Origin of the sequence: Thermomonas mangrovi (assembly GCF_028201335.1) — a bacterium.
In the GTDB taxonomy this organism is placed as follows: domain Bacteria; phylum Pseudomonadota; class Gammaproteobacteria; order Xanthomonadales; family Xanthomonadaceae; genus Thermomonas; species Thermomonas mangrovi.
This window is the reverse complement of sequence record NZ_JAPEVV010000006.1, coordinates 166,585-222,486: the sequence shown is the minus strand read 5'-3', so window position 1 is coordinate 222,486 and position 55,902 is coordinate 166,585. Positions and strand designations below refer to the sequence as shown.

Annotated in this window: 55 protein-coding genes, 1 other RNA gene and 1 pseudogene (2 of these 57 cut by a window edge); 44 read left to right on the top strand and 13 right to left on the bottom strand. The window is 71.1% G+C overall.

Annotation, left to right across the window (positions count from 1 at the left end):
- Window positions 1–1,578: the 3' portion of a phosphoribosylformylglycinamidine synthase gene (purL, locus tag ON759_RS09890; protein WP_271680204.1), read on the top strand. It extends 2,304 nt beyond the left edge of the window; only the last 1,578 of its 3,882 coding nucleotides appear in the window; the start codon falls outside the window, past its left edge; its stop codon occupies window positions 1,576–1,578.
- Window positions 1,579–1,648: 70 nt separating this feature from the next.
- On the opposite strand, the gene ON759_RS09885 is transcribed toward purL, so the two are convergent.
- The 6 genes from ON759_RS09885 to ON759_RS09860 form a co-directional block, all read right to left on the bottom strand.
- Window positions 1,649–2,569, bottom strand: a complete 921-nt coding sequence (locus ON759_RS09885; protein WP_271680203.1) for a hypothetical protein — start codon at window positions 2,567–2,569, stop codon at window positions 1,649–1,651.
- A gap of 135 nt (window positions 2,570–2,704) precedes the next feature.
- Complete coding sequence (locus ON759_RS09880; protein ID WP_271680202.1) at window positions 2,705–3,484, bottom strand: hypothetical protein; 780 nt, start codon at window positions 3,482–3,484, stop codon at window positions 2,705–2,707.
- A gap of 156 nt (window positions 3,485–3,640) precedes the next feature.
- Window positions 3,641–4,390: a hypothetical protein gene (locus tag ON759_RS09875; RefSeq protein WP_271680201.1), complete on the bottom strand. Its 750-nt coding sequence runs from the start codon at window positions 4,388–4,390 to the stop codon at window positions 3,641–3,643.
- 161 nt (window positions 4,391–4,551) lie between these two features.
- Window positions 4,552–5,268 (bottom strand): hypothetical protein, encoded by a 717-nt coding sequence (locus ON759_RS09870; RefSeq protein WP_271680200.1) that lies wholly within the window; start codon window positions 5,266–5,268, stop codon window positions 4,552–4,554.
- A gap of 154 nt (window positions 5,269–5,422) precedes the next feature.
- Window positions 5,423–6,061, bottom strand: a complete 639-nt coding sequence (locus tag ON759_RS09865; RefSeq protein WP_271680199.1) for a hypothetical protein — start codon at window positions 6,059–6,061, stop codon at window positions 5,423–5,425.
- On the bottom strand, window positions 6,049–6,183 hold the full coding sequence (locus ON759_RS09860; protein ID WP_271680198.1) for a hypothetical protein: 135 nt from the start codon (window positions 6,181–6,183) through the stop codon (window positions 6,049–6,051). The genes ON759_RS09865 and ON759_RS09860 overlap by 13 nt, the downstream gene beginning before the upstream one ends.
- A 207-nt stretch (window positions 6,184–6,390) precedes the next feature.
- Here ON759_RS09860 and gspE point away from each other — a divergent pair, with 207 nt between their 5' ends.
- The 15 genes from gspE (at window position 6,391) to ON759_RS09785 (ending at window position 21,793) form a co-directional block, all read left to right on the top strand.
- Complete coding sequence (gene gspE / locus ON759_RS09855; protein ID WP_271680197.1) at window positions 6,391–8,100, top strand: type II secretion system ATPase GspE; 1,710 nt, start codon at window positions 6,391–6,393, stop codon at window positions 8,098–8,100.
- Between the two features lie 4 nt (window positions 8,101–8,104).
- Window positions 8,105–9,322 carry a type II secretion system protein XpsF gene (gene xpsF, locus ON759_RS09850; protein ID WP_271680196.1) on the top strand — a complete coding sequence of 406 codons (1,218 nt, stop codon included), beginning with the start codon at window positions 8,105–8,107 and terminating at the stop codon, window positions 9,320–9,322.
- A gap of 84 nt (window positions 9,323–9,406) precedes the next feature.
- Complete coding sequence (gene gspG / locus ON759_RS09845; protein WP_271680195.1) at window positions 9,407–9,838, top strand: type II secretion system major pseudopilin GspG; 432 nt, start codon at window positions 9,407–9,409, stop codon at window positions 9,836–9,838.
- Window positions 9,839–9,866: 28 nt separating this feature from the next.
- Window positions 9,867–10,319 carry a type II secretion system protein XpsH gene (gene xpsH, locus ON759_RS09840; protein ID WP_271680194.1) on the top strand — a complete coding sequence of 151 codons (453 nt, stop codon included), beginning with the start codon at window positions 9,867–9,869 and terminating at the stop codon, window positions 10,317–10,319.
- Entirely contained in the window at window positions 10,316–10,774 is a 459-nt protein-coding gene (xpsI, locus tag ON759_RS09835) for a type II secretion system protein XpsI (protein ID WP_271680193.1), read from the top strand. The genes xpsH and xpsI overlap by 4 nt, the downstream gene beginning before the upstream one ends.
- On the top strand, window positions 10,771–11,394 hold the full coding sequence (locus ON759_RS09830; protein ID WP_271680192.1) for a prepilin-type N-terminal cleavage/methylation domain-containing protein: 624 nt from the start codon (window positions 10,771–10,773) through the stop codon (window positions 11,392–11,394). Before xpsI ends, ON759_RS09830 begins: the two co-directional genes overlap by 4 nt.
- The gene (locus ON759_RS09825; protein WP_271680191.1) at window positions 11,391–12,218 is read left to right on the top strand and encodes a type II secretion system minor pseudopilin; all 828 of its coding nucleotides are present in this window, start codon (window positions 11,391–11,393) and stop codon (window positions 12,216–12,218) included. Before ON759_RS09830 ends, ON759_RS09825 begins: the two co-directional genes overlap by 4 nt.
- The gene (locus ON759_RS09820; RefSeq protein ID WP_271680190.1) at window positions 12,215–13,348 is read left to right on the top strand and encodes a PilN domain-containing protein; all 1,134 of its coding nucleotides are present in this window, start codon (window positions 12,215–12,217) and stop codon (window positions 13,346–13,348) included. Before ON759_RS09825 ends, ON759_RS09820 begins: the two co-directional genes overlap by 4 nt.
- Complete coding sequence (gene gspM / locus ON759_RS09815; protein ID WP_271680189.1) at window positions 13,335–13,955, top strand: type II secretion system protein GspM; 621 nt, start codon at window positions 13,335–13,337, stop codon at window positions 13,953–13,955. The genes ON759_RS09820 and gspM overlap by 14 nt, the downstream gene beginning before the upstream one ends.
- On the top strand, window positions 13,948–14,685 hold the full coding sequence (locus tag ON759_RS09810; protein WP_271680188.1) for a hypothetical protein: 738 nt from the start codon (window positions 13,948–13,950) through the stop codon (window positions 14,683–14,685). Before gspM ends, ON759_RS09810 begins: the two co-directional genes overlap by 8 nt.
- A gap of 16 nt (window positions 14,686–14,701) precedes the next feature.
- Window positions 14,702–16,852, top strand: coding sequence for a type II secretion system secretin GspD (gspD, locus tag ON759_RS09805; RefSeq protein ID WP_271680187.1), 2,151 nt, complete (start codon window positions 14,702–14,704; stop codon window positions 16,850–16,852).
- A complete protein-coding gene (locus tag ON759_RS09800) occupies window positions 16,849–17,703 on the top strand; it encodes a glycosyltransferase family 2 protein (RefSeq protein WP_271680186.1) in 855 nt (284 codons plus the stop codon). Before gspD ends, ON759_RS09800 begins: the two co-directional genes overlap by 4 nt.
- On the top strand, window positions 17,700–18,536 hold the full coding sequence (locus tag ON759_RS09795) for a glycosyltransferase (protein WP_271680185.1): 837 nt from the start codon (window positions 17,700–17,702) through the stop codon (window positions 18,534–18,536). The genes ON759_RS09800 and ON759_RS09795 overlap by 4 nt, the downstream gene beginning before the upstream one ends.
- A gap of 194 nt (window positions 18,537–18,730) precedes the next feature.
- Window positions 18,731–20,338: a DUF1800 domain-containing protein gene (locus ON759_RS09790; protein ID WP_271680184.1), complete on the top strand. Its 1,608-nt coding sequence runs from the start codon at window positions 18,731–18,733 to the stop codon at window positions 20,336–20,338.
- 9 nt (window positions 20,339–20,347) lie between these two features.
- On the top strand, window positions 20,348–21,793 hold the full coding sequence (locus ON759_RS09785) for a DUF1501 domain-containing protein (protein ID WP_271680183.1): 1,446 nt from the start codon (window positions 20,348–20,350) through the stop codon (window positions 21,791–21,793).
- Between the two features lie 30 nt (window positions 21,794–21,823).
- On the opposite strand, the gene pyrF is transcribed toward ON759_RS09785, so the two are convergent.
- Window positions 21,824–22,654, bottom strand: a complete 831-nt coding sequence (gene pyrF / locus ON759_RS09780; protein ID WP_271680182.1) for an orotidine-5'-phosphate decarboxylase — start codon at window positions 22,652–22,654, stop codon at window positions 21,824–21,826.
- A 148-nt stretch (window positions 22,655–22,802) separates the two neighbouring features.
- The gene (gene ettA / locus ON759_RS09775; protein ID WP_271680181.1) at window positions 22,803–24,467 is read right to left on the bottom strand and encodes an energy-dependent translational throttle protein EttA; all 1,665 of its coding nucleotides are present in this window, start codon (window positions 24,465–24,467) and stop codon (window positions 22,803–22,805) included.
- 153 nt (window positions 24,468–24,620) lie between these two features.
- On the opposite strand from ettA, the gene glyA reads away from it, so the two are divergent.
- The 9 genes from glyA to thiL are packed head-to-tail and all read left to right on the top strand — an operon-like array spanning window position 24,621 to window position 31,284.
- On the top strand, window positions 24,621–25,892 hold the full coding sequence (gene glyA, locus ON759_RS09770; RefSeq protein ID WP_271680180.1) for a serine hydroxymethyltransferase: 1,272 nt from the start codon (window positions 24,621–24,623) through the stop codon (window positions 25,890–25,892).
- Entirely contained in the window at window positions 25,882–26,013 is a 132-nt protein-coding gene (locus ON759_RS09765) for a hypothetical protein (protein ID WP_271680179.1), read from the top strand. Before glyA ends, ON759_RS09765 begins: the two co-directional genes overlap by 11 nt.
- Before the next feature lie 3 nt (window positions 26,014–26,016).
- Window positions 26,017–26,550, top strand: coding sequence for a transcriptional regulator NrdR (nrdR, locus tag ON759_RS09760; RefSeq protein ID WP_271680178.1), 534 nt, complete (start codon window positions 26,017–26,019; stop codon window positions 26,548–26,550).
- Complete coding sequence (ribD, locus tag ON759_RS09755; RefSeq protein WP_271680177.1) at window positions 26,547–27,650, top strand: bifunctional diaminohydroxyphosphoribosylaminopyrimidine deaminase/5-amino-6-(5-phosphoribosylamino)uracil reductase RibD; 1,104 nt, start codon at window positions 26,547–26,549, stop codon at window positions 27,648–27,650. The genes nrdR and ribD overlap by 4 nt, the downstream gene beginning before the upstream one ends.
- Window positions 27,650–28,252: a riboflavin synthase gene (locus ON759_RS09750; RefSeq protein WP_271680176.1), complete on the top strand. Its 603-nt coding sequence runs from the start codon at window positions 27,650–27,652 to the stop codon at window positions 28,250–28,252. Before ribD ends, ON759_RS09750 begins: the two co-directional genes overlap by 1 nt.
- The gene (gene ribB, locus ON759_RS09745) at window positions 28,249–29,355 is read left to right on the top strand and encodes a 3,4-dihydroxy-2-butanone-4-phosphate synthase (RefSeq protein WP_271680175.1); all 1,107 of its coding nucleotides are present in this window, start codon (window positions 28,249–28,251) and stop codon (window positions 29,353–29,355) included. The genes ON759_RS09750 and ribB overlap by 4 nt, the downstream gene beginning before the upstream one ends.
- 27 nt (window positions 29,356–29,382) lie before the next feature.
- Entirely contained in the window at window positions 29,383–29,862 is a 480-nt protein-coding gene (gene ribH / locus ON759_RS09740) for a 6,7-dimethyl-8-ribityllumazine synthase (RefSeq protein WP_271680174.1), read from the top strand.
- Window positions 29,859–30,314: a transcription antitermination factor NusB gene (nusB, locus tag ON759_RS09735; protein WP_271680173.1), complete on the top strand. Its 456-nt coding sequence runs from the start codon at window positions 29,859–29,861 to the stop codon at window positions 30,312–30,314. Before ribH ends, nusB begins: the two co-directional genes overlap by 4 nt.
- A gap of 37 nt (window positions 30,315–30,351) precedes the next feature.
- Entirely contained in the window at window positions 30,352–31,284 is a 933-nt protein-coding gene (thiL, locus tag ON759_RS09730) for a thiamine-phosphate kinase (protein WP_271680172.1), read from the top strand.
- A gap of 3 nt (window positions 31,285–31,287) precedes the next feature.
- On the opposite strand, the gene ON759_RS09725 is transcribed toward thiL, so the two are convergent.
- The 3 genes from ON759_RS09725 to ON759_RS09715 form a co-directional block, all read right to left on the bottom strand.
- Window positions 31,288–32,142 carry a hypothetical protein gene (locus tag ON759_RS09725; RefSeq protein ID WP_271680171.1) on the bottom strand — a complete coding sequence of 285 codons (855 nt, stop codon included), beginning with the start codon at window positions 32,140–32,142 and terminating at the stop codon, window positions 31,288–31,290.
- Between the two features lie 71 nt (window positions 32,143–32,213).
- Window positions 32,214–32,585 (bottom strand): YraN family protein, encoded by a 372-nt coding sequence (locus ON759_RS09720; protein ID WP_271680170.1) that lies wholly within the window; start codon window positions 32,583–32,585, stop codon window positions 32,214–32,216.
- 1 nt (window position 32,586) lies between these two features.
- Entirely contained in the window at window positions 32,587–33,930 is a 1,344-nt protein-coding gene (locus tag ON759_RS09715; protein ID WP_271680169.1) for a penicillin-binding protein activator, read from the bottom strand.
- Between the two features lie 67 nt (window positions 33,931–33,997).
- On the opposite strand from ON759_RS09715, the gene rsmI reads away from it, so the two are divergent.
- Together rsmI and rnpB are read left to right on the top strand one after the other, a co-directional pair.
- Complete coding sequence (rsmI, locus tag ON759_RS09710; RefSeq protein WP_271680296.1) at window positions 33,998–34,828, top strand: 16S rRNA (cytidine(1402)-2'-O)-methyltransferase; 831 nt, start codon at window positions 33,998–34,000, stop codon at window positions 34,826–34,828.
- 57 nt (window positions 34,829–34,885) lie between these two features.
- An RNA gene (rnpB, locus tag ON759_RS09705) (RNase P RNA component class A) lies at window positions 34,886–35,310 on the top strand.
- A 36-nt stretch (window positions 35,311–35,346) separates the two neighbouring features.
- On the opposite strand, the gene ON759_RS09700 is transcribed toward rnpB, so the two are convergent.
- Complete coding sequence (locus ON759_RS09700; RefSeq protein ID WP_271680168.1) at window positions 35,347–36,105, bottom strand: NRDE family protein; 759 nt, start codon at window positions 36,103–36,105, stop codon at window positions 35,347–35,349.
- A 327-nt stretch (window positions 36,106–36,432) separates the two neighbouring features.
- Between ON759_RS09700 and mraZ the strand changes: the two genes are divergently transcribed.
- From mraZ to lpxC, 15 genes and pseudogenes are all read left to right on the top strand, one after another.
- Window positions 36,433–36,879: a division/cell wall cluster transcriptional repressor MraZ gene (mraZ, locus tag ON759_RS09695; RefSeq protein WP_271680167.1), complete on the top strand. Its 447-nt coding sequence runs from the start codon at window positions 36,433–36,435 to the stop codon at window positions 36,877–36,879.
- A 41-nt stretch (window positions 36,880–36,920) separates the two neighbouring features.
- Window positions 36,921–37,823 carry a 16S rRNA (cytosine(1402)-N(4))-methyltransferase RsmH gene (gene rsmH / locus ON759_RS09690; protein WP_425608473.1) on the top strand — a complete coding sequence of 301 codons (903 nt, stop codon included), beginning with the start codon at window positions 36,921–36,923 and terminating at the stop codon, window positions 37,821–37,823.
- An 11-nt stretch (window positions 37,824–37,834) separates the two neighbouring features.
- Complete coding sequence (ftsL, locus tag ON759_RS09685) at window positions 37,835–38,086, top strand: cell division protein FtsL (RefSeq protein WP_425608472.1); 252 nt, start codon at window positions 37,835–37,837, stop codon at window positions 38,084–38,086.
- Entirely contained in the window at window positions 38,083–39,963 is a 1,881-nt protein-coding gene (locus tag ON759_RS09680; protein ID WP_345780549.1) for a peptidoglycan D,D-transpeptidase FtsI family protein, read from the top strand. The genes ftsL and ON759_RS09680 overlap by 4 nt, the downstream gene beginning before the upstream one ends.
- Complete coding sequence (locus ON759_RS09675; protein WP_271680164.1) at window positions 39,960–41,447, top strand: UDP-N-acetylmuramoyl-L-alanyl-D-glutamate--2,6-diaminopimelate ligase; 1,488 nt, start codon at window positions 39,960–39,962, stop codon at window positions 41,445–41,447. Before ON759_RS09680 ends, ON759_RS09675 begins: the two co-directional genes overlap by 4 nt.
- Window positions 41,444–42,886, top strand: coding sequence for a UDP-N-acetylmuramoyl-tripeptide--D-alanyl-D-alanine ligase (locus ON759_RS09670; RefSeq protein WP_271680163.1), 1,443 nt, complete (start codon window positions 41,444–41,446; stop codon window positions 42,884–42,886). Before ON759_RS09675 ends, ON759_RS09670 begins: the two co-directional genes overlap by 4 nt.
- Window positions 42,876–43,961, top strand: a complete 1,086-nt coding sequence (mraY, locus tag ON759_RS09665) for a phospho-N-acetylmuramoyl-pentapeptide-transferase (RefSeq protein WP_271680162.1) — start codon at window positions 42,876–42,878, stop codon at window positions 43,959–43,961. Before ON759_RS09670 ends, mraY begins: the two co-directional genes overlap by 11 nt.
- Entirely contained in the window at window positions 43,961–45,283 is a 1,323-nt protein-coding gene (gene ftsW / locus ON759_RS09660; protein ID WP_271680161.1) for a putative lipid II flippase FtsW, read from the top strand. The genes mraY and ftsW overlap by 1 nt, the downstream gene beginning before the upstream one ends.
- A 26-nt stretch (window positions 45,284–45,309) precedes the next feature.
- Window positions 45,310–46,335 (top strand): annotated as a pseudogene (gene murG, locus ON759_RS09655) (undecaprenyldiphospho-muramoylpentapeptide beta-N-acetylglucosaminyltransferase); the annotation flags it as partial.
- 23 nt (window positions 46,336–46,358) lie between these two features.
- Window positions 46,359–47,801, top strand: coding sequence for a UDP-N-acetylmuramate--L-alanine ligase (gene murC, locus ON759_RS09650; protein ID WP_271680160.1), 1,443 nt, complete (start codon window positions 46,359–46,361; stop codon window positions 47,799–47,801).
- Entirely contained in the window at window positions 47,798–48,769 is a 972-nt protein-coding gene (locus ON759_RS09645; RefSeq protein ID WP_271680159.1) for a D-alanine--D-alanine ligase, read from the top strand. Before murC ends, ON759_RS09645 begins: the two co-directional genes overlap by 4 nt.
- Window positions 48,766–49,560, top strand: coding sequence for a cell division protein FtsQ/DivIB (locus ON759_RS09640; protein ID WP_425608471.1), 795 nt, complete (start codon window positions 48,766–48,768; stop codon window positions 49,558–49,560). Before ON759_RS09645 ends, ON759_RS09640 begins: the two co-directional genes overlap by 4 nt.
- Entirely contained in the window at window positions 49,557–50,792 is a 1,236-nt protein-coding gene (gene ftsA / locus ON759_RS09635; protein ID WP_271680158.1) for a cell division protein FtsA, read from the top strand. The genes ON759_RS09640 and ftsA overlap by 4 nt, the downstream gene beginning before the upstream one ends.
- Before the next feature lie 102 nt (window positions 50,793–50,894).
- On the top strand, window positions 50,895–52,139 hold the full coding sequence (ftsZ, locus tag ON759_RS09630) for a cell division protein FtsZ (protein WP_271680157.1): 1,245 nt from the start codon (window positions 50,895–50,897) through the stop codon (window positions 52,137–52,139).
- A 258-nt stretch (window positions 52,140–52,397) separates the two neighbouring features.
- Window positions 52,398–53,312 (top strand): UDP-3-O-acyl-N-acetylglucosamine deacetylase, encoded by a 915-nt coding sequence (lpxC, locus tag ON759_RS09625; RefSeq protein WP_271680156.1) that lies wholly within the window; start codon window positions 52,398–52,400, stop codon window positions 53,310–53,312.
- Between the two features lie 91 nt (window positions 53,313–53,403).
- Here the strand turns inward: lpxC and ON759_RS09620 are convergent, their stop codons facing one another.
- Window positions 53,404–53,922, bottom strand: coding sequence for a DciA family protein (locus ON759_RS09620; RefSeq protein ID WP_271680155.1), 519 nt, complete (start codon window positions 53,920–53,922; stop codon window positions 53,404–53,406).
- 43 nt (window positions 53,923–53,965) lie between these two features.
- On the opposite strand from ON759_RS09620, the gene ON759_RS09615 reads away from it, so the two are divergent.
- Window positions 53,966–54,868: a M23 family metallopeptidase gene (locus tag ON759_RS09615; protein ID WP_271680154.1), complete on the top strand. Its 903-nt coding sequence runs from the start codon at window positions 53,966–53,968 to the stop codon at window positions 54,866–54,868.
- A 142-nt stretch (window positions 54,869–55,010) separates the two neighbouring features.
- Window positions 55,011–55,902 carry the beginning of a preprotein translocase subunit SecA gene (secA, locus tag ON759_RS09610; protein WP_271680153.1) on the top strand. It continues 1,844 nt past the right edge of the window, so 892 of the gene's 2,736 nt are visible here — the first part of the coding sequence; its start codon is at window positions 55,011–55,013; the stop codon falls past the right edge of the window.

The window sequence follows — 55,902 nt, the reverse complement described above, 5'->3', positions numbered from 1 at the left end:
TTGTCGATGCAGGCGCAATGGCAGGCCGGCGGCGTCGCCCACAAGAGCGTCTCGCCGGTGTCGCTGGTGGTCTCGGCGTTCGCGCCGGTCGCCGACGTGACCCGCCAGTCGACCCCGCTGCTGCAGCGCGACGGCGCCACCGAGCTGTGGCTGATCGGGCTGGGCGCGGGCAAGCAGCGCCTGGGCGGGTCGGTGCTCTCGCAGTGCCATCCCGATGCCGGTGGCGACGGCCTGCCGGCGTTCGGCGGGGACGTCCCCGACCTCGACGACCCGCACCGCCTGCGCGCGCTGTTCGAGCTGGTCCGCGACGCGCGCGAGGACGGCCTCCTGCTGGCCTACCACGACCGTTCCGACGGCGGCGCGTTCGCCGCGCTGTGCGAGATGGCGTTCGCCTCGCGGCTGGGCCTGGACATCCGCCTCGACGGCTGGGGCGACGGCCGCAACGACGACGTGTTCCGCACCCTGTTCAACGAGGAGCTCGGCGCGATCGTGCAGGTCGCGGTGGACGAACGCGCCGCGTTCGCCGACCTCGTCGCCCGCCATGGCCTGATCGAATGCGCGCAGCGCATCGCGGTGCCGACCACCGCGCCGGTGGTGCGGGTCAGCGACGCCAGCGAAACCCTGGCGGAATGGCGCTGGGAGGACTTGTTCGACGCGTGGTGGTCGGTGACCCACGCCATGCAGCGCCTGCGCGACAACCCGGAATGCGCGGATGCCGAACGCGAGGCGGCGCGCCGCTTCGATGCGCCCGGCCTGCAGCCGGTGCTGACCTTCGACCCGGCGGAGGACATCGCTATGCCGTTCGTGTCCACCGGCGCCCGCCCGAAGGTGGCGATCCTGCGCGAGCAGGGCGTCAACAGCCAGGTCGAGACCGCCTACGGCTTCGATCGCGCCGGCTTCGACGCCTACGACGTGCACATGAGCGACCTGGTCGCCGGCCGGGTGGACCTGGCCGATTTCCACGGCTTCGTCGCCTGCGGCGGCTTCAGCTACGGCGACGTGCTCGGCGCCGGCCGCGGCTGGGCGACCTCGATCCTCGAACGCCCCGCCTTGCGCGACATGTTCGCGACCTTCTTCGCGCGCAGCGGCACGTTCTCGCTGGGCGTGTGCAACGGCTGCCAGATGATGGCGCAATTGCGCGGGATCATCCCCGGCGCCGAGCACTGGCCGACCTTCCAGCGCAACGCCAGCGAGCAGTACGAAGCGCGCCTGGCCTTGCTTGAGGTGGGCGAGTCGCCCTCGCTGTTCCTGCGCGGGATGGGCGGGTCGCGGATCCCGGTGGCGGTGGCGCACGGCGAAGGCCGCGCGGTGTTCGACGCCGGCATCGACCGCAGCGCGGTGGACGTGGCGGCGCGCTACGTCGAGGGCGGGCGGGTCGCCTTGCAGTACCCGGCCAACCCGAATGGTTCGCCGGACGGCATCGCCGGCGTCACCAGCCGCGACGGCCGCGCGACGATCCTGATGCCGCATCCCGAGCGCACCCTGCGCACCGCCAACTTCAGCTGGGCCCCGGTCGACTGGCCGGAGCCGTCGCCGTGGCTGCGCATGTTCCGCAACGCGAGGGCGTGGCTCGGCTGACGGCGCCCCGCGGTTCCTGAAACAACAAGGCCGGCTTGCGCCGGCCTTGTCGCGTTGTCGCTGGTGGAACTCAGTCGAGGATCGGTGCCGGCAATGCCCAGCCAATCACGTTCGGCAGGTAGACATTGTTGAAGTTGTCGCGCGGCGGGTTGCCGCCCGAGCCAGCGAGGTAATAGTCCAGCGGGATGGTGGAGTAGACCACCCGGCCCTCGCCGTAGGGATAGCTGACCGTCGCCCCTTCCATCTCCTGCGGCGGCAGCGCGGGGCCGCCAGCGCAGGGCGGGTCCTCGTGGTACTTGTTGACCCAGCGGTGGATCCACATGTCCAGGGTGGCACCGGTGTAGCCCTTCTCGCAGACATTGCGGCACCAGTTCAGCTTGGTCCCGGTATAGCCGTAGGCCTCGCAGCCCTCGAAGCCACCTTCGCCCTCCCCGTCCAGCAGCCCGGGGCGGGCGGCCAGAACGCTACCGCCCGCGGGCAGGCTGGCTTGGTACACGAAGCCATGGGTAGAGGAGTTGCCGCCGTCCAGGCTGTTGTTGTCGAGCACACCCCCCGGCCCGGTGAGGATCGCCGAACCCGCCGGGAAATCGATATCCGCATCGCCAGCGAAGGAGCGCGCGGTCTGGATGCCGCCGCCGCCGGGCAGGATGCTGCCGGCATCGGTCACCGTGCGATCGTGGACGAACAGGACCATTCCGCCGTTCACCGCCGCCGTGATCGCCGCGAGGTGGTCGGTGTAGGCCGTGCCGAAGCCGCCGTTGTCGCAATTGGTGACCGACAAGCCGTCGAGGGTGGCCAAGGCTTCGCTGTCCGGCACGGGAACGTACACCGGGGTGTGCCCGGCTGCGGAAATCGCCGCGGCGTGGGCGGCCTGGTCGTTACCGCACATGTCCATGTAGCCGATGGTGCCGGCCTGACCCAGGCCGGGCAGGAGCAGCGTGATGCCGCCGAGCAGCGTCGCCAGGACGCCGGAGTTGGTGCGCGCGTTCATTGGAGCCCTCGTTTGCTATCCCGGCCGTCAGTGGCGGGTTCTGCGTAATGTAACGCCATCCACGTCGCCCGGCGGCCGCCGCATGCGGCAAGGCCGGCTTGCGCCGGCCTTGTGCATGACGATGCGAAGCAGGGATCAGTCGATCGGCGGCGGTTCCTCGTTGCCCTCGCGGGCGCAGTAGGGCAGGTCGCGGTAGCGGTTGATCCAGCGGTGGATCCACATGTCGAGCGTGGCGCCGGTGTAACCCTTCTCGCAGATGTTCTGGCACCAGGTCAGCTTGGTCCCGGTGTAACCCTCGCTGGCGCAGGTGGTGCTACCGGGATTTCCCGGGATGGAGGCGCCAAGGGTGATGTTGTCGAAGGCGATCTGGTTGACCGTGCCGCCAAAGTCCACCGAGCGTGCGGTGCCGGCGAAGCTGGCCCCGATCGGCACGAACGGACTGAACGTGCCGGTGGGATCCGGCGCGCCGTTATTGGGGGTTGTCGGCAGGTTGATGGTGGCCAGGACGTTGCCGGTGGCGTTGGGGCCGTCATAAACGACCACGGTGCCCGGGTTGGAGATGGCCGAGTAATAGAACGAAAACCCGGTGGCGAAGCCCGCCGGCACGTTCATCACTGCTGTGCCGCTGGTGAAGAACAGCACGGTGTCTGGGCTGGGCTCGCCGCCGAAATTACCGCTCCCGCCGGCATCCGAATCGATCAGTGCCAGCGAGTTCGGCGAGAACGAGATGCCGTAATTGGTGCCCGGGCCGCTGCCGTTGCCGCCGGTACCGCCGTTGTAGAACTGGCTGACTGGTTCGAAGTCGCCCAGACCTTCGAAGGTCAAGGTGACGGTGGATTGGGCGAACGCCGGCATGGCGCCGGCGGCGAGCAGCACGCCCAGCGCTGCCTTGCTGCAGAAACTTGCAAACTTCATGATATCCCCCTGTGCCGCGGGATGCGGCTGTCGGGATTGTAGAACGGAGGCGGGACCGTTGCCGGGACGCGTCCGGGGCGATCCTGAATGACTTTTCCATTTGCCCGACACGACAAGGCCGGCTTTCGCCGGCCTTGGGATCGAGGGCAGGGCGGATCAGGTTTCCTGCGGCGGCGGTTCCTCGTTGCCTTCCTGGGCGCAGTACGGCAGGTCGCGGTAACGGTTGATCCAGCGGTGGATCCACATGTCGAGGGTGGCGCCGGTGTAACCCTTCTCGCAGATGTTCTGGCACCAGGTCAGCTTGGTCCCGGTGTAACCCTCGCTGGCGCAGGTCTGGTCGTTGATACCGCTGATGGTGAGGCTCCAGCCGTTGGCGATGGCACCGGAATCGCCCGCGAGGTCATCATTGACGTAAAGCGACCAGGTGCCGTTGGGGGACACGCCATTCAGCGTCGTCAGGTCGGTGCTGTAGGGTGCGGCGGGGGCTGGGCCCGGCAGCGACTGGTTGGGGTTCGATGCGGCCGGCAGATACGTGCCGGATGGGATCGGGCTCCCGCTGACCGCACCGCTGGCGCTGGCGCTGTACGTGATCGTGGCGTTGATGTAGTCGGAACCGCCTCCGACGTCGTTGTTGAGGATGATCTTCTGGCCGGTAGGCGCGACGAGGAGGATCTCGACGTCGTTGGAGAACGTGTGCGAGTAGTTGTTCAGTGTCACCGTGACGTTGGTCGTGGTGCCGGTGACGCCGCTGACATTGATCGTCGACGGATACGGGGTGCCCAGGCCGACGTCCGGGATCGAAATCGAGATGGTGTTGCTGAACGTGAGATCGGCAGCGTTCGAGGCGAAACTGGCCGTGGCGAGCGCAACTGTGGCCAACGCCAACGTAATCGGGCGCATCTTCATTCTTGAATCCCCCATCACCGCGGGATGCGGTTGTCGGTGAGTGTAAACGCGGGTCACGGGGTGGGCCGGCCGCTCGTCGCCGGGCACGATGCGGTCGTCTTGCCTCCAACGAAACAAGGCCGGCTTGCGCCGGCCTTGTGCTTGCAGCAGCGGAAGGTCGATCAGCCCTCCTGTGGCGGCGGCTCCTCGTTGCCTTCCCGCGCGCAGTAAGGCAGGTCGCGGTAGCGGTTCACCCAACGGTGGATCCACATGTCCAGGGTGGCGCCGGTGTAACCCTTCTCGCAGATGTTCTGGCACCAGGTCAGCTTGGTCCCGGTGTAACCCTCGCTGGCGCAGGTGGTGGCAGGTCCGGTGGCATAGTAGATGGTGCCGTTGAAGATGCGAGGGTCGAAAGTCCCCCCTGTGAATGCCGGGCGCCCCTTCCCGAACCACGTATTCAGGGTTAGATCCCCATTGGAATAGGTCGTGCGTCCGTTCGTATAACGGACGCCACTGGAAGGGCCGGTATCAATGTAGATTCCGTAGGTCTGCCCGGCGATCAACGAAAGTCCGCCAATTGCAATATGGGTCGGGATGTTTTCGCCTTGCGACACGACAGTCGCCGTACCCATCACGTTCCAGCCGTCGGCACTATTCTGGAAGCCGTTGGCGGTTCCCAGTCGCCAATAGATGGTGACTTGAGCGGTTGTTCCCGCATACACGTTGGCATCGAAACTTTCGATAGTCATGTTGGTATTCGGCACCACGTCGAACATGACGCCGCCTTGCCCATTGTCCGCTGCGTAAGTCGTCGTCAGCGATTGCGCCAGTGCAGGCATCGTGCCGGCGAGCAGCAGCAGGGCCAGCGCGGCGGACCTCCATATGCGAACGAATTTCATGCATATCCCCCTGGGTCGCCGCAGGATGCGGCTGTTCGGCATGGTAAACGAGATGGAATGCCCGGGCCGGCCATTGGGCGCTGCGGTTGCGTCTGGGCCATACGCGACAAGGCCGGCTTGCGCCGGCCTTGTGCTTGCAGCAGCGGAAGGTCGATCAGCCCTCCTGCGGCGGCGGCTCCTCGTTGCCTTCCCGCGCGCAGTAAGGCAGGTCGCGGTAGCGGTTCACCCAACGGTGGATCCACATGTCCAAGGTGGCGCCGGTGTAGCCCTTCTCGCAGATGTTCTGGCACCAGGTCAGCTTGGCACCGGTGTAGCCCTCGCTGGCGCAGGTGACCGCCGGGGTGATCCCGAGGTGGTAGTACACCGTGCCGTTGAACTGGCGCGGGTAGAAGAAGGAACCGGACAGCAAGGGATTGCCGGCGCCTTCATTCTGGTGTCCGTAGAACGAGCGAAGCGCAAGCTGGCCATTGGAGGTGGTCGGCGGCGGGTCACTGGAGTTGGTGTAACGGATGCTGCCCTGGCCGAAGGTGTTGCTCACCCGGATGTAGATGCCGTAGGTCTGGCCGGAGGCCATGCCGAGCCCCCCGATCGGAACAGATGTCGCAGTGTCGGGGCCTTGGGCGACGACGGTGGCTGAACCCAGGAGCGTCCAGCCGGTCGCATTGTTCTGGTTCCCTTGCACCGTTCCGGCGCGCCAGTAGACGTCGACGGGGACTTGGGTGCCGGTACCCGCGCCGAGGTTGACGTCGAAGCTGTCGACCGTGATGTCGACGCTGGGCGTCAGGTCGAACAAGATCCCATCTTGGCTGTTGCCGCCGCATACGTCGTGGTCAGCGATTGCGCCATCGCCGGCAATGCGGCAATCGACAACAGTGCGGTCAATGCGACCGCCTTGCACATGCGCAAGAATTTCATGTCCCCTCCATTGGTTGGTCGTCCCCTGCCCGTCGGGCGCGTGCATTACAGCATGTGCCGCGGGCCGCTGCTCGCCCCGCCCGGTCGCATGCCGGTCCCGCGGGTCGCCGGGATATGCGCATGCAAGATCGGTGCCAGCCGGCCATCGCGCCATCCGGGCCGGCCCTGCTACCCTCAACACGTCCCGCCCCCTGCAGCCGACCGTCCATGAGTGCCGTCCTCTCAGAGCCCGCAACGACCAGCCCCGATGAGCGCGTCGCCGCCCTGTTGCTGCAGCGCGGGAAACTGAAGGAGGCCGACCTGGTCCGCGCCCGCCGCCTGCAGGAGCAGGACGGCGGCGGCCTGCTGCTCCTGCTGGGGCGCCTGGGCCTGGTGTCCGAGCGCGACCACGCCGAGGCCTGCGCGAGCGAACTGGGGCTGCCGATGCGCAGCGCCCGGGACGTGCCGGAGCTGCCGCCGGAGGACGTGGCGCTCGGCATCAAGTTCATGCGTCAGTTCCACGTGGTGCCGGTGGGGGCCGATGCGGCGGGCGTGGACGTGCTGCTCGCGGACCCGCAGGACCCCTACGTGCTCGAGGCGGTGCGCCTCGCGACCGGGCGGGTGCCGCGGCCGCTGGTCGCGCTGCGCGGCGAGATCGACGAGCTGATCGAGCGCTGGCACGGCCAGGGCCGCAGCGCGATGGAGGGCATCGTCGAGGGTGCGGAGGGCGAGGAGAGCTTCGACGACGTCGAGCACCTGCGCGACCTCGCCTCCGAGGCGCCGGTGATCCGGCTGGTCAACCTGGTGATCCAGCGCGCGGTGGAGTTGCGCGCCTCCGACATCCACATCGAGCCGTTCGAGAACCGCCTGAAGGTGCGCTATCGCATCGATGGCGTGCTGGAGGAGGGCGAGAGCCCACCGCCGAACCTGACCGCGGCGGTGATCAGCCGCATCAAGATCATGGCCAAGCTCAACATCGCCGAGCGCCGGTTGCCGCAGGACGGGCGGATCATGCTGCGGGTGCAGGGCAAGGAGCTCGACCTGCGCGTCAGCACCGTGCCGACCGCGCATGGCGAATCCGTGGTCATGCGCCTGCTCGACCGCGAAACCGTGGTGCTGGACTTCGCCAGGCTGGGCTTCGGCCAGCAGTTCATGCCCCGCTTCCAGAAGATCCTGGAGCAGCCGCACGGCATCCTGCTGGTGACCGGCCCCACCGGCTCGGGCAAGACCACCACGCTGTACACCGCGCTGAGCAAGCTCAACACCCCCGACGTCAAGATCATCACCGTCGAGGATCCGGTCGAATACCAGATCGAGGGCATCAACCAGATCCAGGCCAAGCCGCAGATCGGGCTGGACTTCGCCAACGCGCTGCGCAGCATCGTCCGCCAGGACCCGGACATCATCATGATCGGCGAGATGCGCGACCTCGAGACCGCGCGCATCGCCATCCAGTCCGCGTTGACCGGCCACCTGGTGCTCAGCACCCTGCACACCAACAACGCGGCCGGCGGCATCACCCGCCTGCTGGACATGGGCGTCGAGGACTACCTGCTGACCTCGACGGTGAACGGCATCCTCGCCCAGCGCCTGGTGCGCCGACTGGAGCCCACGCATGCCGAGGCCTACCCGGCGTCGCCCGAGGAGATCGAGAAGTTCGGCCTGCGCCGGTTCCAGCCGCAGGGCGAGATCCTGCTCTACCGCCCGCGGCCGTCGGCGTTGTCGCCCACCGGTTACCTCGGGCGGACCACCATCATGGAACTGCTGGTGATGGACGACGAATTGCGGCGCGCGGTGATGCGCCACGCCGGCATGGACGAGCTGGAGCGGATCGCGCGGCAGGCGGGGATGGCGACGATGTACGAGGTCGGCATCGCCAAGGCGCTGCGCGGCGAGACGACCATCGAGGAAGTGCTGCGCGTGACCGAGGACGCCTGAGTCCGTGGCCCTCTACCGCTACAAGGCGTTGAACGCGCGCGGCGAGTTGCTCGACGGGCAGATGGAGGCGGCCGGGCGCGAGGAGGTGGCGGCGCGGCTGCAGGAGCAGGGGCACCTGCCGGTGGAGGCGCGGCTCGCCTCGGAAGCGGGCGGCGAATCGGCCTGGCGCACGCTGTTCAAGCCGAAGCCGTTCGCCGGCGACCGCCTGGTGCAGTTCACCCAGCAGCTTGCGACCCTGCTCGCGGCGGGCCAGCCCCTCGACCGCGGGCTGACGATCCTGCTGGAACTGCCGGAAGACGACGCGGCGCGGCGCACGATCGGCGACATCCGCGAGGCGGTCCGCGGCGGTGCGTCGCTGTCGGCGGCGCTGGAGCGCCAGCACGGGGTGTTCGGGCGGCTGTACGTGAACATGGTCCGCGCGGGCGAGGCCGGCGGCAGCCTGCACGAGACCCTGCAACGCCTGGCCGATTACCTCGAACGATCGCGCGCGCTGCGGGCGCGGGTGGTGAACGCGCTGGTCTACCCGGCGATCCTGCTGGCGATGGTGGGCCTGTCGCTGCTGTTCCTGCTGGGCTACGTGGTGCCGCAGTTCTCGGCCATGTACGACAGCCTGGAGGCCGACCTGCCGTTCTTCTCGCGGCTGGTGCTGGGCCTGGGCAACATCGTCCGCGACTGGTGGATCGTGATCCTGGCGGTGCCGTTGCTGGCCCTGGTCTGGCTGGAGCGCAAGCGGCGCGAGCCCGCCTTCCAGTTGCGTGTCCACGGCTGGCTGCTGCGGCGCAAGCTGGCCGGGCCACTGGTGGCCAAGCTGGAAACCGCGCGGCTGGCGCGCACCCTCGGCACCCTGCTGCGCAACGGCGTGCCGCTGCTGGCCGCGCTCGGGATCGCCCGCAACGTGCTGGACAACCGGGTCCTGGCCGCCGACGTGGATGCCGCCGCCGACGAAGTGAAGAACGGCATCGGCCTGTCCACCGCGCTGGGCCGCGGCAAGCGCTTCCCGCGGCTGGCCTTGCAGATGATCCAGGTCGGCGAGGAATCCGGCGCGCTCGACGCGATGCTGCTGAAGGCGGCGGATACCTTCGAGCAGGAGACTTCGCTGGCGATGGACCGGATGCTGGCCGCGCTGGTGCCGGCGGTCACCCTGGTGCTGGCGCTGGTGGTCGGCCTGGTGATCCTCGCCGTGCTGTCGCCGATCTACGACCTCACCAGCGTCGTCGGCTAGCTGAACACGACCGCCCGCGACAGCCGTCGCGGAACTCGGCGACAATCGGCCACTCAAACGTCCACCATCTAGCAGAACCCTTTCATGCGCAATCGCCGATTCCAACCTTCGTTCGCCGGATCATCGCAGGCCGGTTTCTCGCTGATCGAGATCATCATCGTGGTGACGCTGATAGCGCTGGTTGCAGCGTTCGTCGCCAACAAGGTCCTGGGCCAGGGCGATCGCGCGAAGGTTCGGCTCGCGACCGCGCAGGTACAAACGCTTGCGGAAAAAGTGCAGCAGTTCGAAATGGATACCGGCGGGCTGCCCGCCTCGCTGGAGGATTTGGTCAAGGCGCCCGGTGATGCCGCAGGTTGGCTGGGCCCGTATGCGAAGGCCAGCGAGCTGAAGGATCCTTGGAACCATCCGTATACCTACACTGTGCCGGGCCAGGGCCGTCCGTTCGAGCTGGTCAGCCTGGGGGCGGATGGACAGCCCGGCGGCAGCAGCGTCGACGCCGACATCCGCAACGAATGACCGGGGGTTGCCCCCGCCTGCGATCCCGATGAAGCGAATTCGCGGCTTCACCTTGCTGGAGTTGCTGCTGGTGCTGGCGCTGGTCGCGGCGGCCAGCCTGCTGGCGATGGCCGCGTTCGGTGGCGGCATGCAGGGCATCCGCTTGCGCACGGCTGCGCACGATGTCGCTGCGCAATTGCGGTTCACCCGTGCGGTGGCGATCAGCAGCGGCGAGCCGCAGGATTTCCGGGTGGATCCGCGGGCGCGGCGGTGGCAAGCGGCGAAGGGCCGCCATGGCCGCTTGCCGGATGGCGGGGACCTCGAGTTCACCGGTGCGCGCGAACTGCAGCCGCGCGACGGCATCGGCACCGTGCGGTTCTTCCCCGACGGCGCCTCCAGCGGTGGCCGGCTGCGGTTGGCGGCGAATGGCGGCGGTTGGGACGTGGACGTCCGCTGGGTCACCGGCGAGGTCCGCGTGCATCGCATCCAGGACGCGCCATGAGCCGGCGCGGGGGGCGCGGCGGCTGTCGCGGCCCGCGACGCGGTGCGGCGGGGTTCTCGCTGCTCGAGATCATCGTGGCGTTCGCGATCCTCGCGCTGGGCCTGACCCTGCTGCTCGGCACGCTGTCCGGCGCCACCCGCCAGGTGCGGCAGGCGGGCGATGCCGGGCGCGCCGCGCTGCATGCGCGCAGCCTGCTCGAGGAATACGCCGCGTTGCCGCAGCCGGGGCGGCGCGCGGGCGAACTAGAGGGTGGCCGCTATCGCTGGCGGCTCGAGGTCGCGCCGTGGCGGGACCCGGCGCCCGCACCGGGCGTGGCCCGTTTCGATCCGAATGCAGCGCGCCTGCTGCAGGTGCGGCTCACCCTTGCCTGGGGAGAGGGTGGCCCGGGACGCCAGCTGGAGGTGGAATCGCTGCGGTTGGTGACGCCACGGCCCGGGCAGGCGGTGGCGCCGTGAGGCGGGCGGCCGCGGGGTTCACCCTGCTCGAGCTGCTGCTGGCGACCGCGCTGCTCGCGGCCGCGCTCGCGCTCGCGTTCGCCACCGTGCGCGCGGCGGGCGCCACGATCGAGCGCGGCGAGGCGCTCGCCGCCCGCAACGAGCGCATGCGCGCCGTGTCCATGTTCCTGCGCCAGCGCATCGGCGGTGCGCAGGGCATGGTGTTCGAGCTGGATTCGGCCACCGGCCAGGCCAGGCGCTTCCAGGGCGATGCGCGACGCATGCGCTTCGTGTCCGACCTGCCAGATTACCTGGGGCGTGGCGGCCCGCACCTGCACGACCTGACGGTGACCGACGCCAGTCTGCAGGTGGATTTCCGCATGGTGATGGGCGGGCAGACCGTGGCCGAGCCGAGGGCGCGCCCGCCGGAACCGTTGGCCGACGGGTTGCGCCGGGTGGAGTTCGCCTATCGCGGCCCGGGCAAGGACGGCATGCCCGGCGAATGGCGCGCCGAGTGGGAAGACGTGCAGGCGCTGCCGTTGCAAGTGCGGGTGCGGATCGCCGATGCCGCCGGGCCGTGGCCCGAACTCGTGGTCGGGCTCCCGATCGCTGCCAGCTACGGCGTGGGGAGCGGCCGATGACCGCCCACGCGCGTGGCGCCGCGTTGCTGATGGTGATGTGGCTGGTGCTCCTGCTGAGCGCCCTGGTGGCGGGCTACGCCTTGTCGGCCCGGATCGAGTCCATGCAGGGCAACGGCAACGCGCGCGCGCTGGTCGCCACCGAAGCGGCGCGGGCAGGGGTCGAGTACGCGGTGTCGCGGATGCTCGATCCGGACCCGGCGCGCCGCTGGGCTGCCGACGGCCGGCGCAACGCGTGGTCGTTCGCGGGGATCGAGGTCGAGGTCGAGGTCCGCGACGAAGCGGCCAAGATCGACCTCAATGCAGCCTCCGCCGAGTTGCTGGGGACGTTCTTCGTGCGTCTCGGCCAGCCCCGCGATGCGGCGACCCGACTGGCCGGGGCGATCCTGGATTGGCGCGATGGCGACCCCCTCACCCAGCCCGCGGGCGGCGCGGAGGATGCCGACTATGCCGCGGCCGGCTTGGCGTGGGGCGCGAAGGACGCCCCGTTCGAGACGGTCTCCGAACTGGCGCAAGTCCTCGGCATGACGCCGGCGCTGCATGCAGCGGCGGCCCCGCACCTGACCGTCCACACGGGTGCGCCGCTGCCCGACGCGCGCTTCGCCGATCCGCTGGTGCTGGCGGCGATGGGCGCGCCACCGCGCGCGCGCGTCGATCCCCGGGCGGTGCCGCCGGGTGGCAGCGGCACGTATAGTATCGACAGCCGTGCACGACTCGCCGATGGTCGCCGTGCGCACCTTTCGGTCGTCGTCCGCGTGGGGGGAAACGGATTGCCGGGATCGACATACACGCCCCTGCGTTGGCAGGACGGAGCGCTGGCGCCATGAGCACGGTGCCGGCCACGCGCATGCGCCTGCAGGATGCGGGGCGCGGCATGCGCGGTTTCCTCGCGTGGTGGGCCCAGGGCCTGTCCGCGTGGCTGCCCGCGGCTTGGCGCGGCGCGCTGGCGGCATCCTCCGATCGGCTCCTGCTGCAGCTGGCCGACGACGACCTGCTGCTGCTTCGCCACCAGGGCGCGGATGGCATCCGCGACATCGCCGCGTTGCCTGTGCCGCCGCCCCGGTCGAACAGCGCGGACCCGTTCGCCACGCTGTTGTCCGACGCCGGGCGCGCGTTGCCGCGCTGGGTCCTGCTGCCGGCGGAGGCCGGGCTGCGGCGCACGCTGGTCCTGCCGGCCGCCGCGCGCGAACGCTTGCACGATGTGCTGGGCTTCGAGATCGAGCGGCAGACGCCGTTCGCGGCCGCCGACGTGGTGTACGACGGCCGGCTGCTGCGCACCCGCGAGGACGGCCAGCTGGAGACCGAGCTGGTGGTCGTGCCGCGCAACCGCTTCGATGCCGTCATGGGGCGCCTGCCGGGGGTGGCAGACGGGCTTGCGGGGGTCGAGCTCGCCGCGGCGGATGGTCGGCCGCTCGGCGTCAACCTGCTCGCGCCGGCCTCGCGCCACCGCACGCGGCGCGTCGGCTGGGCGTGGTCGTTGGCGTTCGCCGGGGTAGGGGTGTTGGCCCTGGTCTTGGCCCTGGCCCAGGTGCTGGACAACCGCCGCGCGGCCGCCGAGGCGCTCGAGCGCGAGGTGGCGCAGCGCAGTGCCCAGGCCCGCGGCGTCGCCCAGCAACGCCAGCGGCTGGTGGATGCGGTCGAGGGCGGCGCCTACCTGCAAGGGCTCCGCAATGCCCGACCATCGGTGGCCGAGGTGATGGATGAACTGGCGCGTCGGCTGCCCGATGGCACCTATCTCGAAAAGTTGTCGGTCGACGGCGACCAGCTCACCCTGGTCGGCCTGTCGAACCAGGCGGCGGCCCTCGTCGGCAAGTTGGAAGGCGCGCGCCAATGGCGTGCGCCCGCGCTGAGCGGCGCCCTGCAACAGGACCCGCGAACCCGCAGCGATCGCTTCACCCTGGACGCCAAGCTCAACGATGCCGCGACCCCGGAGGAACGCCCCCGTGCAGCGCGCTGATCGCGACCGTTGGTTGGCGTTGGGGCTGCTCGCAGCGGTCGTGGCCCTGCTGTACCTGGCCGTGGTGCACCCGCTGTTCACCCGACCGCTGCAGGAGGCGGATGCGCGGATCGAGGCCTTGCGCGAGCGTGATGCGCGCGTGCGTGGCCTGCTGGCGCAGCAACCGCAGATCGAGCAGCGGCTTGCCCAGGTCGATGCGCGCGGCGTCGCTGGCGGGTTCCTCGCCGAGCCCACCACCGAATTGGCGACGGCCGCGTTGATCCAGCGCCTGGAGCGGGTGATCGGCGAGGTCAGCCCCGGCGAACGCGGTTGCGCCATCACCAATCGCGCCCCGATCCAGGACGAGGCCGCCACGGGTCGCTACCGGCAGGTCGCGGTGGCGGTGCGCCTGCGCTGCGGCAATGCGGAGACCTTGGCGGTCCTGCATGCCCTCGAGTCCGCCCGCCCCTACCTGTTCGTCGACGCGCTGGGGATCACCGCGCAGCGTTACATCGCGATCCCCGGGAATGCGTTGCCGCAGGAAGGCGGCCTCGACGTCAGCTTCAACTTGTACGGCTACCTGCGACCGGCCGTCGCGGCTGGCGAAGGCGAGGTGCCGCGTGGCTGAGCGCACCCTGCCGCAGCGCCTCGAACGGGCGGGGCCGTTGGCCTGGTTGCTGGCGGCGTTCGCGGGTTGGGCGATCCTTGCGTGGGTGGCCGCGCTCGCCGGGATGGGCGGACACATCGCCCCCGCGCAGGCGGATCCCCCGGGCGCCCTGCCGGTGTCCAAGCCGGCGGTGCCCGACCGGATCGGGCCGCTGTCGCAGTACGGCGAGGCCGCTGCGCGGCCGTTGTTCACCACCGACCGCCGCCCGCGCGCGTTCCTGGCCACTTCGCCGGAAGGCAGCGACGGCGCGGCAACGGCGCAGTCGCTGGATTTCGTGCTCACCGGCGTGCTGATCAGCCCGCAGGTGCAGCTCGCCATCCTGCAGCCGACCGGTGGCGGCGAGTCGCAGCGGGTGCAGGTAGGCAAGTCGCCGGAGGGCGCGGCCGGATGGCGCCTGGTGGAGGTGCAGCCGCGTCGCGCGGTGTTCGAAGGCGGCGGCGGGCAGAGCACCCTGGAGTTGCGCACCTTCGGTGCCTCCGACGCCGACCGCGAGGCGATCGCGCGTGCCGCGCCAGGCGCACGGCCTCCGCCGGCCGCCTCCGATGCCGCGCCCGCACCGGCGACGTCGCCGCAGAACGAGCAGCAGCGGATCGAAGCCATCCGCAAGCGCATCGAAGCCCGGCGCGCGCAAATCCGCGCCCAACAGAACAACGCTGGTGCGTCGTCCTCGGCGTCCAACGAGCAGCCTTGAACCGGAGTCGTCCCGCATGAATTGCCGCCCCCTGCTTGCCGTCACCGCGCTCAGCCTGCTGGCCGCGTGCGCCAGCGCGCCGACGCCGCAACTGCAGCGTGCGGATCGCCTTCCCGGGGCGAACAGCCCGGGCGATGGCGTCCGCCAGGAACCCTTGCAGGACACGCTGGGGGACAGCGGACCGCGGCCGGTCATCCGGCGCGGGACGGCGACGCCGTTCAACCAGGCCGCCGCCAGCGCGCCACCGCCGACCCTGAGCAGTTCCGGGCAGGCGAGCTTCAACTTCGAGGGCGAATCGCTGCAGGCGGTGGTGAAGGCGATCCTCGGCGACATGCTGGGGCAGAACTACAGCATCGCGCCCGGCGTCTCCGGCACGGTGACCATCGCCACCCAGAAGCCGGTCGGCCCGGCGGGCGCGCTGAACCTGCTGGAAGGCGTGCTGGCCCAGAACAACGCGCGCATGGTCTACAGCGACGGCCGCTACAACATCGTGCCCGCCGACCAGGCCCTGGCCAGCGGCGTGGTGCCGCGCACCGGATCGCCGGCGCTGGCCCGCGGGTTCGAGTCGCGGGTCGTGCCGTTGCGCTACGTGTCCGCGGCGGAGATGGAGAAGATCCTCAAGCCCTACGCGCGCCAGAACGGGATCGTCGGCGTCGACCCGGCGCGCAACCTGATCACCGTCGCCGGCACCCGGTCGGAGCTCGAGAACTACCTGCGCACCATCCAGGTGTTCGACGTCGACTGGATGGCCACCATGTCGGTGGGCGTGTATCCGCTGCAGTCGGGGCGCGCGACCGACGTGGTGCAGGCGCTCGAGCGGGTCTTCGGCGAGCAGGGCAAGTCCCCGGTGGCGGGCATGTTCCGCTTCATGCCGCTGGAGTCCACGAACGCGGTGATGGTGATCGCCAGCCAGCCGGAGTACCTCGACGACGTCCAGCAATGGATCGACCGGATCGAGGGCGGCGGCGGCGACGGCCGCCTGTTCTCCTACGAACTGAAGTACATCAAGGCGCGCGACCTCGCCGACCGCCTGTCCGAGGTCTTCGGCGGGCGCGGCAATGCGGCGGGCGAGGACGTGTCGCTGATGCCGGGCGTGGGCACCACGCAGATCCGCGATGGCGGGCTCGACGACAAGTCGAGCGTTTCCAGCGCGGCGGTCAACTCCGGGCTGGGCGATGGCGGCAACCTGCCGAACGCGCGCAGCGGCAACGGCCGGGTCACCCTCAAGGTCGACGGAGCCGAAGTGGGCGTGTCCGCGGTCGAGGACACGAATTCGCTGCTGGTCCGCGCCAATCCCTCGCAGTGGAAGTCGATCCGCGAGGTGATCGAGCGGCTCGACGTGATGCCGATGCAGGTGCACATCGAGGCGCAGGTGGTCAGCGTCGCCCTCAAGGGGGCGCTGCAGTACGGCGTGAGCTGGTTCTTCGACAACGCGGTCGGCGAGGCCGGGTTCCCGTATCCCACCGGGCGCAACAGCTGGGCGAGCTACGGCGGTGGGGTGAGCCCGGTCAGCAATGGCGGCACCACGGTCGGCAACGTCCTCAGCTGGAGCTTCCTGGGCAAGAATGCCGCGGCGATCGTGCAGGCGCTGGACAACGTGACCGACGTGCGCACCCTGTCCGCGCCCTCGGTGATGGCGCAGAACAACAAGGAGGCCACGCTCAACGTCGGCCAGCGCATCCCGATCGCGTCGGTCAGTTTCAACCCGAACGGCGGCAACACGGACGGGACCTACAGTTCGGTGCAGTACCTCGACACCGGCATCATCCTGAAGGTGCGCCCGCGCATCACCCGCGACGGCATGGTGTTCCTGGACATCGTGCAGGAAGTCAGCAAGCCCACCGGCATCGCCGACGACAACGGCAACGTGCGCATCGACACCAGCAAGGTCACCACCACGGCGATGGCGCCCAGCGGCGAGACCGTGGTGCTGGCCGGGCTGATCAGCGATGGCGCCGAGAAATCCTCCACCGGCGTGCCTGGCCTGAGCCGGATCCCGGTGCTGGGCGGCCTGTTCGGCTACCAGGCCAATACCAAGACCCGCGACGAACTGGTGGTACTGATCACCCCGACGGTGATCCGCAACCCGCAGGAAGCCCGCGACCTGACCGACGAATACGGCCGCCGCTTCCGCGCGCTGGATCCGATCTACAAGCCGAAGCAGTGAGCCCGGCGGGCGCGTCGCTGCCGATCGTCCTGGTGCCGGTGGGCACCGACGAGGACGCGCTCGACGCCTGCCTGGCCGCGCTGGACGCCGGCACACCGGCCGGCACCCGGGTCTGGCTGGCCGACGACGCGCAGGCCGGTCCGCGCGCCGGCGCGATCATCGAACGCTGGCACGCGAGCACCCGCCTGCAGGCCGCGCACACCCGGCGCGCGGCACCCATCGGCGAAGCGGCGCACATCGACCAGGCCTTGCGCGCCTGCGCCGGCGCCGACGTGGTGGTACTGGCCGGTGATGCGTGCCCGGCGCCCGGGTGGCTGGAGCGCCTGGCGGGCTGCGCGGCCCGCGATCCCGGCATCGGCACCGCCACGCCCTGGTGCAACGCCGGCGAGGTCGCGGCCTGGCCGCGGATCGCCGAAGTCGCGCCGTTGCCGGATGCGCCGGCCCGGCTGGCCCGGGCGTGCGCATCGCTCGCCGGGGAGACCGCCAACCTGCCGGCGGCAGTCAGCCACGCGGTGTTCCTGCGCGGCGATGCACTGGCGCGCGCCGGCGGCCTGGACGGCGCGAGCTTCCGCTCGTGGCAGGCGGCATTGGTCGACCTGTCGCTGCGGTTCGCGGGCATGGGTTGGCGCAACGTGCTGTGCGCGGAGGCCTTCGTGGCGCGCCCGCGCGAGGGCATGCCCGCCGATGGCGACATGGATGCGCTGGCCGTGCGTTGGCCGGCCTGGCATGCGCGGTTGGCCACCTTCCTAATGGACGATCCGTTGCACGCGCTGCGCGGCAGGCTGGCGACCGCGGTCGCACGCCTGCAGGACGCGCCACCGCAGGCGGACCTGTTCGCTTCGGTGCCATGAACGCGGATGCGATCGACGCGGTCGTGGTGACCCACGCCAGCGAGGAGACGATCGACGAGTGCCTCGCGAGACTGCGCGCCGCAGCCTGCGTGGCCGCCGTGCGGGTGGTCGACAACGCCTCGCGCGACGACACCCTGGCGATCGTGCAGCGGCATGCGCTGGCCGATCCCCGCGTCCGCTTCATCGCCAACCCTGACAATCCCGGCTTCGCGGCCGCCTGCAATCAGGGCGCGGCGGCTTGCGATGCGCCCTGGCTGGCCTTGGTCAATCCCGACTGCCTGGTCGAGCCCGACACCCTCGCGCGCCTGCGCGACCACGCCCGCGAGGCGGGTGGCGCGTTGGTCGGCGCCGACCTGGTCGGCGAGGACGGGCTGCGCGACGCCGCGGCGCGCCGGCGCGACCCCGATTTCGCGGCGATGCTGCGCGATCCCAGGCGGTCGCGGCTCGGCATCGCCGTCGACGGGGCGCCGTTGCAGCGCGTCGAAGCGGTCTCCGGGGCGTTGATGCTGTTGCCGCGCGCCCTGTTCGAGCGCGTCGGCGGGTTCGATGCCGGCTACCGCCTGCACGCCGAGGACCTCGACCTGTGCCGTCGCGTGCGCGCCGCCGGTGCCGCGGTCGCTTGCGCCAACGACGTGCGCGTGGTCCACGTGCGCGGGGTGTCGTCGCGCACGCGGCCATGGTTCGTGGAGTGGCACAAGCATCGCGGGCTGTGGCGCTACTACCGCAGCTTCGATGCGGCGGGCCACGGTGCGATGACCCGTGCCGCGGTGTTCGCGATGATCTGGGGTCGCTTCCCGGTGGGCTTGTTGCGCGCGCTGCGCAGGCCGGGCTGAACGGTGCATGGGTCGTGTCAACCCGTGCGTGGCGCGGGCGTTTGACTTCCTGCAGGGGCGAGAACCACGGGGAGCATCCGATGGACATCCAGCGAGGCTGGGCGGCCGCATGTGCGGCGATCGTGTTGTGCGGCGGGTTGGGGGCGTGCGGCGGTGGCGGGGGCGGCAGTCCCGGCACGCCAACGCCGCCACCGGTGACGCCGCCGCCGGTGGCCTCCTATCCCGACATCCCCGCCAGCGATGCCGATGCCGCGCGCTTCCTCGCGCAGGCGACCTTCGGGCCGACCCGGGCGGAGATCGCCCGCTTGCGGCAGATCGGCTACCGGCGCTGGCTGGACGAGCAACTCGACCCGGCCCGCACCCCGCCGACGCTGGTCCTGCCGCACCTGCAGCAGGTCGTGGCCAACGGCGTGCCGCGCGACGACCTGCGCCAGCAGCATCGGCGAAACGCCTGGCTGTGGCAGGCGGCGACCGCGCCGGACCAGCTGCGGATGCGCATGGCGTTCGCGCTCAGCGAGATCTTCGTGGTCTCCGACCGCGAAGTCGCCAATGCCAACACCACGCTGTACCGCATCGCCGACTACCAGGACACCCTGGCCCGGGGGGCGTTCGGCTCGTACCGCACGCTGATCGAACAGGTGACCCTGCATCCGGCGATGGGGTATTTCCTCAGCCACGCAGGCAACCGCAAGGCGGATCCTGCCGCGAACATCACGCCTGACGAGAATTACGGCCGCGAAGTCATGCAGCTGTTCTCGATCGGCCTGTCCAAGCGCAATCCCGACTTCACCCTGCAACTCGATGCCGCGGGCAAGGCCATCCCCACCTACGACGAGCAGGTGGTCGGCGCGATGGCCCGGGTGTTCACCGGATGGACCTATGCCGGGCAGGCGGACGCGCAATTCGGGCGCCGCAACGACACCAGCTACGCGCCGATGGAATGCCATCCGCGCTACCACGACGACCAGCCGAAGCGGATCTTCGACGGCATCGTGGTGGATGCCGGCAGCGATTGCGTGGCCACCCTAAAGCAGGCGCTGGACGCGCTGGCCGCGCACCGGAACGTCGCACCGTTCATCAGCCGCCAGCTGATCCAGCGCTTCGTCACCAGCAACCCCAGCAATGCCTATGTCGGCCGGGTGGCCGCGACCTGGACCGCGACCAGCGGCAACCTCGGGCAGGTGCTGCGCACGCTGCTGCTCGACGACGAGGCGCGCATCCGCCCGCAGGGCGACGGCTTCGGCAAGGCCCGGGAGCCGCTGGTCCGCCTGACCACGCTGTGGCGGGCGTTCGATGCGCGTTACGTGCCGCCGGCCACCGGCGAGATCCGCTTCCGTTTCGCCAACGCGGGCGACCTCACCGAGTCGCTGGCGCAGGATTCGCTGCGCGCGCCCTCGGTGTTCAATTTCTTCGACCCCGACTATCGCCTGCCGACAGAGGCCGGCAGCCAGGGCCTGTACGCGCCGGAATTCCAGATCCTGACCGAGGCCACCTACGTCGGCATGCTGAACCAGCATGACGCGATGGCCTGGAACTACGTCGGCGCCCCGCCGACCGCCAACACCGCCGCGCCGGTGCTCGACATGTCGGCGTTGGTCGCGCTGGCGGAGGCGGGCAACCATGCGGGCATGGTCGACCAGGTCGACACCCTGCTGTTCGATGGCCGCCTCGGCGCGCCCGCCGAGCAGGCGATGGTGCGCATGCTCGACCGCCTCGCCGCGATCAACGAGACCGCATCGAACCGCGCCAAGTCGCTGGTGCTGCTGGCGCTGGCCTCCCCCGAATTCGCGATCCAGCGCTAGGAGCCCGCCATGACCCGCATCCTCCGCGAAGACCGCCGCGCCTTCCTCCGCCGCATGCAGGCGCTGCTCGCCGGCGGCGTCGCCTACGCTGTGCTCCCGCAATTCCAGCTGCTCGGCCAGGCGATGGCGGCCGAACCCCTGCCGGGCGACGATTACAAGGCGCTGGTCTGCATCTTCCTGTTCGGCGGCAGCGATTCCTTCAACATGCTGGTGCCGCACGCGGCCGACGAATACCAGGCCTACAGCACCAGCCGCGGCGGCACCTACGACGCCGCGAGCAACCCCACCGGGTTGGGCTACGCACGCGACGCACTGGCGACGATCGTCGACGTCGATGGCAAGACCTGGGGCCTCAACCCGGCCTGCGCGGCGATGGCGCCGCTGTTCGAGCGCGGCGAGCTGGCGTTCCTCGCCAATGTCGGGCCGCTGGTCGAGCCGGTCACCCGCAGCGACGTCCTCGGCGGCCTGCGGCGCCTGCCGGTGAACCTGTACTCGCACAACGACCAGCAGCGCCTGTGGATGCGGGGGCATGCCGACAACCCGGCGGCGCAGGGCTGGGGCGGCTTGCTCTCCGACTACGTGGAGGCCTCCAACACCGGGCTGGAGGTGCTGTCGCCCTCGATCTCGATCGCCGGCAACAACCTGTTCCAGTCCGGGCGCAGCACCTTGCCGTTCGTGCTGTCGTCGGGCGGGCCGCCGGTGCTGACCCGTTTCCGCGACGACGGCGGCAACGCGGACCGGATCCGCCACGAGGCGCTGCGCGCCGTGGTCGATGCCGCTTACGCCCCGGTGATGGAGGACAGCTATGCGCTGCTGGGGCAGAGCGCGATCACGCTCAATGGCGAGCTGCGCACGGTGCTGGACCCGGCCAACGGCGGGGACATCGCCACCGTGTTCCCGGACGGCGGCCTGGCCGCGCAGCTGCGGATGGTGGCGCGCATGATCAAGGCCAGCCGCGGCCCGGCGATCGGGCACCGACGGCAGGTGTACTTCGTCAGCCTGGGCGGCTTCGACACCCACCAGAACCAGATGGCCGCCAACGGGCATGCCGCCTTGCTGGGCCAGTTGGCGGGATCGCTGGCCGCGTTCCGCGAGGCGCTGGCGGAGATCGGCGCGCTCAACGCCACCACCGCCTTCACCATGAGCGACTTCGGCCGCACCCTCAACAGCAATGGCAACGGCACCGACCACGGCTGGGGCGGCGTGCAGCTGGTGATGGGGGGCGCCGCGGCGAATGGCGGCGCGTTGCGTGGCCGCCGGGTCTGGGGCAGTTACCCGTTGCTGGAACTGGACGGCGGGCAGGCGGTGGGGCGCGGACGGATGGTGCCGACCACCTCGGTCAACCAGGTGGGCGCGACGCTGGCGCAGTGGTTCGGCCTGTCGGCCCCGGGGCTGGACGCGATCTTCCCGGGATTGGGCAACTTCGACCAGCGCACGCTCGGTTTCCTTGGCTGAGCCATGCGCGGCGCGGTCGCCGGGACGGCTTCATCGGAACCGGTTGATCGCGTCGCGCAGGTCGCGGGCGGCGTCCGCGGCGGCCTCGGCATAGCCGGCGCCGCTCGACGCGTACAGGATCCCGCGCGAGGAATTGATCACCAGGCCGGTGCCGTCGGCGGTCCTGCCGTTGCGCACGACGGCCTCGATGTCGCCGCCCTGCGCACCGATGCCCGGGATCAGCAGGGGCATGTCGCCGACGATGCCGCGGATCACTTTCAGCTCCTCCGGGAACGTGGCGCCCACCACCAGCGCGCAATTGCCGTCGGCGTTCCACGCGCCGGCGATGGTCCGCGCGATCCGCTGGTACAGCGGCTCGCCGCCGCCGCTCCCATCAGGCACGGTGAGTTCCTGGAAGTCGCGCGCGCCGGGATTGGAGGTGTGGCAGAGGAACACGCAGCCGCGGTCGTTGTACTGCAGGAACGGGTCGGCCGAGTCGCGGCCCATGTACGGGTTGAGCGTGACGGCATCCGCGCCGTAGCGCTCGAACGCCTCCACCGCGTACTGCGCGGCGGTGCTGCCGATGTCGCCGCGCTTGGCGTCGAGGATCACCGGCACGTCCGGGTGCGCGCCGTTGATGTGCGCGACCAGCCGCTGCAGCGCGGCCTCGCCGCCGTTGTGCGCGGCGAAGTAGGCGATCTGCGGCTTGAACGCGCAGGCGTATGCGGCGGTGGCGTCGACGATGTCGCGGCAGAAGGAGAACAGTGCGTCCTCGTCGTCGACGAAGGCATCCGGGAACTTCGCCGGGTCGGGATCGAGGCCGACGCACACCAGCGAATCGGCCTGCTGCCAGCGTGCACGCAATTTCTCGATGAAGGTCATGCCGGGCTCCGATGGATTGCAGGGGCGCCCACCGAACCGTCGCGTAGCAGGCGGCCACGGATGGCCGCCGTCCGATTTCGGTGCAGGAAAGCACCGAATGAGGACGAGCGATGGTCGGTGTGGCGGCCCATCGCGCGTCCTCCGTGCGTCACTTCAGCGCCTTGAACCGCAGCCGGTGCGGGCCGGCGTCGTCGCCCATGCGGCGCTTCTTGTCTTCCTCGTACTCGCGGTAGTTGCCCTGGAAGAACTCCACGTGCGAGTCGCCCTCGAACGCGAGGATGTGCGTGGCGATGCGGTCCAGGAACCAGCGATCGTGGCTGATCACGAAGGTGTTGCCCGGGAACTCCAGCAGCGCGTCCTCGAGCGCGCGCAGGGTCTCGATGTCGAGGTCGTTGGACGGCTCGTCGAGCAGCAGCACGTTGCCGCCCTGCAGCAGGGTCTTGGCCATGTGCAGGCGCCCGCGCTCGCCGCCCGACAGCGTGCCCACCAGCTTCTGCTGGTCCTGGCCCTTGAAGTTGAAGCGGCCGATGTAGGCGCGCGACTGGATCTCGATGCCGTTGATGTTGAGGATGTCCAGGCCGCCGGCGATTTCCTGGAAGACGTTGTGGTTGCCCTCCAGCTTGTCGCGGCTCTGGTCCACGTACGACAGCTGCACCGTCGGGCCGATCAGGATCTCGCCGGAATCCGGCTTCTCCTGCCCGGTGATCATCTTGAACAGGGTCGACTTGCCGGCGCCGTTGGGGCCGATGATGCCGACGATGGCGCCCGGCGGCACGATCATCGACAGGTTGTCGATCAGCAGGCGGTCGCCGAACTTCTTGGAGACGTTGCGGAACTCGATCACCGAGTAGCCCAGGCGCTCGCCCGGCGGGATGAAGATCTCGTTGGTCTCGTTGCGCTTCTGGTAGTCGACCGACTGCAGTTCGTCGAGGCGGGCGAGGCGCGCCTTGCCCTTGGAGCGGCCGCCCTTGGCGTTCTGCCGCGCCCACTCCAGTTCCTTCTGGATCGCCTTCTGGCGCGCCTTCTCCTGGTTCTCTTCCTGCTTGAGGCGCTCGTCCTTCTGCTGCAGCCACTCCGTGTAGTTGCCCTTCCACGGGATGCCGCGGCCGCGGTCGAGCTCGAGGATCCACTCGGCGGCGTTGTCGAGGAAGTAGCGGTCGTGGGTCACCGCCACCACGGTGCCGGTGTAGCGGGCCAGGAACTGCTCCAGCCACTCCACCGACTCGGCGTCGAGGTGGTTGGTCGGTTCGTCGAGCAGCAGCATGTCCGGCTTCTGCAGCAGCAGGCGGCACAGCGCCACGCGGCGCTTCTCGCCGCCCGACAGCTTGCCGATCACCGCATCCCACGGCGGCAGGCGCAGCGCGTCGGCGGCGACTTCCAGCTGGTTCTCGAGGGTGTGCGCGTCGCCGGCGGCGAGGATCGCCTCCAGCCGCTCCTGCTCCTTGGCCAGCGCGTCGAAATCGGCGCCTTCCTCGGCGTAGGCCGCGTACACCGCGTCCAGCGCGGCCTGCGCCTGCAGCACTTCGCCCACGCCTTCCTCGACGGCCTCGCGCACGGTCTGCTCGGGGTTCAGGCGCGGTTCCTGCTCCAGGTAGCCGACCTTGATCCCGGGCTGCGGGCGGGCCTCGCCCTCGAAGTCGGTGTCCACGCCGGCCATGATCTTCAGCACGGTGGACTTGCCGGCGCCGTTCAGCCCCAGCAGGCCGATCTTGGCGCCGGGGAAGAAGCTCAGCGAGATGTCCTTGATGATCTGCCGCTTGGGCGGGACCACCTTGGACACGCGGTTCATGGTGTAGATGTACTGCGAGGACATGCGCGCTCCGGGCGTACGACGGCGGCCTGCAAGGCGCAGGGCCGCGAGGGGGTTCTGGATGCCGGAATTATAGCGGGAACGGGCTTTTCAGCGCCGGGTGGGGCCGCGAGCCGGTAAAATCGGGATTCCCCGCCGCCTGCCCGGAGCCACAGGATGTTCTCGCGCAACGACACGATCGCCGCCTTCGATCCCGAACTGGCCCGGGCCATCGCCGACGAGAACCGCCGGCAGGAGGACCACGTCGAGCTGATCGCGTCGGAGAACTACGCCAGCCCGCGGGTGATGGAGGCGCAGGGCAGCCAGCTGACCAACAAGTACGCCGAGGGCTACCCGGGCAAGCGCTACTACGGCGGCTGCGAATACGTGGACGTCGCGGAACAGCTCGCCATCGACCGCTGCAAGCAGCTGTTCGGCGCCGACTACGCGAACGTGCAGCCGCACAGCGGCTCGCAGGCCAACCAGGCGGTGTACTTCGCCCTGCTGCAGCCGGGCGACACCATCCTCGGGATGTCGCTGGCGCATGGCGGGCACCTCACCCACGGCGCCAAGGTCAACGCCTCGGGCAAGCTGTTCAACGCGATCCAGTACGGCGTCGACGACGCCGGCATGATCGATTACGACGAAGTCGAGCGCCTGGCGCTGGAGCACAGGCCGAAGATGGTCGTGGCCGGCTTCTCCGCCTACTCGCAGGTGGTCGACTGGGCACGCTTCCGCGCCATCGCCGACAAGGTCGGCGCCTACCTGTTCGTGGACATGGCGCACGTGGCCGGGCTGGTCGCCGCCGGCGTGTACCCGAACCCGGTGCCGCACGCGCACGTGGTGACCTCGACCACCCACAAGACCCTGCGTGGCCCGCGCGGCGGGATCATCGTGGCCAGCAAGGCGGGCATGGGCGCCGCCGCCGAGGAGATCGAGAAGAAGCTGCAGTCGATCGTCTTCCCGGGCATCCAGGGCGGCCCGCTGATGCACGTGATCGCGGCCAAGGCGGTGGCGTTCAAGGAAGCGCTGGAGCCGGCGTTCAAGGACTACCAGGCGCAGGTCGTGAAGAACGCCCAGGCGATGGCGCAGGTCATCATCGCCCGCGGCTACAAGATCGTGTCGGGTGGGACGCAGAACCACCTGATGCTGGTCGACATGATCGGCAAGGACGTGTCCGGCAAGCAGGCCGAGGAGGCGCTGGGCAAGGCCCACATCACGGTCAACAAGAACTCGGTGCCGAACGACCCGCGCAAGCCCTTCGTCACCTCCGGGTTGCGCATCGGCACGCCGGCGGTGACCACGCGCGGCTACAAGGAGCCCGACTGCGTGGCCCTGGCCGAATGGATCTGCGACGTGCTGGACAACCCGAACGACGAGCAGGTGATCGCCGGCGTGCGCGCCAACGTCGAACTGCAGTGCCGCAAGTTCCCGGTGTATGCCGACTAGCCTGCGCGCATTGCCGCTTGCCGGGCCGACGGGGGCGCATGCATCGCGCGCGCGGATCGACGGCACGCCGGTCCCGGCGGTGCTGTTCCAGGCCGCCACCGTCGGCGTAGGGGACGACTGAGCCATGCACTGCCCCTTCTGCCAGCACGACAACACCCGGGTGATCGACTCGCGCGTCTCCGAGGACGGCGCCACGATCCGCCGCCGCCGCGAGTGCGAGGCCTGCGGCGAGCGTTTCTCCACGCTGGAAACCATCGAACTCAAGCTGCCGGCGATCATCAAGTCGGACGGGCGGCGCGAGGGCTTCGATGCGCGCAAGCTGCGCGCCGGCTTCGACCGTGCGCTACAGAAGCGGCCGGTGTCGGAAGAGCAGATCGAGGCCGCGGTGCGCGCGGTGGTGCACGCGGTGCGGATGGCCGGCGAGCGCGAATTGGCCTCGCGGCGGGTCGGTGAATTCGTGATGGGCGAGCTGCGCAAGCTCGACCATGTCGGCTACGTGCGTTTCGCCTCGGTCTACCGCAGCTTCGAGGACGTCGCCGACTTCCGCGAGGAACTGGACCGCCTGGAGCGTGAACTGCCCGGCGAGGGCCAGCTCTCGCTGCTCGGCGGCGAGGTGGTGCCGATCGACCGCCACGCCGACAAGCACCGCCGCAAATGAGGTTTTCCGCGACCGACCACGCGCTGATGGCGCGTGCGCTGCGCCTGGCCGAACGCGGCGCCTGGACCACCCGCCCGAACCCGATGGTGGGCTGCGTCATTGCCCATGGCGACGAGGTGGTCGGCGAGGGCTACCACCAGCGCAAGGGCGGCGCGCATGCGGAAGTGTTCGCGCTGCAGGCCGCCGGCGAACGGGCGCGTGGCGCGACGGCGTACGTCACCCTGGAGCCCTGCGCGCACCATGGCAGCACCGGGCCTTGTGCCGAGGCGCTGGTGGCCTCCGGCGTGGCCCGGGTGGTCGCGGCGATGCGCGATCCGTTCCCGCAGGTGGATGGCGCCGGCTTCGAGCGCCTCCGCGCGGCCGGCATCGCGGTCGAACATGGCCTGATGGAAGCGCAGGCGCGCGAGTTGAACCGCGGCTTCCTGTCGCGGGTGGAGCGCGGACGTCCGTGGCTGCGGGTGAAGCTGGCGACCAGCCTCGACGGGCGCAGCGCTCTGGCCTCCGGCGAATCGCGCTGGATCAGCGGCGAGGCGGCGCGCGCCGACGTGCAGCGCTGGCGCGCGCGCAGCGGGGCGTTGATGACCGGCGCCGGCACCGTGCTCGCCGACGATCCGCGCCTGACGGTGCGCCTGCCTGAAGACGAGGTCGCCGAGGTGCTGCCGCCGCTGCGGGTGGTGCTCGACCCGGGGCTGGCCACGGTCGCGCGCGGCGCGGTGCGCAACGCGGAGGCACCGACCCTGTACCTGCACGCCGAGCACGCCAGGCGCCCGCGCGAATTCGCGATCGAGCACCAGGCGGTGCCGTCCGTCGATGGCCGGCTGGACCTGGATGCGGTGCTGGCGGTGCTGGCCGCGCGGGGCATCAACGAGGTCCAACTTGAAGCGGGTGCGACGCTGGCCGGCGCCTTCCTGTCGGCGGGTCTGGTCGACGAACTGCTCTTGTACGTCGCCCCGGTCCTGCTCGGCGAGCGCGCCCGCCCGCTGTTCCACGGCCTGCAGATCGATGCGATGGCGCAGCGCCTGCACCTGCGCCAAATCGATTGCCGCAGTGTCGGCGAGGACCTGCGCGTGTTGCTGCGCCCGGCCAAGGAGGATCGCTGATGTTCACCGGATTGATCGCCGGCGTCGGCCTCCTGGCCGCGCGCGAACCGCGCGGCGGCGACGCCCGCCTGCGCATCGAGGCCGGCACGCTGCCATTCGAGGGCGTGCAGCTCGGCGAGAGCATCGCCGTCAACGGTTGCTGCCTGACCGTGGTCGCATTCGATGCGCACGGTTTCGCGGTGGATGCGTCGAACGAAACCCTCGCGCTGACCACGCTGGGCCGGCTGGACGTCGGCGCGCCGGTCAACCTGGAACGCGCGATGCTGCCGACCGACCGCCTCGGCGGGCACCTGGTCAGCGGGCATGTCGATGGGCTCGGCTTTGCCGCGAAGCGCTGGGACGATGGACGCGCCGAGCGCTGGCGCTTCACCGCGCCGATGGCGCTGCTGCGCTACGTCGCGCACAAGGGCTCGGTCTGCGTGGACGGGGTCAGCCTCACCGTCAACGCGGTCGACGACACCGGCTTCGAGGTCGCGCTGATCCCGCACACCGTCGCACACACCGCGTTCCACGCGTTGCGCGTGGGCGACGCGGTCAACATCGAAGTGGACCTGCTGGCGCGCTACGTCGAGCGCCTGCTGGCCACCAGGGACCAGGCATGAGCTTCGCGAGCATCCCGGAACTGCTGGACGAACTGCGCGCCGGGCGCATGGTGGTCATCGTCGACGACGAGGACCGCGAGAACGAAGGCGACCTGATCATGGCCGCCGAGTTGGTGCGGCCGGCCGACATCAACTTCATGGTCACCCACGCGCGCGGCCTGGTCTGCCTGTCGCTGACCCGCGAGCGCTGCGCGCAGCTCGGCCTGGACCCGATGGTGCGCGACAACACCTCGCCGCACCACACCAACTTCACGGTCAGCATCGAGGCCGCCGAGGGCGTGACCACCGGCATCAGCGCCTACGACCGCGCGCATACCGTGCGCACCGCGGTGCGACCGGACGCGAAGCCGCGCGACCTCTCGCAGCCCGGCCACATCTTCCCGCTTCGCGCGCAACCCGGCGGCGTACTCAGCCGCGCGGGGCACACCGAAGCCGCCAGCGACCTCGCGCTGCTCGCGGGGTTCGAGCCCGCCGGCGTGCTGGTGGAGATCCTCAACCCCGATGGCTCGATGGCGCGGCGCCCGGAACTGGAGCTGTTCGCCCGCGCGCACGGGCTGAAGATCGGTTCGATCGAGGACCTGATCCGCCACCGGCTCGAGACCGAACATACGGTCGAACGCATCGACAGCCGCGAGATCGACACCGACCACGGCGGCTTCGTCCTGCATACCTACCGCGACCGGCTCAGCCACGGCCTGCACCATGCGCTGGTGCGCGGCGACGTAAGCGGCGACGCACCGGTGCTGGTGCGGGTGCAGGCGCAGAACCCGCTGGCCGATGCGCTGCACTGGCGGCGCAGCGACTTCGGGCCGCTGGTCGGCGACGTGCTGGCGATGATCGCGGACGAAGGCCGCGGCGTGCTGGTCCTGCTCGGCGACGCGCCGGACCCGGATGCGCTGCTCGCGCGGATCCGCGAGCAGCCGGCGCCGCCGGCATCGAAGGCCGGCGCGCTTGCGCAGTGGCGGCGCACCGGCGCGGGCTCGCAGATCCTCGCCGACCTCGGCCTGCACCGCCTGCGCGTGCTGGGCACGCCGCGCCGCCAGGTCGGCCTGGCCGGCTTCGGGCTGGAGATCGTGGCGTACGCCAGCCTGCCGGCGCGGTAAACTGCGCGCCCCCTGCAGGCCACGACCATGCCATTCATCGAAGGCGACTTGCGCGCTCCCCATGGCGCGCGCTTCGCGATCCTCGCCAGCCGCTGGAACCCGCGCATCGTCGATGCGCTGGTGGCCTCCGCGCGCGAGGCCTTCGCCGCCAACGGGGTGGACGAGGCCGCAGTCGACGTGGTCCGCGTGCCCGGCGCCTGGGAGCTCCCGGTCGCGGCGCGCGCCCTCGCCGTCGCCGGCCGGCATGCGGCGATCGTCGCGCTCGGCTGCGTGGTGCGTGGCGATACCCGCCACTACGAGCAGGTGGCGGACGGCGCCTCCGACGGCCTGATGCGGGTCGCGCTGGACACCGGCGTGCCGGTCGCCAACGGGGTGCTGGCGGTGGAACGTTTCGAGGACGCCGCCGCCCGCGCGGGTGGCAGCCATGGCAACAAGGGCGAGGAGGCGGCGCTGGTCGCGCTGGAGATGGCCGACCTGCACCGCAAGCTCCGGGAGGACCCGCAATGAACCGCCACCGCAACGACGGCATCGACCCCGTGGCCCGCTCGCGCTCGCGCCGCCGCGCCCTGCAGGCGGTCTACGCCTGGCAACTCAGCGGCGCCGGCGAACGCGACCTGATCGCACAATTCGCGCACGAGCAGGCGCACGAGATCGCCGACCTCGTGTACTTCGAGGACCTGGTGCGCGGGGTGTTGCGCCACGCCGGCGAGCTCGACGCGGCGCTGGCCGGCCACCTCGACCGCACCGTCGAGGAGGTGGACCCGATCGAGCGCGCCGCGCTGCGCATCGCCGCCTACGAGCTGGTCCACCGCCCCGACGTGCCGTACCGGGTGGTGATCAACGAGGCGATCGATTCCACCAAGCGCTTCGGTTCCGAGCACGGCCACACCTACGTCAACGGCGTGCTCGACAAGGCGGCCGCCAGCCTGCGCAGCCTCGAGGCGCAGGCGCGGCGCTGAGGCCCGCGCCGCGCGCGCGGCCAGCGACGGCACCGGCATGGAATTCGACCTGATCGCGCGCATCCGTTCGCGGGCGGATGCGTCGCGCGCCGACGTGGTGCTGGGGATCGGCGACGACGCCGCGCTGCTGGCGCCTCCGCCCGGCCAGCACCTGGTGGTGGCGATGGACACGCTCAACGCGGGCGTGCATTTCCCCGCCGGCACCGCGCCGGCCGACATCGGCTGGAAGGCGCTGGCGGTGAACCTCTCCGACCTGGCGGCGATGGGCGCGACGCCGGCGTGGTGCACGTTGTCGCTGTCGTTGCCGGCGGGCGACGACGGCTTCGTGGACGGCTTCCTCGATGGCTTCCTGGTCCTGGCCTCGGCGCATGGCGTGGCGCTGGTCGGCGGCGACACCACCCGCGGCCCGCTGTCGGCCTGCGTCACCGCGCATGGATTCGTCGCGCCCGGCTGTGCGCTGCGACGCGCCGGTGCCGGCGTCGGCGACGATGTGTGGGTGAGCGGCACGCTGGGCGATGCCGCCGCGGCGCTGGCGCAATGGCAGGCGGGCGGGGCCATCGATCCGATGCTGCACGCGCGCCTGGACCGCCCGACACCGCGGGTCGCGCTGGGTCTTGCCCTGCGCGGCATCGCGAGCGCCTGCATCGATGTGTCCGACGGCTTGCTGGCCGACCTCGGCCACCTGTGCCTCGCCAGTGGCGTCGGCGCCGAGGTCGAGGTGGAGGCCTTGCCCGCGTCGACGGCCCTCGTGGCGGCATTCGACGCGCAGGCGCGCCGCGGGCTGCAGGCGACCGGCGGCGACGACTACGAGCTTTGCTTCAGCGCACCGCCCGGCCGGCGCGAGGCGATCGCCGCGATGCCGGGCACCACCCGCATCGGGCGCATCGTGGCCGACGCTGGCGTGCGCGCGATGACGTCGGCGGGCGCGCCCTGGCAGCCGGTGCATGCCGGCTACCAGCACTTCGCCTGAGCCTCAGCGCCCGCGGCGCCCCTGGGCGTCGGCTTGCTTGGCGGGATCGGGCAGGGCGGCCACCAGCGGCGCCAGCAGCGAGGCCGGGATCACGGTGACCTTGCCGTCGCCGGCCAGGCCGGGCTGCGCTTCCATCGGACTGTCCGGCGAGACCGCCGCGTTCACCGGCAGCAGCGGCGCGGTGACCCGCAGGTCCTTGGCCACCGGTGCCTGGCCGGTGATGTCGCGGTACAGCGCCAGCGCCAGCATCAACGAACCCTGGATGCTCGGGTGGGTCGCGTCGGGGAGCACGTTGATGCCGGGCTGCGCCTCGCGCAGCGCGGCGAGGACACCTGCGGCGTTGAACATGCTGCCGCCGCTTTCCTTGGCGATCATCCGGATGCTGCGGTCGAGCCGGCCCTGCCAACGTTCGTCCGGCCCCCAGGTCGCGAACAGCAGGGTCTTGCCCTGCGACTTGGCGACCGCAGCGGCGACTTGCTCGTAGGCGCGCAGGCTCGCGGCGCAGGGCGCCTTGCGCTGCTCCTGCGCACTGGCCATGCAGGCGGCGAGCTTGCCGCCCTGTTCCTGCATCACCGCCACGTGCACCGGTCGCGCCTGCAAGGACGCCGCGACGTGCCCGTCCTGCATCCGCTCGGCCAGGGTGCCGCCGGGCGCGGCCCAGGTTTCGGTCTCGATGCGGACGCCCTGCGAGGCCCCGACCGCGCGCAGCAGCGCGGGCAGGTTGTTGGTGTAGGTCAGGCTGTTGCCGACCAGCATCACCCGGTAGGCCTTGGGAGGGGCGGCGTCCTGCGCCGGCGCCGACGAAGCCGCCAGCGACAGTGCGAACAGGGCGGCGGACAGCACGGCAGGACGGCGCATCGTGGGTTTCTCATGGGCGACCGGGCACCGTAGGGGAGCGACGCGGGCCGCCGCGCGTGCCGATGGTTGGGTCAGTCGGCGGCGTCGAACGCGGCGCGCAGCCAGGTCAGGGTGGGCGCATCCGGATCGCCGTCGGCATCCACCACGTCGAAGCGGCAGGGGGCGTCGGCCATCTGCGGATGTCCCGAGAGGAAGGCGCGTGCCGCATGGACCAGCCTGCGGCGCTTGCCGGCATCGACCGAGGCCGCGCCGCCGCCGAATCGGCGTGTCGCCCGATAGCGCACCTCGACGAAGACGACGGTCGCCCCGTCGCGCATCACCAGGTCGAGTTCGCCGCCGCGGCTGGCCGCGTTACGCGCGAGCAACTGCAGCCCGCGGGCCTGCAGCATCGCCAGTGCCGCGGCTTCCGCCGCGTCCCCGCGCGCGCGCCGCGCGTCGGGCATGTCAGCGCGCGCGCTCGTCGACCGGGCGCGCGACACCGCCGCTGAAGCGCGACCAGCTCGGGCGGCGCACCACGTTGCCGAACCCGTCCAGGCTGAGCCGGCCGGTGGTGCCCTGGATGTCCGCATTGGCCGACAGGGCGAGGCGTTCGAGGTAGCCGGTGAGCAGCCAGGCGTCGTAGCCGAAGGCGAACAGGCGCGCCCCCGGCCCGCGGGCCGAATCGACCCGCGAGGCCGCGCTGGCCGGCGTGGGCAGGCCGGGCACGCTGCGCACGGTCCAGGTCTCGATCGGATACACGATGCCGTCGAGGGCGACGTCCTCGGCCGGCTTGCCGGTTCCCGAAACGACCTGCGAGGTCGCCACGCGCGGGAGCCCGCCGAGGCCGGCCATCGCCAGGCGCGGCGCCAGTTCGCGGGCCTGGCTGCCCTTCAGCGCCAGGAACACCGCATCGGGCTTGCCGCCATCGGGTAGCGCCAGCGATGCGCCGGGGGCGTAGTCGAGTTGCCCGGCGATGGCACCACCGCGCGCCTGCAGGCGTGCGCGCAGCGCTTGCGCCGCGCGGCGCTGGATGTCTTCGCCGCCGGCCACCACCAGCACCGAGCGCGCGCCGGCATCCAGCAGGTATTCGGCGGCGGCCACGCCTTCGTCCTCCGGCGACAGCGAGTAGCTCGCGCTGCCGGCCGGCGGCTGGTGCTCGCCACGGTTGAGGGCCAGCAGCGGGACCTGCGGGGTGGCGTCGGCGAACACCGCGTCCACGCCTTCGCGCGCCAGCGGACCGACCACGAAGTCGTTGCCGTCGGACACCGCGCGCGCGTACGCGGCCTTCGCGCCCGCCGCGGTGTCGTAGAAGCGCAGCTCGGGCCGGCGCCGCGATTCCGCGTAGTAGCCGGCCAGGTAGCCATCGCGCACGGATGCCGCGACCGCGGCCTGGGTGCCGGTCAACGGCAGCAGCAGCGCGACCTTCATCGGCGGGCGATAGCCGTCGCGGTCGGCCGGCGGCCGGCCCGCGGTGTCGAAGTTCCAGTCGCTGCGGTCGAACGGGCGCGGCAGCGGCAGGCCGCGGTTGAGCAGGGCGCGGCCGGCGAAGTTGTAGAGCGGTTCGCCCTTCGGCAGCGCCGCCGCTTCACGCGACAGGGTGGCATCGTCCAGCCGTGCCAGCAGCGCGTCGATGCGCGCCGCCGCGTCGCTGCGCGCCCGCCCGGACAGCGTCGCCTGTTCGCGCGCGAGGGCACGGGCCTCGGCGATCGCCGGGTTCTCGACCACGGTCGGCGCGCGTTGCACCTCGGTCGAGGCGCAGCCCGCCAGCGCGGCCAGCAGCAAGGGGATCGCGAGGCGTTTGATGACCACGGCGCGGCGCTCGTTCGGGAACCGGCTAGGATTCTACCCGCGCAGGCAGTGAAGGACGGCGATGCAGATGGCGGCACAAGCGGGGTCCGGGACGCTCCACGTGGTGGCCACCCCGATCGGCAACCTGGGCGACCTCAGCCCGCGCGCGCTGGAGACGCTGAAGCGGGTGGACGCGATCTGCGCCGAGGACACCCGGCACACCCGCCAGTTGCTGGCGCATTTCGGGCTGGAGCGCCCGTTGCTGGCCCTGCACGAGCACAACGAGGGCGATGCCGCCGCGCCGCTGGTGGCGCGCCTGCTGGCCGGCGACTCGCTGGCGCTGGTGTCCGATGCCGGCACCCCGCTGGTCAGCGACCCCGGCTTCCGGCTGGTGCGGGCGGCCCGCGCCGCCGGGGTGCGGGTCAGCCCCGTGCCCGGTCCGAGCGCGTTGGTGGCGGCCCTGAGCGCGGCCGGCCTGCCCAGCGACCGCTTCGTGTTCGAAGGTTTCCTGTCGGCGAAGGCCAAGGCGCGCCGCGAGCACCTGCAGGCGCTCGCCGCCGAGCCGCGCACGCTGATCTTCTACGAATCGTCGCACCGCATCGAGGAGACCCTCGCCGACATGGCGATGGCCTTCGGCGACGATCGGCCCGCGGTCGTCGCGCGCGAGCTCACCAAGCTGTTCGAGACGGTGCTGGATGGCGGCCTCGCCGGGCTGGCCCGGCGCGTGCGCGAGGACGCGAACCAGCGCAAGGGCGAGTTCGTGGTGCTGGTGCAGGGCGCGCCCGAAGCGGCCGATGCGAAGGTAGCCGAAGGACGCCGGCTATATGCGCGCCTGTGCGAGCACCTGCCGCCCTCGACCGCCGCCAAGCTGGCGGCCGACCTCTCGGGTGCGCCGCGCAAGGCGCTGTACGGCGGCTGATCCCGGCATCGCGCGATTCGCGGCGCATGGCGCCTGCGTGCGAGAATGCCCACCGGCGGAGCCGACCAGACAGTCGCGTCATCGAGCCATCGATGCCGAGGAAAGTCCGGGCTCCACAGGGCACGGTGCCAGGTAACGCCTGGGCGGCGCAAGTCGACGGAAAGTGCAACAGAAAGATACCGCCGATGTCCCTGCCGCTGCGGAACACGTGTCGGACGAAGTCCGACAAAGTGCTCCGCACCGCCGCAAGGCGGAGGCAGGGGCAGGCAAGGGTGAAATGGTGCGGTAAGAGCGCACCGCGAGCCTGGCAACAGGCCGGCACGGCAAACCCCACCGGGAGCAAGGCCAAATAGGGACCCCAAGACGTTGCCCGCGTCGGGTCCGGGTAGGCTGCTGGAGCGTAGCGGTGACGCTGCGCGTAGAGGAATGACTGTCGCGGCGTTCGCGCCGAACAGAACCCGGCTTATCGGTTGGCTCCGCCCCTTTTTCCCGGCCATGCCCTTGCGGGCATGGCGCTTTCAGGGATCCAGCGCCAGCCGGGTCTCGCCTTCGGGCGTGCCGCCCGGCCCAAACCGGCGCTCGTGGATGACCGCGCGGCCCGCATGGTCGACGGCGATGAGGGTGCTCGCGCGGGTGCCGTAGCGGGGTCCGCGGATGAAGACCGGCGACAGCGTGCGTTCCAGCGCGAGGCCGACGCCGGTGTCCGGCAGCGCGTCGTCGTCGGCCGGGCGCTCGTCGGCCAGCGCCACCCACAGCGCTTCGGGATCGTCGGTGCCCGCTTCCAGCCAATCGTCCAACGCCGAGGCGAGCCTGCGCGTCTTCGGCCAGGGTGCGTCCAGACGCCCGTTCGAGATGCCGTGCACGCCCGATGCCAACCGCTCGCGCCCGGGCGGGTGGTTGCCCAGGTGCCAGCAGCCCCCGGCATCGGCCAGGACCAGGTGGAAGGGCGCATACGCCGCGGCCGTCGGCTCCAGCGCGGCGGTGCAGGCCTCGGCGTCGAGGTCGCCGGCCAGGAAGCGCACCGGCAGGGCGCCGCGCGAGGGGCCTGCGTGGGGTGGGGGCAGGCCGTCGCGGACATTGGTGACCACCGCCACCTTGCCTGCCGGTCCGATCCCCACCCAGGTGCCGCCCGACTGCAGGTCGCGGCCGGCGAGGAGCCCGGCGTCCGGCCAACGCGCCAGCGGCGCCGTGGGACGGCCATGGAACTCATCCCGGTTGCCGGCCAGCACGAAGCGCCAGCGGGGATGGGCGGACCAGGCGAAGGCGACGACGCACATCCCGCCATTCTCGCCGCAACCCGGTCCGCGACGTGTTCATTTATTGCAATGCAGCACCCGGCATCGGGCGAAGTCCGGAGCACGCACAGGAGTGGGCCAAAGGTCACGGAATCTCAAAATTTGAGACAAAACAGCAGCTTGTGGATAAAGCTTGAACAAGTCTCTGAAGATTGCTGCAAGTCGTTGAAGGGAAAGGCGAAATTCCGTGCACGGAGTTGTTGACAAGGGATAGGGGGCTGCCTAATGTGGTCTCTCGTGGGGAAACCGGGTTTTTAGTGGTTTTTCCGTCATGAACTCCGCAACAGACGGGGGCGACAGGGCAGGGGCATGTTCCAGGGCGAAACCGCCATCACCATCGACGACAAGGGCCGGCTGGCGATTCCGACCGCCTACCGGGAGCTCGTCGCGCGTGCTTGCGGGAACCGCCTGGTGGTGACCTACAGCCCGTTCGAGGCGGGCTGCCTCTACCTGTACCCGTATCCCGTCTGGGAAAAGGTCCGTGATCAGGTCAATGCCCTGCCGCGGGTGCAGAAGACCAGCCGCCTGCTGCAGCTGAAGCTGGTCGGCGCGGCGACCTTCGTGGAACCCGACGGCAACAGCCGGATCTCCCTGCCCGCCAGCCATCGCAGCGCGGTCGGCATCGAGAAGAAGGCGGTGCTGCTGGGGATGGGCGACAAGTTCGAACTCTGGAGCGAGCAGGCGCACCACGCGCAGATCCGGCAGACCCTCGGGGATGCCGACCTGGGCGAGGACCTGCGGGACTTGGCGTTGTGAGCGGCGGTGGCGCGGGCCCGGTGCCTGCCCACCTGCCGGTGATGTTCGCGGAGGTCATGGAGGGCCTCGCGGTGAAGGCGGATGGAACCTACCTGGATGGCACGTTCGGGCGTGGCGGACACGCCCGCGGGGTATTGCAGCGACTCGGGCCCGGAGGGCGCCTGCTGGTGATGGACAAGGATCCCGAAGCGATCGCCGTGGCCAGCGCGCTGGCCGCCGCGGATGCGCGCGTCGCCTGGCGCCGCGGCAGCTTCGCCGACCTCGCCACCTGGCCCCTGGCCGATGCCGGCCTGGATGGCGTGCTGTTCGACCTGGGCGTGTCCTCGCCGCAGCTCGACGTCGCCGAGCGCGGGTTCTCGTTTGGCAAGGACGGCCCGCTCGACATGCGCATGGACCCCGATTCCGGCGAGAGCGCGGCGGCATGGCTGGCGCGCGCCGACGAGCGCGAGATCGCCGACGTGCTGTGGATCCACGGCGAGGAGCGCCAGAGCCGGCGCATCGCCCGCGCGATCGTCGCCCAGCGCGGGCAGGCGCCGCTCGAGCGCACCGCGCAGCTGGCGGCGCTGATCGCATCGGTGATGCCGCGTGGCGACAGCAAGATCCATCCGGCGACCCGCAGCTTCCAGGCGATCCGCATCCACGTGAACCGCGAGCTGGCCGACCTCGAGCTGGGGCTGGATGCCGCGATGGCGCGGCTGAAGCCGGGCGGGCGGCTGGCGGTGATCAGCTTCCATTCGCTGGAAGACCGCATCGTCAAGCAGTTCATGGCACGCCACGCCAAGGCGCCGCCGGCGAACCGGCGGATGCCGGTCGAGGTCGCGTTCACCCCGGCCCTGCGCCTGCTCGGCGGCGCGCAGAAGGCCGGCGACGTCGAGCTGTCGGCCAACCCGCGCGCGCGCAGCGCGGTGCTGCGCGTCGCCGAACGCCTGCGGGAGGCCGCATGAAGGGCGCCTTCATGCTCGGCCTGCTGGTGGCCGCCAACGTGGCCACCGCCCTGCTGATCGTGCGCGACCGCCACGAGCATCGGCAGGGTTTCGTGGCCCTCAACCGCCTCGAGAAGGCGCGCGACGAGCTCAACATCGAGTTCGGCCGCCTGCAGCTGGAGCAGGCGACGTGGGCGGAGAGCAACCGCGTCGACCAGGTCGCGCGGATGCGCCTGGGGATGGTGTTCCCGCGCACCGAAGACATCGTGGTGCTGCGTCGATGAAGCGCCCGCCCTTCCCCTGGCCGTTCGCGGGCAACGACGATCCCGACCGCCGCGAGCGCGCGCGTCGCGAATCCGCGCGCGCGCCGTCCGCCCGCCCGCGCGCGCAGCGCGTGGTGTTCGACCTGCGTCGCCGCCTGCTGCTGGTGGGTGGCGCGCTGGGCCTGTGCTCGGTCGCGCTGCTGGCGCGCGCGCTGGACCTGCAGGTGATCGACAAGGCCTTCTACCAGCAGCAGGGCGATGCCCGCTTCCTGCGCGAACTGCCGATCGCGGTGTCGCGCGGGATGATCACCGACCGCAACGGCGAACCGCTGGCGATCTCCTCGCCGGTGGAGTCGATCTGGGCCAACCCCAAGGAACTGCTGAAGTCGCCGGCGCGCCTGCCGGCGCTGGCGCAGGCGCTGGGCATGCCGCAGGACGAGTTGGCGACCCGGCTGAGCCAGCGCGCCGACAAGGAGTTCGTGTTCCTCAAGCGCCGCATCAACCCGGACGAGGCCAAGCGCATCCTGGCGCTGGAGATCCCGGGCGTGTCCTCGCAGCGCGAATACCGCCGCTTCTACCCGCAGGGCGAGGCGGTGGCGCACGTGCTCGGTTTCACCAACATCGACGACCGCGGCCAGGAAGGGCTGGAGCTGGCGTTCGACGACTGGTTGCGCGGCACCCCGGGCGCCAAGCGCGTGATCCGCGACCGCCGCGGCCGCATCGTCGAGAACGTGGACCTGCTGCGCCCGGCGCAGCCCGGGCACGACCTCGCGCTCAGCATCGACCGCCGCATCCAGTTCCTCGCCCATCGCGAGCTGCGCACCGCCCTGCAGGAGACCGGCGCGAGCAGCGGCTCGGCGGTGGTGCTGGACGTCGCCACTGGCGAGGTGCTGGCGATGACCAACCTGCCGACCTTCAACCCGAATGCGGTGGGTGGCGGCCCGCGCGACGCGCACCGCAACCGCGCGGTGACCGATCTGTTCGAGCCGGGTTCGACCATGAAGCCGCTGACCGTGGCCGCGGGCCTGGAAGCCGGCGTGATCACCCCGGCTTCGCTGTTCAACACCAATCCGGGCTGGATCCCGAACGGCCGCTACCGCACCACCGACACCCACAACTACGGCGTGCTGGACACCACCGGGGTCATCCGCAAGAGCTCCAACGTCGGCGCGGCGATGATCGTGCACCGCCTGGGCAACAGCCAGTTCTACGAGTTCGTGAAGCGCTTCGGCTACGGCCAGCGCACCGGCAGCGGGTTCCCGGGCGAGTCCGCCGGCGTGTTCCCGGCGCCGGACCGCTGGGACGGCACCAGCAAGCAGACCATGAGCTACGGGTACGCGTTGAGCGTCACCCCGTTGCAGATCGCCACCGCGTACGCCGCGCTGGGCAATGGCGGCAAGCTGATCCCGCCGAGCTTCATCAAGGGGCAGCACGGCGAGCCGCGGCAGGTGCTGGACCCGAAGATCGCCGGCGAGGTGCTGCGCATGATGCAGACCGTCACCGAGCCCGGCGGCACCGCCACCCAAGCCGCGATCCTCGGCTACCACGTGGCCGGCAAGACCGGCACCTCGCGCAAGGCCAGCGCCGGCGGGTATTCGCGGCGCTACATCGGCTACTTCGCCGGCCTGGTGCCGGTGGACAAGCCGCGCTTCGCGATGGTGGTGATGGTCAACGACCCGGATCCGGGCCGCAAGGGTTACACCGGCGGTTCAGTGTCGGCGCCGGTGTTCCGCAACACGATGGAAGGCGCGCTGCGGCTGATGGACGTGGCGCCGGACAACCTTGAGACCTGGCTGGCCGCGCAGGCCGCCGCCGAGGCCAAGCGCAAGCCCGCCAACGCCGCCACGGCGCCGGCGCTGCCGACGCCCGTCGCCGCTGGCGCGAGGGCGCCGCAATGACCCGCGCGATGCTGCTCAGCGAACTGCTGCCGGAGCTGGAAGGGCTGTCGGCGGAACTTGCGGTGACCGGCCTGGTGCAGGACAGCCGCGAGGTCGCGCCGGGCGATGCGTTCGTCGCGATCGCCGGCTTCGGTGCGCATGGCCTGCATTTCGTGGACGCCGCGCGCGCCGCAGGCGCCTCCGCGATCCTGTTCGAACCGCCGGCCCCGGACGACCTGCCGGCCCCGGACGACGCAATCGCCGTGCCCGGCCTGCGCAAGCGCATGGGCGCGATGGCCGACCAGTTCCATGGCCAGCCCAGCGCGGCCATGACCACGGTGGGCGTCACCGGCACCAACGGCAAGACCTCGACCGTGCAGTTGCTGGCGCAGGCCTGGACCCTGCGCGGCCAGAAGGCCGGCACCGTCGGCACGCTGGGCGCCGGGGTGTGGCCGAAGATCGTGCCCACCGGCTTCACCACGCCGCTGGTGCTGCGCCTGCATGCCTTGCTGGCCGAGTTGCGCGACGAAGGCGCGCAGGCGGTGGCGATGGAAGTGTCTTCGCACGCGCTCGACCAGGGGCGCGTGGACGGTGTGCACTTCGACGTCGGCGTGTTCACGAACCTCACCCGCGACCACCTCGACTACCACGGCGACATGGCCAGCTACGGCGCGGCCAAGGCGCGCTTGTTCGACTGGCCGGGCCTGCGCGCCGCCGCGGTCAACCTGGACGACGCGTTCGGCCGCGAGCTGTTCGCCGCGGTCGGCGGCAAGGTCCACGCGATCGGCTTCTCCTCCCGCGGTGCCGCCGGCGCCAGCGTGCGCGCCGAGGACCTGCACCTGGATGGCCGCGGCATCCGCTTCATGCTGCATGCCGGCGGGCAGGCGCACCCGGTGCGTTCGCCGCTGCTCGGCCGCTTCAACGTCGACAACCTGCTCGCGGTCGCGGCTACGTTGTTCGCGCTGGGCATGGCGCCGGCGCTGGTCGCCGAAACGCTGTCGCAGCTGGTGCCGGTCGACGGCCGCATGAACCGCCTCGGCGGCGAGGCCGGGCAGCCGCTGGTGGTCATCGACTACGCGCATACCCCGGACGCGCTGGAACAGGCGCTGGCCTCGCTGCGCGGCCACACCGCCGGCCGCCTGCTGTGCGTGTTCGGCTGCGGCGGCGAGCGCGACACCGGCAAGCGCCCGCAGATGGCCGCGATCGCCGAACGGCTGGCCGACCGCGTGGTGGTCACCGACGACAATCCGCGCCGCGAGGATGGCGATGCCATCGTCACCGGCATCCTCTCCGGTTTCGCCGATCCGTCGCGGGTCGTGGTGCAGCGCGACCGCGCCCGCGCCATCGCGCTGGCGATCGCCGAGGCCGGCGCCGACGACGTGGTGCTGGTCGCCGGCAAGGGCCACGAGCCGTACCAGGAGATCGACGGCATCCGCCATCCGTTCGACGACACCGAGGTCGCCCGCGACCTGCTGCGCGCGCGCGCGGCGGAGGAGGCGCGATGATCCGGCGCAGCCTGGCCTGGATCGCCGAGGCGACCGGCGGCCGCCTGGTCGGCGGCGACCGCGAGGTCGATGCCGTCGCCACCGACACCCGCGCGCTGCCGCCCCTGTCTTCCCTTCCCCCGCAAGCGGGGGAAGGTGCCCGCAGGGCGGATGGGGGCACGCTGTTCGTGGCGCTCAAGGGCGCGAACTTCGACGGCCACGACCACGTCGCCACCGCCGTGGCCGGCGGCTGCGTCGCCGCGCTGGTCGCGCGCGAGGTCGAGGCCGGCATCCCGCAGGTGGTGGTCGCCGACACCCAGCGCGCATTGGCCGACATGGCCACGGCGGCGATGCGCGCGCGCCGCCACGGCAAGGTGGTCGCGATCACCGGCAGCAACGGCAAGACCAGCGTCAAGACGCTGGTCGCCGCGGTGCTGGCCCGCGCCGGCCGCGTGCATGCCACGCCGGGCAACCGCAACAACGAGATCGGGATGCCGCTGGCGGTGCTCGACGCGCCCGAGGACGCGGACTTCGCGATCTACGAGATGGGCACCGGCGCGCCGGGCGACATCGCCTACCTCACCGCCATCGCCCGGCCCCACGTCGGCTTGGTCAACAACGTGGCGCCGGCGCACCTGGAGCGGATGGGCAGCCTGCTGGAGATCGCCAACACCAAGGCCGCGGTCTACGACGACCTGCGCGATGGCGGCAGCGCGGTGGTGAACGCCGACGACGCGTTCGCGCCGTACTTCGCGCAGCGCGCGGGTGGCCATGCCGTCGTGCGCTTCGGGCTGGACCACGATGCGGACGTCGCCGCGCGCGACATCGTCCTGGCCGGCGAGGGCAGCCGCTTCGTGCTGGCCACCCCGCGTGGCGAGGCCGAGGTGGCGCTGGCGCTGCCGGGCCGCCACAACGTGCGCAATGCGCTGGCCGCCGCCGCGGTCGGGCATGCGCTGGGGCTGGACCCGGCCACGATCGCCGCCGGCCTGGGCGATGCGCGCACGGTCGCGGGCCGCCAGCAGGCGCGCCGGCTGCGCAGCGGCGCGATGCTGGTGGACGACAGCTACAACGCCAATCCCGGCTCGATGGCCGCCGCGATCGAGGCATTGGCCGCGGCCACCGCCGAAGGCGAGGAAGCCTGGCTGGTGCTCGGCGACATGCGCGAACTGGGCCCGGACGAGGCGGCCCTGCACGCGCAGGTGGGGGCGCAGGCCAAGGCCGCCGGCATCGCCCGGCTGTACGCGCTGGGCGCGTTGAGCGCGCATGCCGCGCATGCGTTCGGCGCCGGTGGCGCGGTGTTCGCGTCGCATGCGGGGCTCGTCGATGCGCTGGCGCCGGCGCTGCGCGCGGGCGTGCGGGTGCTGGTCAAGGGGTCGCGCGGCAGCGCGATGGACACGATCGTGAAGGCGCTCCTGCAGCGCGAGGCCGACGAGGCCGGGGGAAACGCCGATGCTGCTTGAACTGACCCGCTGGCTGGAGCAACTGCAAAGCCACTTCGGCCTGTTCGCCTACCTGACCTTCCGCGCGATCCTGGCCGCGCTGACCGCGCTCGCGTTCTCGCTGTGGTGGGGCCCGGCGATGATCCGCCGCCTGGCCCAGCTCAAGGGCGGCCAGCCGATCCGCAAGGACGGGCCTCAATCGCACTTCTCCAAGGCCGGCACGCCGACCATGGGCGGCGCGCTGATCCTGCTGACCGTGGCCGCCGCGGTCCTGCTGTGGGGCGACCTGCGCAACAAGTACGTGTGGGTGGTGCTGGTGGTGATGGTCGGCTTCGGCGCGATCGGCTGGTGGGACGACTGGATCAAGATCGTCAAGCGCGATCCCAACGGCATGCGCTCGCGCACCAAGTACGCGCTGCAGTCGCTGCTGGGCCTGGCCGCCGGCATCTACCTCTACGCCTACGCCGACGTCCCGGCGGCGACCACCTTCTACGTGCCGCTGTTCAAGTCGGTGGCGCTGCCGCTGGTCGGGATCAGCTTCGTGGCGATCGCCTACTTCTGGATCGTCGGCTTCTCCAACGCGGTCAACCTCACCGACGGCCTCGACGGGCTGGCGATCATGCCCACCGTGCTGGTCGCCTGCGCGCTGGGCGTGTTCGCCTACGCCTCCGGCAACGCGGTGTTCGCCGAATACCTGCAGATCCCGCGGGTGCCGGGCGCGGGCGAGCTGGTGATCATCTGCGCGGCGATCGCCGGCGCCGGCCTCGGCTTCCTGTGGTTCAACACCTACCCGGCGATGGTGTTCATGGGCGACATCGGCGCGCTGGCGCTGGGCGCGGTGCTCGGCACCATCGCGGTGATCGTGCGCCAGGAACTGGTGCTGGTGATCATGGGCGGCATCTTCGTCATCGAGACCCTGTCGGTGATGATCCAGGTGGCGTCGTTCAAGCTGACCGGCAAGCGCGTGTTCCGGATGGCGCCGATCCACCACCACTTCGAGCTGAAGGGCTGGCCGGAGCCGCGGGTGATCGTGCGCTTCTGGATCATCAGCGTGGTGCTGGTGCTGGTCGGGCTGGCCACGTTGAAGGTGCGTTGATGGACGACCTGCGCCAAGCCACCCGCCTCGACGCCATCGGCGGCCGCTTCGACCCGTGGCTGCTCGGGGTGTCGATCGCGCTCGCCTGCATGGGCGTGGTGATGGTCGGCTCGGCGGCGATCGCCGGCGGCGGCGTGGATGCCGGCCCGTGGTACTTCCTCAGCCGCCACGCGATGTTCCTCGCCGGCGGGCTGGTGCTGGCGACGATCGCGATGCGCACCGAGCTGAAGTGGGTGGAGCAGCACAGCCGCCTGCTGCTGCTGGCCTGCGCGATCCTGCTGCTGCTGGTGTTCGTGCCCGGGATCGGCAAGACCGTCAACGGCGCGCGCCGCTGGATCAACCTCGGCGTGTCCAACTTCCAGGCGGTGGAGGCGGTCAAGCTGCTCTACATCGTGTGGCTGGCCAGCTACCTCAAGCGCTTCAGCGAGGACGTGGCGGTCACCTGGTACGCGATGCTCAAGCCGGTCGGCGTGGTCGGCATGCTGGTGGTCCTGCTGCTCGCGCAGCCCGATTTCGGTTCGTCGGTGCTGCTGCTCGGGATCACCGCCTGCATGCTGGTGCTCGGCGGCGCGCCGGTGCGGCGCATCGCGCTGCCGATCCTGCTGATGCTGCCGGCGCTGGTGCTGCTGGTGGTGTTCGAGCCCTACCGCATGCGCCGCGTGACCTCGTTCATGGACCCGTGGCAGGACCAGCTGGGCGCGGGCTACCAGCTCAGCAACGCGCTGATGGCGATCGGCCGCGGCGAATGGTTCGGCGTCGGCCTCGGCGCCTCGGTGCAGAAGCTCTCCTACCTGCCGGAGGCGCATACCGACTTCATCTTCTCGGTGATCGCCGAGGAACTGGGGCTGGTCGGCGTGTGCCTGGTGATCGGGATGTACGCGCTGCTGGCCGGTCGCGCGTTCTGGCTGGGCCTGAAGTGCGCCGAGATGAAGCGCCACTTCGCCGCCTACATCGCCTTCGGCGTGGCCTTGTGGATGAGCCTGCAGAGCCTGGTCTCGATGGGCGTAAACCTGGGCATGCTGCCGACCAAGGGCCTGACCCTGCCGCTGATTTCCTCCGGCGGTTCCAGCGTGCTGATGACCTGCGCCGCGCTCGGCGTGCTGCTGCGCGTCTCCTACGAATACGACCGCGCCGCGCGCCAGGTCGCGAAGCTGCGCGGCGTGGCCAGCCAGCCGAGCGTCGGCAGCGCGCCGGCGACCTCGCAACCGCCGCTGCCGGCGGAGGCCGCCAACCGCGGCACCAGCCGCCTGCGCCAGCGGGTGGAGCCGGTGCTGGGCGCGGCGATGGACCTCGGCGCGGGTGCCCCGCGGAGGCCGCGTTGAACGCCCGCGCGCCCCTGGTGACGATCATGGCCGGCGGCACCGGTGGCCACATCTTCCCCGGCCTCGCGGTCGCGCAGGCGCTGCGCGCGCGCGGCGCCGAGGTGCGCTGGCTGGGTGCGGCGGGCGGCATGGAGACCCGGCTGGTGCCGCCGCACGACATCGCGATCGACACCATCGCGGTCGCCGGCCTCCGCGGCAAGGGCGTGGCGACCTTGCTGTCGGCACCGCTGCGCGTGCTGCGCGCGGTCCGCGACGCGGCGCGCGTGCTGCGCCAGCGCAAGCCCGACGCAGTGGTGAGCTTCGGCGGCTATGCCGCGGGGCCGGGCGGGATCGCCGCGCGGATCGCCGGCATCCCGCTGCTGGTGCACGAACAGAACCGGGCCGCCGGCCTGACCAACAAGGTGCTGGCCGCGGTCGCGCGCCAGGTGCTGGTCGGTTTCCCGCAGACCTTCGCCCGCGAGGTGCACGTCGGCAACCCGGTGCGCGCGCAGATCGCGCAGGTGCCGCCGCCCGCGGCTCGTGACTTCGCGCACGCTGGTCCGTTGCGGCTGCTGGTGCTCGGCGGCAGCCAAGGCGCACGCGCGTTGAATCGCGCCGTGCCGCAGGCGGTCGCGGCGCTGGGGCTGCCGGTGGCGGTCGTCCACCAGGCCGGCGAGAAGCTCCTCGACGAAGCGCGCACCGCCTATGCCGAGGCCGGCGTGGTCGCGCAGGTGGAGCCCTTCATCGCCGACATGGCCGCCGCCTACGCGCATGCCGACCTCGTCGTCTGCCGCGCCGGTGCGCTGACCCTGGCCGAGCTCTGCGCGGTCGGCGTCGGCAGCGTGCTGGTGCCGTTTCCGCAGGCGGTCGACGACCACCAGACCCGCAATGCCGAATACCTGGTCGAGCGCGGCGCCGCGCTGCTGGTGGCGCAGGACGACGCGCTGGCGACGCGCCTGCGCGAGGTGCTCGACGGCCTCGCCCGCGACCCGGCGCGCCGGCTGGCGATGGCCGAGGCCGCGCGTGCGCTGGCCATGCCGGACGCCGCCGACCGCGTCGCCGACGCGGTCCTCGCCACCCTCAAGGAAGCCGCCTGATGTCCGCCTACAGCAAGCGCCTGCAGCAGATCGGCGACCTCGCCAAGGCGTTCCCGCGCGTGCACTTCGTCGGCATCGGCGGGGTCGGCATGAGCGGCATCGCGGAAGTGCTGTGCACCCTGGGCTACCAGGTCAGCGGTTCGGACAATGCCGACAACGCCACCACCCGGCGGCTGGCCTCGCTCGGCATCGCGCTGCATCGCGGGCATGCCGCCGCCAACGTGCTCGACGCCGACTGCGTGGTCGTCAGCAGCGCGATCAAGCCCGACAACCCCGAACTGATGGAGGCGCGCGCGCAGCGCATCCCGGTGGTGCCGCGCGCGGAGATGCTGGCCGAGCTGATGCGCTTCAAGCGCGGCATCGCGGTGGCCGGCACGCACGGCAAGACCACCACCACCTCGCTGCTCGCCAGCGTGCTGGCCGAGGGCGGGATGGACCCGACCTTCGTGATCGGCGGGCAACTGCTCGCCGCCGGCGCCAACGCGCGGCTCGGCAAGGGCGACTGGCTGGTGGCCGAGGCCGACGAGAGCGACGGCAGCTTCCTGCGCCTGAACCCGGCGGTGGCGATCGTCACCAACATCGACGCCGACCATCTTGAGAACTACGGCGGCGACTTCGCGCGGGTGAAGGCCGCGTTCTCCGAGTTCCTGCACCGGCTGCCGTTCTACGGCCTGGCGGTGCTCTGCATCGACGACGAGGAAGTCGCCGCGCTGGCCGAGGCCACGCCGCGCCACGTGGTCACCTACGGCTTCCATGCCGACGCCGACGTGCGTGCCGACGACGTGCGCCAGCAGGGCGCGCGCATGCACTTCACCCTGTGCCTGCCGGACGGCAGCCGCACCGCCTGCACCCTGGCCCTGCCGGGCCGGCACAACGTGCAGAACGCGTTGGCCGCGGCCTCGGTGGGCTGGCAGCTCGGCGTCGACAACGCCGCGATCGCGCGTGCGCTGGAGCAGTTCGCCGGGATCGGCCGCCGCTTCAACCAGCTGGCCAGGCTGCCGCTGGCCGGCGGCGGCGACGTGGTCCTGGTCGACGACTACGGCCACCACCCCAAGGAACTCGCGGCGGTGTTCGACGCCGCGCGCGGCGGCTGGGGCGACAAGCGCCTGGTGGTGGCGTTCCAGCCGCATCGTTACTCGCGCACCCGCGACCTGTTCGACGAATTCGCGGCGGTGCTGTCGACCGTCGACGCGCTGGTCCTGACCGAGGTCTACCCGGCCGGCGAAGCACCGATCGCCGGCGCCGACGCGAAGGCGCTGGCGCGCTCGATCCGCACCCGCGGCCGCGTCGACCCGGTGGTGGTCGGCGGCGCGGGCGACCTGCGCGACGCGCTGGCCGGCGTGCTGCGCGACGGCGACCTGCTGCTGATGATGGGCGCGGGCGACATCGGCGCGGCCGCGCAGCAGATCGCGCGCAACGGCTTCGTGGGGGAGGGCGCATGAGCGAGATCGCACCCCCGCGCACCACCGACCCGCGCGCCTTCGGTCGCGTCGCGGTGCTGATGGGCGGCACCAGCGCCGAGCGCGAGGTGTCGCTGGACTCGGGCCGTAACGTGCTGGAGGCGCTGCAGTCGCGTGGCGTGGATGCGCACGCGGTGGACGGCATCCCGGCGCTGGTCGACGCGCTGGTGCACGGCAAGTTCGACCGCGTCTTCAACATCCTGCACGGCAACAAGGGCGGTGGCGAAGACGGCGTCCTGCAGGGCCTGCTCGAAGCCTTCGAGGTGCCGTACACCGGCTGCGGCGTGCTCGCCAGCGCGCTGACCATGGACAAGATCCGCACCAAGCAGGTGTGGCTAAGCGCCGGCCTGCCCACGCCGCGCTTCGTGCGCCTGGCGCCGGGCGCCGACGTGCGCGCGGCTGCGCTGCAGCTCGGCCTGCCGGTGTTCGTGAAGCCGTCCAGCGAGGGCTCCAGCGTGGGTGTCGCCCGGGTCACCGACGAGGCCGGCATCGAGGAGGCGATCCGCGTCGCCAACGCGTACGGCGGCGAGATGCTGATGGAGCAGATGGTGGTCGGCGACGAGCTCACCGTCGGCATCCTCGGCGAGGTTGCGCTGCCGTCGATCCGCATCGTCCCCAAGGGCGAGTGGTACGACTACAACGCGAAGTACATCGCCGAGGACACCCAGTACCTGTGCCCGGGCCTGGACGGCGCCGACGAGGACGCGATCCGCGCCCTCGCCCTGGCCGCGTTCCGCGCCGCCGGCTGCACCGGCTGGGGCCGGGTCGACGTGATGCGCGACCGCGCCGGCGGCCAGCTGACCCTGCTGGAGGTCAACACCGCGCCGGGCATGACCAGCCATTCGCTGGTGCCGAAGGCCGCGCGGCAGTTGGGCATCGGCTTCGAGGCGCTGTGCTGGCGCATCCTCGAGCAGACCCTCCCGGCGACCGGCGGGGAGGCGCGCGCTTGAAGGCGATGCTGCGACTGCTGGCGTGGACGCTCGCGGTGGCGCTGGTCGCGCTGCCGGTGGTGGCCGTGGTCAACGGCTGGGTGGGCGGTGCGCAATGGCCGCTGCGCACCCTGCGCGTGCAGGGCGACCTGCAGCGGGTCGACGAGGCCCGCCTGCGCGCGACCGTGCTGCCGCATGCGCGCCGCGGCTTCTTCGCGGTGGAGCTGGACCGGATCCAGGCCGCCGTGCTCGCGCTGCCGTGGGTGGAGCGCGCGGAAGTGCGCAAGCACTGGCCCGACGTGCTGGAAGTGCGGATCGTCGAGCACACCCCGTTCGCGCGCTGGGGCGATGCGCGCCTGCTGTCGGCGAACGGGCGCCTGTTCCCGGTGGCCAGGGCCGCGGTGCCGGCCGGCCTGCCGCAGCTCGATGGCCCCGATGGCCGGGTCGCCGAAGTGGTCGCCCTGTACAGCCAGGCCCGCGAGTCGCTGGCCGGGGTCGGCGGCGGCGTGCGCGGGGTGGTGCTGGATCGCCGCGGCAGCTGGTCGATCGCGCTGGCCAACGGCGTCGAGGTGGTGCTGGGCCGCAACGACCCGCAGTCGCGCCTGGCCCGGTTCGCGCCGCTGCTGCCGCGCCTGCTCGCCGACCACGGCGGGCGCCGGCTGGTGCGCGCCGACCTCCGCTACACCAACGGCTTCGCCCTGGTCTGGGGCGATCCGCCGAAGCCGGCCGCGCCCGCGCCGGCCGTCCCCTCCCTTCCCCAACCCGTCGCGGCGATGCCGCGCGGGCGTACGTCGATGCAAGGACTCACATGAACCGCAAGGGCGACAAGTCGCTGATCGTCGGCCTGGACATCGGGACCTCCAAGGTCACCGCGCTGGTCGGCGAATACGCACCGGGCGAACCGATCGAGGTGATCGGCATCGGCTCGCACGAATCGCGCGGCCTGCGCCGCGGCGTGGTGGTCGACATCGACTCCACCGTGCAGTCGATCCAGCGCGCGGTCGAGGAGGCCGAGCTGATGGCAGGCTGCGAGGTGCGCAGCGTGTACGCCTCGATCAGCGGCAACCACGTGCAGTGCCGGAATTCGCAGGGCATCGCCCCGATCCGCGACGGCGAGGTCACCTACGGCGACCTCGACCGCGTGCTGGAGGCCGCCAAGGCGGTCGCGATCCCGGCCGACCAGCGGATCCTGCACGCGATCCCGCGCGACTACGTGCTGGACGATTCGCAGGAAGGCATCCGCAACCCGGTCGGCATGACCGGCGTGCGCCTGGAGGTGCATGCGCACCTGGTGGTATGCGCGCAGTCGGCCGCCGCCAACATCAGCAAGTGCGTGCAGCGCTGCGGCCTGCAGGTGGACGACCTGGTGCTGTCGTCGCTGGCGTCGAGCACCGCGGTGCTGACCGGCGACGAGAAGGAACTGGGCGTGGTGCTGGTCGACATCGGCGCCGGCACCACCGACATCGCGGTGTTCGTGCACGGCGCAATCTGCCACACGGCCTCGCTGCCGGTGGCGGGCGACAAGGTGACCGAGGACATCGCGCACATGCTGCGCACGCCCACCCCGGAGGCCGAGCAGATCAAGGTCCGCTACGCCTGCGCGCTGGCCCAGCTGGCGCGTGCCGAGGAAAGCATCCAGGTGCCCAGCGTCGGCGACCGCCCGCCGCGGCGCATGCCGCGCCACGCGCTGGCGCAGGCGGTGCAGGCCCGCTACGAGGAGATCTTCGAGATGGTGCAGGCGGAACTGCGCCGCTCGGGCTTCGAGCAACTGGTGCGCGCGGGCATGGTGCTCACCGGCGGCGCCTCGAAGATGGAAGGCGTGGTCGAGCTGGCCGAGGAGATGCTGCAGATGCCGGTGCGCATCGGCATCCCGCAGCACGTGACCGGCCTCGGCGAAGTGGTCGGAAACCCGGTGCACGCCACCGGCGTCGGCCTGCTGCTGATGGGCAGCCAGATCGAAAGCCCGCGGCGGTCGGTGCTCCCGGCCGGGCGCGCGGGCGGGTTCCTGAAGAAATTGAAGGACTGGTACAGCGGGTCCTTCTGAGCGACGGCGCCGGCGCGAAGGCGCGCTGGCGGGAGGCGGGCGGCAAGGCGGGCGAACGGGCGGCACCACCACACAACACACCAATAACAAGAGGACACGGACATGGCGCATTTCGAACTGATCGAGAAAGTGGCACCCAACGCGGTGATCAAGGTGGTCGGCGTGGGCGGCGGCGGCGGCAACGCGGTCGCGCACATGGTCAACAGCAGCGTGGACGGTGTGGAGTTCATCACCGCCAACACCGACGCGCAGGCGATCAAGAACTGCGGCGCGAAGCTGCAGCTGCAGCTCGGCGGCAACGTCACCAAGGGCCTCGGCGCGGGCGCCAACCCCGAAGTCGGGCGCCAGGCCGCGCTGGAGGACCGCGACACCATCATCGACGCGCTGACCGGCGCGGACATGGTGTTCATCACCGCCGGCATGGGTGGCGGCACCGGTACCGGCGCCGCGCCGGTGGTGGCGCAGGTCGCCAAGGAGATGGGCATCCTGACCGTCGCCGTGGTCACCAAGCCGTTCCCGTTCGAAGGCCGCCGCCGCATGCAGGTCGCGCTGAAGGGCATCGAGGAACTGAGCCAGCACTGCGACTCGCTGATCACCATCCCCAACGAGAAGCTGATCACCGTCCTCGGCCGCAACGCGACCATGATCCAGGCCTTCCGCGCCGCCAACGACGTCCTGCTGGGCGCCGTGCAGGGCATCGCCGACCTGATCGTGCGCCCCGGCCTGATCAACGTCGACTTCGCCGACGTGCGCACCGTGATGTCGGAAATGGGCCTGGCGATGATGGGCACCGGCAGCGCCCGCGGCGACGACCGCGCGCAGGCGGCCGCCGAGTCCGCCATCCAGAACCCGCTGCTGGACGACGTCAACCTGACCGGCGCCAACGGCATCCTGGTCAACATCACCGCCGGCCCGGACTTCACCATGGCCGAGTTCGACGAGGTCGGCCGCACCGTGGAGCAGTTCGCCTCCGAGGACGCCACCGTGGTGATCGGCACCGTGCTCGACCCGGACATGCAGGACGAAGTGCGGGTGACCGTGGTCGCCACCGGCCTGAACCGCGCCAGCGGCCGCGCCACGGCCGGCCGCGACCGCACCGAGGCCCGCTTCGAGACCGGCTACGACGCCCCGCGTCGCCCGCAGGTGCAGCTGATCAACACCCAGGGCAAGCGCGACGGCACCACCGGCCTGATGATCGACGAGGTCGCCGACCCGTTCGTGCCGAACCCGTCGATCGGGATCGCCGGCAGCCTGCGCCGCGGCGCGGAGTCCGCCCCGGCGGTCGCCGAACTGCCGAAGGACGATTACCTGGACATCCCGGCGTTCCTGCGCCGCCAGGCGGACTGAGTTTGACTCCTCCCCTTGCGTATCAGGGGGAGGTTGGGAGGGGGTGCTCTTTCCTGCAAAGGGCGAACCCCTCCCCAGCCCTCCCCTGCAAGCAGGGGAGGGAGCAACAGCCATGTCCCATCGCACTCCCGGGTTGCCCGCCCGGCGTGCCTTTCGGTCGGTCGGCACCTGCCGACCGGCCTTTTCCCATCCGTTGCAGACATGGAACAGAGCGGTCTTTTCGTTCAGGTTCAGGGTCCTGCGTGCTACCCTCCGCCGATGCTGCGCCAACGCACCCTCAAGACCGTGATTCGCGCCACCGGCGTGGGCCTGCACAGCGGCGACAAGGTCTTCCTGACCCTGCGCCCGGCCCCGGTCGATACGGGCATCGTGTTCCGGCGCACCGACCTCGATCCCGTGGCCGAGATCCCGGCCAACGCCGAGCTGGTCAGCGAAACCACCCTGTGCACCGGCCTCAGCCGTGGCCCGGCCAAGGTGCAGACCGTCGAGCACCTGCTGTCCGCGCTGGCGGGCCTCGGCATCGACAACGCCTACATCGAACTGACCGCCGCCGAAGTCCCGATCATGGACGGCTCGGCCGGCCCGTTCGTGTTCCTGCTGCAGTCCGCCGGCATCGCCGAGCAGGACGCGCCGAAGCGTTTCATCCGCATCCGGCGGCCGGTCGAGGTGCGCGACGGCGACAAGTTCGCCCGCTTCACCCCGCACGACGGGTTCCGGATCGGCTTCACCGTGCGCTTCGACCACCCGGCGATCCCCGACACCCTGTCGCGGGCCGAGGTCGACTTCACCACCGAGTCCTACATCCGCGAGGTCAGCCGCGCCCGCACCTTCGGCTTCATGCGCGACCTCGAGTACATGCGCGAGCGCAACCTCGGCCTGGGCGGCTCGATGGACAACGCGATCGTGCTCGACGAGTTCCGCGTCCTCAACGAGGATGGCCTGCGCTACGCCGACGAATTCGTGCGCCACAAGATCCTGGACGCGGTCGGCGACCTGTACTTGGCGGGGCGCCCGATCATCGGCGCCTACGAGGGCTACAAGTCCGGCCACGCCCTGAACAACATCCTGGTCCGGGCCCTGTTGGCCGATGTCGAGGCCTGGGACGAAGTGACCTTCACCGACCCGGTGGCACCGGCTCCGGTCGCCTACGGCGCCCCGCTCGCCGCCAGCTGAACCGCACGGACCGCGTCGCCGGGACGTGAACCGGCGCACGCATTCAGCATCCGCATTACGGTTTATTTAACAAAATCACGGACTTGTGAAGTTAGGATGCCCCGCTGGCCGTTCCGGGGGGCGCTTTCCGTGCCCTCCGACCCGCGGCCCGGCGGTCCCCCCCGGCGTCTTCCGGCGCTTCCGACCGCAGCAGTGCCAGGGCGGCTTCCAACTGCGGTTGGGGCCTGCCCCGGATCGAAGGCGCGGGGCGTGCGGCCGGTAGCAAGGGTCGCAACGGCTGCAGGCTGGTCCTGACGGTCACGCCCGCCACTTCGAGCCCGAGGGACCGGGCAGCGTCGATCAACCCGGGTCCGGCAAGCCGCAGCTTGGCATGCCAGACCGGCGCATCGACGACGAACACGAGCCTGTCGCCACGGACATTGGCCAGCCGCGCATGCGCGGCCATGCCCGGCGGCAGGTGGGGTCGAAACAGTTGGTCCAGCGCGTCGAGCCACAGGGCCCGGCGCAGCGGGTTCCCGGCATCGTCCGCCAGCAGCGCGTCCAGCGCCGCACGCGGGCCGACGGGGGATCCGGCCTTTCCGTCGGGAGGGGTGGACCGCGAACGAGGCATGGGCATGACCGAAAACACCAGGCAACACGATACCCGCCGGCGCATGGGCGCGCTCGTCCAGCGCCTGCGCTTCGAGGCGATGCGGCGGCCGCTGGCCGCGGCCGGCGTGCTGCTCGCGCTGGGTTCGCTGGTCGGGGTGGGTGCGCGCAGCGCGGTGGGCATGGCCCAGCTGGAGGCGATGCAGACCGCCGAGACCGACCGCAAGGCCGAAGTCGAGCGCGTGCGCCGCGACGCCCAGCGCGAGGTCAATGCGCTGGCCGCCCGCCTTGCCGAACTGCAGGCCCAGGCCAACCGCCTGAACGCCCTCGGCGCGCGCCTGACCCAGGCCGGCCAGCTGCAGGACGGCGAGTTCGAGTTCGACAAGCCGGTCGGGCAGGGTGGCGCCGGACGCGCCAGCGACATGCCGCCGGGCGAGTTGCGCCAGCGCTTGGCCGCGCTGGAGGGCCAGTACCGCACTGCCGACACCCAGCTCTCGGTGCTCGAGCAGCTGCTGTTCAACCGCGCGCTGGACCGCAATGCGGTGCCCTCGCGCGATCCGATCGCCAACAGTTACGTCACCTCCGGCTTCGGCGGCCGCGCCGATCCGTTCGGCGGCGGCACCCAGTTCCACAAGGGCATCGACTTCGAGGCCGACGTCGGTGACCCGGTGCTGGCGGTGGCCGATGGTGTGGTCAGCTACGCCGGCGTGCGCTCCGGCTACGGCAACGTGGTCGAGATCGACCACGGCAACGGTTACGTGACGCGCTATGCGCACAACTCCAGGCTGGAACGGCAGGTCGGCGACCTTGTCCGCGCCGGCCAGGAAATCGCCAAGGCCGGGTCCACCGGCCGTTCCACCGGTGCCCACGTGCACTTCGAGGTCTGGCAGGACGGCGTGGTGGTCAATCCCCGCAAGTTCCTGGGCCACAACGACGCGCTCGCGCGCCACGGGCCGACGCGCGGCTGACAACGCGCAGGGGCTTGCGAACGCCGCAGGCCGCCTCCAGCTACACTAACGACCCTCGAACGGGCGCCCGGCGCCCGTTTTCGTTGTCATGCCATGCCCGATGCGGCGCCCCCGGCGCGCATCCCCCAGAGAACCCGGACCCATGCTGAATTCCCTGCTCACCGGCCTTTTCGGTAGCCGCAACGAACGCCTGCTCAAGCAACTCGGCGGCCTCGTCAAGAAGATCAACGCCCTCGAACCGCAGATGCAGGCGCTGTCGGACGACGCGCTGAAGGCCAAGACCCAGGAGTTCAAGGACCGCGTCGCCAAGGGCGAAACCCTGGACAAGCTGCTGCCGGAGGCCTTCGCGGTCTGCCGCGAGGCCAGCGTGCGCGTGTTCGGCATGCGCCACTTCGACGTGCAGCTGATCGGCGGCATGGTCCTGCACACCGGCAAGATCGCCGAGATGCGCACCGGCGAGGGCAAGACCCTGACCGCGACGCTGGCGGTCTATCTCAACGCGCTGGAAGGCAAGGGCGTCCACGTCGTCACCGTGAACGACTACCTGGCCCGCCGCGACGCTGCGCAGATGGGCAAGCTGTACGGCTGGCTGGGGCTGAGCACCGGCGTGGTCTACCCGGGCATGCCTCACTCGGACAAGCACGCCGCGTACGGCGCCGACATCACCTACGGCACCAACAACGAATTCGGCTTCGACTACCTGCGCGACAACATGGCGCTGGCCAAGGAAGACCGCTACCAGCGCGGCCTGCACTACGCGATCGTGGACGAGGTCGACTCGATCCTGATCGACGAGGCGCGCACCCCGCTGATCATCTCCGGCCCGGCCGACGAATCGCCGGAGCTGTACCTCCGCGTCAACCAGATCGTGCCCAGCCTGGTCCGCCAGGACAAGGAAGACAGCCCGGGCGACTTCTGGGTCGACGAGAAGCAGAAGCAGGTGCACCTGTCGGAAGGCGGCCAGGAGCACGCCGAGCAGCTGCTGCGCGGCGCCGGCATCCTCGGCGAGGACGAGAGCCTGTACGCGCCGCAGA

Coding starts and splice junctions, on each gene's coding strand:
- ON759_RS09825 (WP_271680191.1), top strand. CDS start 11,391: ATGACCGCCCACGCGCGTGGCGCCGCGTTGCTGATGGTGATGTGGCTG.
- ON759_RS09615 (WP_271680154.1), top strand. CDS start 53,966: ATGGGCGCGCTCGTCCAGCGCCTGCGCTTCGAGGCGATGCGGCGGCCG.
- ON759_RS09860 (WP_271680198.1), bottom strand. CDS start 6,183: ATGAAATTCTTGCGCATGTGCAAGGCGGTCGCATTGACCGCACTGTTG.
- murC (WP_271680160.1), top strand. CDS start 46,359: ATGTCCGCCTACAGCAAGCGCCTGCAGCAGATCGGCGACCTCGCCAAG.
- ftsL (WP_425608472.1), top strand. CDS start 37,835: ATGCTCGGCCTGCTGGTGGCCGCCAACGTGGCCACCGCCCTGCTGATC.
- ribB (WP_271680175.1), top strand. CDS start 28,249: ATGAGCTTCGCGAGCATCCCGGAACTGCTGGACGAACTGCGCGCCGGG.
- mraZ (WP_271680167.1), top strand. CDS start 36,433: ATGTTCCAGGGCGAAACCGCCATCACCATCGACGACAAGGGCCGGCTG.
- ON759_RS09820 (WP_271680190.1), top strand. CDS start 12,215: ATGAGCACGGTGCCGGCCACGCGCATGCGCCTGCAGGATGCGGGGCGC.
- ON759_RS09870 (WP_271680200.1), bottom strand. CDS start 5,268: ATGAAATTCGTTCGCATATGGAGGTCCGCCGCGCTGGCCCTGCTGCTG.
- ON759_RS09785 (WP_271680183.1), top strand. CDS start 20,348: ATGACCCGCATCCTCCGCGAAGACCGCCGCGCCTTCCTCCGCCGCATG.
- ON759_RS09725 (WP_271680171.1), bottom strand. CDS start 32,142: ATGCGCCGTCCTGCCGTGCTGTCCGCCGCCCTGTTCGCACTGTCGCTG.
- ON759_RS09680 (WP_345780549.1), top strand. CDS start 38,083: ATGAAGCGCCCGCCCTTCCCCTGGCCGTTCGCGGGCAACGACGATCCC.
- ON759_RS09795 (WP_271680185.1), top strand. CDS start 17,700: ATGAACGCGGATGCGATCGACGCGGTCGTGGTGACCCACGCCAGCGAG.
- lpxC (WP_271680156.1), top strand. CDS start 52,398: ATGCTGCGCCAACGCACCCTCAAGACCGTGATTCGCGCCACCGGCGTG.
- xpsI (WP_271680193.1), top strand. CDS start 10,316: ATGAGCCGGCGCGGGGGGCGCGGCGGCTGTCGCGGCCCGCGACGCGGT.
- rsmH (WP_425608473.1), top strand. CDS start 36,921: ATGTTCGCGGAGGTCATGGAGGGCCTCGCGGTGAAGGCGGATGGAACC.
- gspE (WP_271680197.1), top strand. CDS start 6,391: ATGAGTGCCGTCCTCTCAGAGCCCGCAACGACCAGCCCCGATGAGCGC.
- ON759_RS09675 (WP_271680164.1), top strand. CDS start 39,960: ATGACCCGCGCGATGCTGCTCAGCGAACTGCTGCCGGAGCTGGAAGGG.
- ON759_RS09885 (WP_271680203.1), bottom strand. CDS start 2,569: ATGAACGCGCGCACCAACTCCGGCGTCCTGGCGACGCTGCTCGGCGGC.
- ON759_RS09875 (WP_271680201.1), bottom strand. CDS start 4,390: ATGAAGATGCGCCCGATTACGTTGGCGTTGGCCACAGTTGCGCTCGCC.
- ftsA (WP_271680158.1), top strand. CDS start 49,557: ATGAACCGCAAGGGCGACAAGTCGCTGATCGTCGGCCTGGACATCGGG.
- pyrF (WP_271680182.1), bottom strand. CDS start 22,654: ATGACCTTCATCGAGAAATTGCGTGCACGCTGGCAGCAGGCCGATTCG.
- ON759_RS09670 (WP_271680163.1), top strand. CDS start 41,444: ATGATCCGGCGCAGCCTGGCCTGGATCGCCGAGGCGACCGGCGGCCGC.
- thiL (WP_271680172.1), top strand. CDS start 30,352: ATGGAATTCGACCTGATCGCGCGCATCCGTTCGCGGGCGGATGCGTCG.
- mraY (WP_271680162.1), top strand. CDS start 42,876: ATGCTGCTTGAACTGACCCGCTGGCTGGAGCAACTGCAAAGCCACTTC.
- ON759_RS09645 (WP_271680159.1), top strand. CDS start 47,798: ATGAGCGAGATCGCACCCCCGCGCACCACCGACCCGCGCGCCTTCGGT.
- ON759_RS09765 (WP_271680179.1), top strand. CDS start 25,882: ATGCCGACTAGCCTGCGCGCATTGCCGCTTGCCGGGCCGACGGGGGCG.
- ribD (WP_271680177.1), top strand. CDS start 26,547: ATGAGGTTTTCCGCGACCGACCACGCGCTGATGGCGCGTGCGCTGCGC.
- gspD (WP_271680187.1), top strand. CDS start 14,702: ATGAATTGCCGCCCCCTGCTTGCCGTCACCGCGCTCAGCCTGCTGGCC.
- ON759_RS09720 (WP_271680170.1), bottom strand. CDS start 32,585: ATGCCCGACGCGCGGCGCGCGCGCGGGGACGCGGCGGAAGCCGCGGCA.
- ettA (WP_271680181.1), bottom strand. CDS start 24,467: ATGTCCTCGCAGTACATCTACACCATGAACCGCGTGTCCAAGGTGGTC.
- ON759_RS09620 (WP_271680155.1), bottom strand. CDS start 53,922: ATGCCTCGTTCGCGGTCCACCCCTCCCGACGGAAAGGCCGGATCCCCC.
- ftsW (WP_271680161.1), top strand. CDS start 43,961: ATGGACGACCTGCGCCAAGCCACCCGCCTCGACGCCATCGGCGGCCGC.
- ON759_RS09880 (WP_271680202.1), bottom strand. CDS start 3,484: ATGAAGTTTGCAAGTTTCTGCAGCAAGGCAGCGCTGGGCGTGCTGCTC.
- xpsH (WP_271680194.1), top strand. CDS start 9,867: ATGAAGCGAATTCGCGGCTTCACCTTGCTGGAGTTGCTGCTGGTGCTG.
- gspG (WP_271680195.1), top strand. CDS start 9,407: ATGCGCAATCGCCGATTCCAACCTTCGTTCGCCGGATCATCGCAGGCC.
- nrdR (WP_271680178.1), top strand. CDS start 26,017: ATGCACTGCCCCTTCTGCCAGCACGACAACACCCGGGTGATCGACTCG.
- ftsZ (WP_271680157.1), top strand. CDS start 50,895: ATGGCGCATTTCGAACTGATCGAGAAAGTGGCACCCAACGCGGTGATC.
- nusB (WP_271680173.1), top strand. CDS start 29,859: ATGAACCGCCACCGCAACGACGGCATCGACCCCGTGGCCCGCTCGCGC.
- glyA (WP_271680180.1), top strand. CDS start 24,621: ATGTTCTCGCGCAACGACACGATCGCCGCCTTCGATCCCGAACTGGCC.
- ON759_RS09700 (WP_271680168.1), bottom strand. CDS start 36,105: ATGTGCGTCGTCGCCTTCGCCTGGTCCGCCCATCCCCGCTGGCGCTTC.
- ribH (WP_271680174.1), top strand. CDS start 29,383: ATGCCATTCATCGAAGGCGACTTGCGCGCTCCCCATGGCGCGCGCTTC.
- rsmI (WP_271680296.1), top strand. CDS start 33,998: ATGGCGGCACAAGCGGGGTCCGGGACGCTCCACGTGGTGGCCACCCCG.
- ON759_RS09750 (WP_271680176.1), top strand. CDS start 27,650: ATGTTCACCGGATTGATCGCCGGCGTCGGCCTCCTGGCCGCGCGCGAA.